At 72.8% G+C, this 56,081-nt stretch carries 54 protein-coding genes and 13 pseudogenes (1 of these 67 running past the window's edge); 44 read left to right on the forward strand and 23 right to left on the reverse strand.

Going from position 1 to position 56,081, the window contains the following annotated elements; translation table 11 throughout:
* Positions 1-231: transposase (locus UK82_RS21450; protein ID WP_161849153.1), on the reverse strand; the 231-nt coding region annotated here is incomplete at its 3' end.
* A 535-nt stretch (positions 232-766) separates the two neighbouring features.
* Here UK82_RS21450 and UK82_RS34130 point away from each other — a divergent pair.
* Positions 767-949: a hypothetical protein gene (locus UK82_RS34130; RefSeq protein WP_082122336.1), complete on the forward strand. Its 183-nt coding sequence runs from the start codon at positions 767-769 to the stop codon at positions 947-949.
* 82 nt (positions 950-1,031) lie between these two features.
* On the opposite strand, the pseudogene UK82_RS39250 reads toward UK82_RS34130, so the two are convergent.
* Positions 1,032-1,645: pseudogene (locus UK82_RS39250) on the reverse strand (epoxide hydrolase); the annotation flags it as partial.
* A 1-nt stretch (position 1,646) separates the two neighbouring features.
* A pseudogene (locus UK82_RS39255) lies at positions 1,647-2,189 on the reverse strand (epoxide hydrolase family protein); the annotation flags it as partial.
* A gap of 31 nt (positions 2,190-2,220) precedes the next feature.
* Between UK82_RS39255 and UK82_RS43040 the strand changes: the two are divergent.
* From UK82_RS43040 to UK82_RS39260, 4 genes and pseudogenes are all read left to right on the forward strand, one after another.
* Positions 2,221-2,485, forward strand: a 265-nt coding sequence (locus UK82_RS43040) for a TetR/AcrR family transcriptional regulator (protein WP_396230610.1), incomplete at its 3' end; no start/stop codon positions are given.
* Positions 2,486-2,520: 35 nt separating this feature from the next.
* Positions 2,521-2,682 (forward strand): hypothetical protein (locus tag UK82_RS43045; RefSeq protein ID WP_396230611.1); only part of this gene is annotated, 162 nt, incomplete at its 3' end.
* Position 2,683: 1 nt separating this feature from the next.
* Positions 2,684-2,874, forward strand: a pseudogene (locus UK82_RS43050) (hypothetical protein); the annotation flags it as partial.
* 61 nt (positions 2,875-2,935) lie between these two features.
* A partial coding sequence (locus UK82_RS39260; protein ID WP_236706254.1) for a hypothetical protein occupies positions 2,936-3,277 on the forward strand: 342 nt, incomplete at its 3' end.
* A gap of 548 nt (positions 3,278-3,825) precedes the next feature.
* Here UK82_RS39260 and UK82_RS21470 read toward each other — a convergent pair.
* Positions 3,826-5,352 carry a bifunctional adenosylcobinamide kinase/adenosylcobinamide-phosphate guanylyltransferase gene (locus UK82_RS21470; protein WP_044888470.1) on the reverse strand — a complete coding sequence of 509 codons (1,527 nt, stop codon included), beginning with the start codon at positions 5,350-5,352 and terminating at the stop codon, positions 3,826-3,828.
* A gap of 16 nt (positions 5,353-5,368) precedes the next feature.
* Positions 5,369-5,539, reverse strand: coding sequence for a hypothetical protein (locus tag UK82_RS34135; protein ID WP_009742877.1), 171 nt, complete (start codon positions 5,537-5,539; stop codon positions 5,369-5,371).
* A gap of 332 nt (positions 5,540-5,871) precedes the next feature.
* Between UK82_RS34135 and UK82_RS21475 the strand changes: the two genes are divergently transcribed.
* The 4 genes from UK82_RS21475 to UK82_RS21490 all read left to right on the forward strand — a co-directional run bounded on the left by UK82_RS21475 (position 5,872) and on the right by UK82_RS21490 (position 8,264).
* The gene (locus tag UK82_RS21475; protein WP_044888471.1) at positions 5,872-6,084 is read left to right on the forward strand and encodes a hypothetical protein; all 213 of its coding nucleotides are present in this window, start codon (positions 5,872-5,874) and stop codon (positions 6,082-6,084) included.
* Positions 6,085-6,154: 70 nt separating this feature from the next.
* Positions 6,155-6,958, forward strand: a complete 804-nt coding sequence (locus UK82_RS21480; RefSeq protein ID WP_044888482.1) for a patatin-like phospholipase family protein — start codon at positions 6,155-6,157, stop codon at positions 6,956-6,958.
* A 155-nt stretch (positions 6,959-7,113) separates the two neighbouring features.
* On the forward strand, positions 7,114-7,599 hold the full coding sequence (locus UK82_RS21485; protein ID WP_044888472.1) for a nitroreductase family deazaflavin-dependent oxidoreductase: 486 nt from the start codon (positions 7,114-7,116) through the stop codon (positions 7,597-7,599).
* 68 nt (positions 7,600-7,667) lie between these two features.
* A complete protein-coding gene (locus tag UK82_RS21490; protein ID WP_044888473.1) occupies positions 7,668-8,264 on the forward strand; it encodes a TetR/AcrR family transcriptional regulator in 597 nt (198 codons plus the stop codon).
* Positions 8,265-8,307: 43 nt separating this feature from the next.
* Here UK82_RS21490 and UK82_RS21495 read toward each other — a convergent pair whose 3' ends face one another.
* From UK82_RS21495 to nadA, 4 genes are all read right to left on the reverse strand, one after another.
* Positions 8,308-9,165 carry an enoyl-CoA hydratase/isomerase family protein gene (locus UK82_RS21495; RefSeq protein ID WP_055408960.1) on the reverse strand — a complete coding sequence of 286 codons (858 nt, stop codon included), beginning with the start codon at positions 9,163-9,165 and terminating at the stop codon, positions 8,308-8,310.
* Between the two features lie 30 nt (positions 9,166-9,195).
* Entirely contained in the window at positions 9,196-10,161 is a 966-nt protein-coding gene (locus tag UK82_RS21500) for an aldo/keto reductase family protein (RefSeq protein ID WP_044888474.1), read from the reverse strand.
* A gap of 80 nt (positions 10,162-10,241) precedes the next feature.
* Positions 10,242-10,850 (reverse strand): DUF3043 domain-containing protein, encoded by a 609-nt coding sequence (locus tag UK82_RS21505; protein ID WP_044888475.1) that lies wholly within the window; start codon positions 10,848-10,850, stop codon positions 10,242-10,244.
* Positions 10,850-12,055 (reverse strand): quinolinate synthase NadA, encoded by a 1,206-nt coding sequence (nadA, locus tag UK82_RS21510; protein ID WP_055408962.1) that lies wholly within the window; start codon positions 12,053-12,055, stop codon positions 10,850-10,852. Before nadA ends, UK82_RS21505 begins: the two co-directional genes overlap by 1 nt.
* Positions 12,056-12,590: 535 nt before the next feature.
* On the opposite strand from nadA, the gene erpA reads away from it, so the two are divergent.
* Complete coding sequence (erpA, locus tag UK82_RS21515) at positions 12,591-12,953, forward strand: iron-sulfur cluster insertion protein ErpA (protein ID WP_009742888.1); 363 nt, start codon at positions 12,591-12,593, stop codon at positions 12,951-12,953.
* A gap of 305 nt (positions 12,954-13,258) precedes the next feature.
* On the forward strand, positions 13,259-14,239 hold the full coding sequence (locus tag UK82_RS21520; RefSeq protein WP_044888484.1) for a carbohydrate kinase family protein: 981 nt from the start codon (positions 13,259-13,261) through the stop codon (positions 14,237-14,239).
* Positions 14,240-14,291: 52 nt separating this feature from the next.
* Here UK82_RS21520 and UK82_RS21525 read toward each other — a convergent pair whose 3' ends face one another.
* Together UK82_RS21525 and UK82_RS21530 are read right to left on the reverse strand one after the other, a co-directional pair.
* Positions 14,292-14,576: a sulfurtransferase TusA family protein gene (locus UK82_RS21525; protein WP_236706255.1), complete on the reverse strand. Its 285-nt coding sequence runs from the start codon at positions 14,574-14,576 to the stop codon at positions 14,292-14,294.
* A gap of 219 nt (positions 14,577-14,795) precedes the next feature.
* Complete coding sequence (locus UK82_RS21530; RefSeq protein WP_044888477.1) at positions 14,796-15,944, reverse strand: cysteine desulfurase family protein; 1,149 nt, start codon at positions 15,942-15,944, stop codon at positions 14,796-14,798.
* A gap of 245 nt (positions 15,945-16,189) precedes the next feature.
* Between UK82_RS21530 and coxB the strand changes: the two genes are divergently transcribed.
* The 4 genes and pseudogenes from coxB (at position 16,190) to UK82_RS21545 (ending at position 19,265) form a co-directional block, all read left to right on the forward strand.
* Positions 16,190-17,170 (forward strand): cytochrome c oxidase subunit II, encoded by a 981-nt coding sequence (gene coxB, locus UK82_RS21535; protein WP_044888478.1) that lies wholly within the window; start codon positions 16,190-16,192, stop codon positions 17,168-17,170.
* Positions 17,167-18,597: cbb3-type cytochrome c oxidase subunit I (locus UK82_RS21540; RefSeq protein WP_396230607.1), on the forward strand; the 1,431-nt coding region annotated here is incomplete at its 3' end. The genes coxB and UK82_RS21540, both read left to right, overlap by 4 nt.
* 1 nt (position 18,598) lies before the next feature.
* Positions 18,599-18,849 (forward strand): annotated as a pseudogene (locus tag UK82_RS39265) (cytochrome ubiquinol oxidase subunit I); the annotation flags it as partial.
* Positions 18,850-18,863: 14 nt separating this feature from the next.
* A complete protein-coding gene (locus UK82_RS21545; protein ID WP_041939640.1) occupies positions 18,864-19,265 on the forward strand; it encodes a cytochrome c oxidase subunit 4 in 402 nt (133 codons plus the stop codon).
* 138 nt (positions 19,266-19,403) lie between these two features.
* On the opposite strand, the gene trpD is transcribed toward UK82_RS21545, so the two are convergent.
* Both trpD and UK82_RS21555 read right to left on the reverse strand, forming a co-directional pair.
* Positions 19,404-20,546 (reverse strand): anthranilate phosphoribosyltransferase, encoded by a 1,143-nt coding sequence (gene trpD / locus UK82_RS21550; protein WP_055408966.1) that lies wholly within the window; start codon positions 20,544-20,546, stop codon positions 19,404-19,406.
* Between the two features lie 47 nt (positions 20,547-20,593).
* The gene (locus UK82_RS21555) at positions 20,594-21,022 is read right to left on the reverse strand and encodes a response regulator (protein ID WP_044887275.1); all 429 of its coding nucleotides are present in this window, start codon (positions 21,020-21,022) and stop codon (positions 20,594-20,596) included.
* 376 nt (positions 21,023-21,398) lie between these two features.
* Here UK82_RS21555 and UK82_RS21560 point away from each other — a divergent pair, with 376 nt between their 5' ends.
* The 4 genes and pseudogenes from UK82_RS21560 to UK82_RS43055 form a co-directional block, all read left to right on the forward strand.
* A complete protein-coding gene (locus UK82_RS21560; protein WP_044887265.1) occupies positions 21,399-21,878 on the forward strand; it encodes a Fur family transcriptional regulator in 480 nt (159 codons plus the stop codon).
* Positions 21,865-22,302: a rubrerythrin family protein gene (locus tag UK82_RS21565; protein WP_044887264.1), complete on the forward strand. Its 438-nt coding sequence runs from the start codon at positions 21,865-21,867 to the stop codon at positions 22,300-22,302. Before UK82_RS21560 ends, UK82_RS21565 begins: the two co-directional genes overlap by 14 nt.
* Positions 22,303-22,444: 142 nt before the next feature.
* The coding region (locus UK82_RS21570) for a DUF3501 family protein (RefSeq protein WP_236706256.1) at positions 22,445-22,981 on the forward strand (537 nt) is incomplete at its 3' end.
* 1 nt (position 22,982) lies between these two features.
* Positions 22,983-23,041: pseudogene (locus tag UK82_RS43055) on the forward strand (hypothetical protein); the annotation flags it as partial.
* A gap of 77 nt (positions 23,042-23,118) precedes the next feature.
* Here UK82_RS43055 and UK82_RS34415 read toward each other — a convergent pair.
* Positions 23,119-23,664: a toll/interleukin-1 receptor domain-containing protein gene (locus UK82_RS34415; RefSeq protein ID WP_052681356.1), complete on the reverse strand. Its 546-nt coding sequence runs from the start codon at positions 23,662-23,664 to the stop codon at positions 23,119-23,121.
* 287 nt (positions 23,665-23,951) lie between these two features.
* Between UK82_RS34415 and UK82_RS21580 the strand changes: the two genes are divergently transcribed.
* Complete coding sequence (locus UK82_RS21580) at positions 23,952-24,515, forward strand: SseB family protein (RefSeq protein ID WP_055408971.1); 564 nt, start codon at positions 23,952-23,954, stop codon at positions 24,513-24,515.
* 145 nt (positions 24,516-24,660) lie between these two features.
* On the opposite strand, the gene UK82_RS33730 is transcribed toward UK82_RS21580, so the two are convergent.
* The gene (locus UK82_RS33730) at positions 24,661-25,251 is read right to left on the reverse strand and encodes a hypothetical protein (RefSeq protein WP_055408973.1); all 591 of its coding nucleotides are present in this window, start codon (positions 25,249-25,251) and stop codon (positions 24,661-24,663) included.
* Between the two features lie 657 nt (positions 25,252-25,908).
* Between UK82_RS33730 and UK82_RS21590 the strand changes: the two genes are divergently transcribed.
* The 8 genes and pseudogenes from UK82_RS21590 to UK82_RS39295 all read left to right on the forward strand — a co-directional run.
* Entirely contained in the window at positions 25,909-26,547 is a 639-nt protein-coding gene (locus UK82_RS21590; protein WP_044887261.1) for a heme-copper oxidase subunit III, read from the forward strand.
* A gap of 5 nt (positions 26,548-26,552) precedes the next feature.
* Positions 26,553-27,058, forward strand: a 506-nt coding sequence (locus UK82_RS39270) for a cytochrome c (RefSeq protein WP_236706257.1), incomplete at its 3' end; no start/stop codon positions are given.
* A 1-nt stretch (position 27,059) separates the two neighbouring features.
* Positions 27,060-27,326, forward strand: a pseudogene (locus UK82_RS39275) (c-type cytochrome); the annotation flags it as partial.
* A 1-nt stretch (position 27,327) separates the two neighbouring features.
* Positions 27,328-27,467 (forward strand): annotated as a pseudogene (locus UK82_RS39280) (cytochrome C); the annotation flags it as partial.
* Positions 27,464-28,798, forward strand: coding sequence for a ubiquinol-cytochrome c reductase iron-sulfur subunit (locus tag UK82_RS21600; protein ID WP_044887260.1), 1,335 nt, complete (start codon positions 27,464-27,466; stop codon positions 28,796-28,798). The pseudogene UK82_RS39280 and the gene UK82_RS21600, both read left to right, overlap by 4 nt.
* Positions 28,795-29,153 (forward strand): annotated as a pseudogene (locus tag UK82_RS39285) (cytochrome b); the annotation flags it as partial. The gene UK82_RS21600 and the pseudogene UK82_RS39285, both read left to right, overlap by 4 nt.
* 1 nt (position 29,154) lies before the next feature.
* Positions 29,155-29,548, forward strand: a pseudogene (locus UK82_RS39290) (cytochrome b N-terminal domain-containing protein); the annotation flags it as partial.
* A gap of 1 nt (position 29,549) precedes the next feature.
* Positions 29,550-30,402, forward strand: a pseudogene (locus UK82_RS39295) (cytochrome b); the annotation flags it as partial.
* Positions 30,403-30,513: 111 nt separating this feature from the next.
* Here the strand turns inward: UK82_RS39295 and UK82_RS21610 are convergent.
* Positions 30,514-32,274, reverse strand: coding sequence for a DEDD exonuclease domain-containing protein (locus tag UK82_RS21610; RefSeq protein WP_044887271.1), 1,761 nt, complete (start codon positions 32,272-32,274; stop codon positions 30,514-30,516).
* A gap of 337 nt (positions 32,275-32,611) precedes the next feature.
* On the opposite strand from UK82_RS21610, the gene UK82_RS21615 reads away from it, so the two are divergent.
* Positions 32,612-33,025 carry a VOC family protein gene (locus UK82_RS21615; RefSeq protein WP_044887258.1) on the forward strand — a complete coding sequence of 138 codons (414 nt, stop codon included), beginning with the start codon at positions 32,612-32,614 and terminating at the stop codon, positions 33,023-33,025.
* A 61-nt stretch (positions 33,026-33,086) separates the two neighbouring features.
* Positions 33,087-33,482: an HIT family protein gene (locus UK82_RS21620; RefSeq protein WP_044887257.1), complete on the forward strand. Its 396-nt coding sequence runs from the start codon at positions 33,087-33,089 to the stop codon at positions 33,480-33,482.
* Between the two features lie 80 nt (positions 33,483-33,562).
* Here the strand turns inward: UK82_RS21620 and UK82_RS21625 are convergent, their stop codons facing one another.
* Entirely contained in the window at positions 33,563-34,960 is a 1,398-nt protein-coding gene (locus tag UK82_RS21625) for a DUF4352 domain-containing protein (RefSeq protein WP_044887256.1), read from the reverse strand.
* A gap of 492 nt (positions 34,961-35,452) precedes the next feature.
* Between UK82_RS21625 and UK82_RS21630 the strand changes: the two genes are divergently transcribed.
* The 3 genes from UK82_RS21630 to UK82_RS21640 all read left to right on the forward strand — a co-directional run bounded on the left by UK82_RS21630 (position 35,453) and on the right by UK82_RS21640 (position 38,686).
* On the forward strand, positions 35,453-36,763 hold the full coding sequence (locus tag UK82_RS21630) for an NYN domain-containing protein (protein WP_044887255.1): 1,311 nt from the start codon (positions 35,453-35,455) through the stop codon (positions 36,761-36,763).
* Positions 36,764-37,139: 376 nt separating this feature from the next.
* On the forward strand, positions 37,140-37,385 hold the full coding sequence (locus UK82_RS21635) for a hypothetical protein (RefSeq protein ID WP_044887254.1): 246 nt from the start codon (positions 37,140-37,142) through the stop codon (positions 37,383-37,385).
* A 164-nt stretch (positions 37,386-37,549) separates the two neighbouring features.
* A complete protein-coding gene (locus UK82_RS21640) occupies positions 37,550-38,686 on the forward strand; it encodes a glycosyltransferase family 4 protein (RefSeq protein WP_044887253.1) in 1,137 nt (378 codons plus the stop codon).
* A gap of 43 nt (positions 38,687-38,729) precedes the next feature.
* On the opposite strand, the gene UK82_RS21645 is transcribed toward UK82_RS21640, so the two are convergent.
* Entirely contained in the window at positions 38,730-40,535 is a 1,806-nt protein-coding gene (locus UK82_RS21645) for a long-chain fatty acid--CoA ligase (RefSeq protein WP_055408977.1), read from the reverse strand.
* Between the two features lie 300 nt (positions 40,536-40,835).
* Between UK82_RS21645 and UK82_RS21650 the strand changes: the two genes are divergently transcribed.
* The 6 genes and pseudogenes from UK82_RS21650 to UK82_RS39305 form a co-directional block, all read left to right on the forward strand.
* On the forward strand, positions 40,836-41,603 hold the full coding sequence (locus UK82_RS21650; RefSeq protein ID WP_044887251.1) for a metallophosphoesterase: 768 nt from the start codon (positions 40,836-40,838) through the stop codon (positions 41,601-41,603).
* A gap of 153 nt (positions 41,604-41,756) precedes the next feature.
* On the forward strand, positions 41,757-42,191 hold the full coding sequence (locus UK82_RS21655; RefSeq protein WP_009742916.1) for an SRPBCC family protein: 435 nt from the start codon (positions 41,757-41,759) through the stop codon (positions 42,189-42,191).
* Between the two features lie 6 nt (positions 42,192-42,197).
* Positions 42,198-43,412 carry an ArsA family ATPase gene (locus UK82_RS21660; protein WP_055408979.1) on the forward strand — a complete coding sequence of 405 codons (1,215 nt, stop codon included), beginning with the start codon at positions 42,198-42,200 and terminating at the stop codon, positions 43,410-43,412.
* Positions 43,409-44,188, forward strand: coding sequence for a hypothetical protein (locus tag UK82_RS33735; RefSeq protein WP_161849150.1), 780 nt, complete (start codon positions 43,409-43,411; stop codon positions 44,186-44,188). The genes UK82_RS21660 and UK82_RS33735 overlap by 4 nt, the downstream gene beginning before the upstream one ends.
* Positions 44,189-44,361: 173 nt before the next feature.
* A partial coding sequence (locus UK82_RS39300; RefSeq protein WP_396230612.1) for an ROK family protein occupies positions 44,362-44,880 on the forward strand: 519 nt, incomplete at its 3' end.
* 1 nt (position 44,881) lies between these two features.
* Positions 44,882-45,285, forward strand: a pseudogene (locus UK82_RS39305) (ROK family protein); the annotation flags it as partial.
* A gap of 42 nt (positions 45,286-45,327) precedes the next feature.
* Here the strand turns inward: UK82_RS39305 and UK82_RS21675 are convergent.
* The 4 genes and pseudogenes from UK82_RS21675 to UK82_RS39315 form a co-directional block, all read right to left on the reverse strand.
* Positions 45,328-46,593 carry a hypothetical protein gene (locus UK82_RS21675; protein ID WP_044887248.1) on the reverse strand — a complete coding sequence of 422 codons (1,266 nt, stop codon included), beginning with the start codon at positions 46,591-46,593 and terminating at the stop codon, positions 45,328-45,330.
* Positions 46,594-46,844: 251 nt separating this feature from the next.
* Positions 46,845-47,726: a hypothetical protein gene (locus UK82_RS21680; RefSeq protein WP_161849151.1), complete on the reverse strand. Its 882-nt coding sequence runs from the start codon at positions 47,724-47,726 to the stop codon at positions 46,845-46,847.
* Between the two features lie 193 nt (positions 47,727-47,919).
* A partial coding sequence (locus tag UK82_RS39310) for an alpha/beta hydrolase (protein ID WP_396230608.1) occupies positions 47,920-48,409 on the reverse strand: 490 nt, incomplete at its 5' end.
* Position 48,410: 1 nt separating this feature from the next.
* Positions 48,411-48,717: pseudogene (locus UK82_RS39315) on the reverse strand (alpha/beta hydrolase); the annotation flags it as partial.
* 540 nt (positions 48,718-49,257) lie between these two features.
* Here UK82_RS39315 and UK82_RS21690 point away from each other — a divergent pair.
* The 5 genes and pseudogenes from UK82_RS21690 to UK82_RS21710 form a co-directional block, all read left to right on the forward strand.
* Positions 49,258-50,202, forward strand: coding sequence for a 1-acyl-sn-glycerol-3-phosphate acyltransferase (locus UK82_RS21690; protein WP_055408987.1), 945 nt, complete (start codon positions 49,258-49,260; stop codon positions 50,200-50,202).
* Positions 50,203-50,234: 32 nt separating this feature from the next.
* Positions 50,235-51,920: a hypothetical protein gene (locus tag UK82_RS21695; RefSeq protein WP_236706259.1), complete on the forward strand. Its 1,686-nt coding sequence runs from the start codon at positions 50,235-50,237 to the stop codon at positions 51,918-51,920.
* 4 nt (positions 51,921-51,924) lie between these two features.
* Positions 51,925-52,455: a polyadenylate-specific 3'-exoribonuclease AS gene (locus UK82_RS21700; RefSeq protein WP_044887244.1), complete on the forward strand. Its 531-nt coding sequence runs from the start codon at positions 51,925-51,927 to the stop codon at positions 52,453-52,455.
* 145 nt (positions 52,456-52,600) lie between these two features.
* Positions 52,601-53,626 (forward strand): 6-phosphofructokinase, encoded by a 1,026-nt coding sequence (locus UK82_RS21705; RefSeq protein ID WP_044887243.1) that lies wholly within the window; start codon positions 52,601-52,603, stop codon positions 53,624-53,626.
* 176 nt (positions 53,627-53,802) lie between these two features.
* Positions 53,803-55,093 (forward strand): annotated as a pseudogene (locus tag UK82_RS21710) (class II 3-deoxy-7-phosphoheptulonate synthase); the annotation flags it as partial.
* Between the two features lie 118 nt (positions 55,094-55,211).
* Here the strand turns inward: UK82_RS21710 and UK82_RS21715 are convergent.
* Positions 55,212-56,081, reverse strand: the 3' portion of a protein-coding gene (locus tag UK82_RS21715) for a DUF5667 domain-containing protein (RefSeq protein ID WP_152989972.1). The gene runs 1,179 nt beyond the window's last position; 870 of the gene's 2,049 nt are visible here — the last part of the coding sequence; its start codon lies off the right edge, out of view — the gene reads right to left on this strand; its stop codon occupies positions 55,212-55,214.

Raw genomic sequence — 56,081 nt, forward strand, 5'->3', positions numbered from 1 at the left:
GGCCGCAACCACGTCGCGTACCCCGTCGGCGTCCCACGCGTACTCGTTCAACAACCGCTGCATCTTCTGCGGCCCGGACTCACGGCTGAACTCCGCCAGCGTCCACCCGTTCTTCCGCTCGGTCCGAGACAACAACCCCGCCACATACGCCCGCGCCTGCGCCCGGGGCTGATCAGACCGGAAACAGCCTTCCACCCGGCCGAACAGCTCCTCCAGCCCCGCCTCCCACATCGCTACATCCACCTCGGATACACTCTGAGCCGCGGCCACCNCGGTCTCTCNCTTTGTTCTCANAAAACATGGAGAAACACACGGTGGCCGCTCTTCCGTCCACACCACGCCGCACTCGAAGCAAGAGATCACACACCGACCACTGTCGCTGTAGTACTAGGACCGAGAGGCTGTCGACGTGGGCGAGTTGTCCCGTTCGGCAGGATCGCGGCCGGGGCGCGCCGAGCCGCCTGCGGGCACCGGCTCTCCACCCCAGGCGGCGTGTCGCAGATCACATCCGGAGAATGGGGTCCACAGAACAACCCTGATCGGCTTCGATGGACGTCGACAGCAGCGATCAAGATCGTTTCAAGGTGCGGGGTAAGTACGGGATGATCTAGCCTTGGCCACGCCCTGAGGACCCTGGAAGTGGCTGTCTACCTGCGGGTTTGGTGGACCATGTGTACCAGCATACGAACCGGTTGATCTTGATTCCCGGTCCCGAAATCACCGTCCGGCCGGTCGCCACACGGACCCTGACCTCGGACGATGTTCCGTGACCGCGCCGACCACTACATCATCTACCGCATCGAACAAGCGTTCCGAATTCCTGGCGGTGCCGGACGCTTCCGCCCGTCTTGTGACCGTGATCGTCAGCGTGGTGGTCGCGTTGACGTTCTGCTTCGGGTTCGGCAATGTCCTCCCGCTCGGACTGCGTCTCAGAGTTTCTGCACCTTGACCCGAACGAGTCACTATCTAACCCTGAGGGAGGCCCGCTGATCACATTGGTATCCTCGGGCCCATTCAGCCACCGGTGCGTCTCAGCGCAAGGGTGCGAAGGTGGCTCGGACATCGGCCACGAATCCGTGGGGCTGTTCGAGTGCGGTGAAGTGGCCACCGGCCGGAAGTTCGTTGAAGTAGACGACGTCGCTGTAGCGGCGTTCCAGCCAACGACGGGATTTCCGCACATGCTCCTTCGGTGACATCGTGAATCCGACCGGCAGCTTCGTGGGGGATTCGATGGTCGCGGGGGTCGACCAGCTGGCCTGCTCGAGTTCCCAGTAGAGGCGGGCGGCGGATGCGCCGGAGTTGGGTAGCCAGTACATCATGATCTCGTCCAGCAGCTCATCGAGGGTGAACGTGGCTTCCGCGTCACCCGGGGTGCCGCAGGTATCCTGGATCATGGCATAAACCCAGGCGGCCTGGCCCACGGGTGAGTCGGCGAGCGAGTAGCCGATCGTCTGCGGGCGGGTCTGCTGCTCTTTGGCGTAGCCGGACAGGTTGTCCCAGAAGTACCGGGCGCTGCGCAGCATGGCTTGTTCTTCCGGTGTCGCGTCCGCGATCTCATCCGCGGTCGGCCCGAACATTGCGAAGTTCAGGTGCATTCCCAGCAGGGCTGCCGGTTGCCGACGGGCGATCTCATCCGTGACTCCACNACCGAGATCGCCGCCTTGGGCGGCCCACCGGTCGTAGCCGAGCCTTTCCATGAGAACGATCCACGCTCTTGCGATGCGCTGGAGGTTCCAGCCGGTCTCGGCGGGCTTGGCGGAGAACCCGAAGCCGGGCAGCGTGGGGATGATGAGATGAAACGCGTCCCGGGGGTTTCCCCCGTGGGCGGCCGGATCGCTCAGCGGGCCGACCACCTTCCGGAATTCCAGGATCGACCCGGGCCAGCCATGAGTCATGATCATTGGTAGGGCCTCCGGTTCGGGGGACCGGATGTGCAGGAAGTCGATCGGCAGGCCGTCGATGGTCGTCCGGTACTGACCAGCCTCGTTCAGCCACCGTTCCGTCGGCCGCCAGTCGTAACTGTCCCGCCAATGCTCGACCAGGTCCCGCAGCCGTTCCAGGGTCGGGCCCTGACTCGAGTCGCTCACGGTCCGACCGGCCGGCCACCGGGTGAGGACGAGACGGCGGCGAAGGTCGTCGAGCTGCTCGTCAGGGATGGCGAGGGTGACGGGCTCGATGGTGTCGTTCATCGGTGATCCCCCTTCGGGGCGGTCGCGTATGATGTGTACGATACCGTACCGTACACATTGGAGTCGATCTGTGCCTGCTCCCGCCGCCCGTCGGACCACGGCTGACCTCGGTCGGCCCTCTCGCCGTGGCGAGGCGCGCCGGGGAGCGATCCTGGACGCGGTCGCGGAGCTGGTGACGGAGGTCGGCTACGAACGCGTGACCGTCGACGCGATCGCGGCACGAGCCCGGGCCTCGAAGACCACCATGTACCGACACTGGCCGGGGAAAGCCGAGCTGGTCGCGGACGCTCTGCGCCNCCGCGCGGAGAGCAACGACCCGGAGGTCACCGACATGGGCACACTGCGTGACGACCTCACCGCCGCGGTCGCCGGCATTGTGCGCACCCTCACGGGAGCGCCATCGCTCCTCGGACTACTGGAGGGGATCCGCGACGATGCGACCTTGCGGAGCCTGGTCCGATCCCAGATCGATGAGAACGCCGCGGACGTCGGCNGGGCCATCTGCACCCGTGCGACCGCACGCGGGGAAAGCGTCAACCTCGCCTCGGCCGACCGGGTCATGTCCCTCGCCGTTGCCGCGCTCTTCATGGACATTCTGCTCACTGGCGCCGCGCCCGACCCGGCCGCGCAATCCGCCCTCATCGACGATGCACTCATGCCCATCCTGCGGGCCGTGGAGCAATGACCAGCGGGCACACCCTCAGCCGCGTGACGACTGCCTCCGCCCCATGCGGCCGGGTGGGCGCGTGGGCGGAGAGATTGCCGAGACGCAGCCGCCGCTCGAAACGCTGGCGAAGCTCAGCAAGGCCACCGGTTTGACCTTTGACCTTCACGTCGCCAATGGAGCCGTCGAGATCGTTCAGGTCGCCAAGGCCGCCGCTCGCGGCTTCACGTTCGTGTTCGACTCGACCGTGCTCACCGCCCTCTCCTACGCTCGGCCGTTGGTCGAACAGCTACTAGCGCGCCACACAGTGGGTGATCGACCGGCCGACATCATCGTCGAGGCCGAGCAGGATCTTGCACTACTACAGCTCACGTCCCATCGCTTGCCGGGTGCACGGATCTACACGATGGCGCAGGCCCACGGANCGCACGACAGGATCGACGAGCTTCTCCGCATCCCNCCCGCAGNCACGACCGTGGAACCGGTTGAGGTCGGGGCAAGCGAAGAAACAGTGACTGCTCGCCGGGCGCGGGGCGGACGCATCCACCCGGCGCCCGGCAGGGAAGGGTCGCACGGGCAGGCAGAACAGCGCCGTGCTCGGCGGGGCGAGGTGCGCGCGGGGCCTTGTCTAAAGTGGATCTGTGGAAGGACCTACTTCCTATCGGGGCCCCGCGTTCTACGTCTCAGCACCCCAGAGCCGTGACGCCCCGCGACCACTACCGAGCGTGGCGACCCGTTATGGGGAAAGCGAGGTGCCGTGGCCGAGGCGAGGGTCGGTATCGGACGTCACCGCCAGAGCCCGGGCCGCCTGGAAGCCCCGGCAATGTACGAACCGGGCCTTTGCGCCCGCTGACCTGCACCCACAGAATCCTGACCATCAAACCGATTGATAGGTCAAACCTATTTGCCCAGGTCGGACGCTAACTACGCAGCGTGGTGGGGCGGGTGGGGCTCGAACCCACCATGGACGGCTTAGGAGTCCGTGGCTCGGGGGCGTAGCCGGATCGCCGTGCCCGCCACAACCTGCCAGACCTCGTCGGAGGCGGCGGCGAGCTCGGCGTTGAGGCGACCGAGCGCGTCGCGGAAGCGGCGGCCGGCGGCCGTCGGCGGCACCACTCCGGAGCCGACCTCGTCGGTGACCGCGACCACGCGGCGTGGGGTGTGCCGCCACGCCTCGATCAGCTCGCTCGTGCGGGCCGCCAGCTCCGGGTCGTCGAGTGTTGCCGCGACCCACAGCCCGATCCCGTCGATGAGCAGCGGCGGTCCCGGCGAGCGCAGCAGCGGCACCAGATCGAGGGTCTCCACGGTCGTCCACGCCGCCGGTCGGCGCTCGCGGTGCGCAGCGATCCGCACCGACCACTCGGCGTCCGGGGGAGCCGTGGGGTCTGGGGGCACCGACGTGGCGACGTACACCACCGACGGCTCGGCGAGCAGCCGGCGCTCCGCCTCGGCGGACTTCCCCGACCGGGCCCCACCGGTGATCAGTACCCGGTGCGGCGGGGGCGTCGCGGAGCTCGGAGATGCGGCGGGGCGTGTGAGGTGCGGGGCGGGAGCCGGGGACTGGACGGCTGGGAGCGGGGCGCGGGGCACCAGGTCGAGGACGGCACCGTCTTCGGGCGCCTGCGCGCCGAGCAGGGCGAGGCGGCGGCCCAGCTCGTCGCCGGGGGGATTGCGGTGGCTCAGGTGGACGGCGAGCACCTGGGTGCCCTCGACCACGGCGCCGCGGCGGCGCAGCTCCGCGACGACCTCGGCGAAGGTGTCGAGGCCGAGGTGCTCGCCGAAGCCCGGCCGGTCCCCGTTGTTCTCCTCCAGCAGCACCACGTCGTAGGCCCGGCCGGCGACGGCGGCGAGGGTGGCCGCCGGCAGCGGTGCCGCGGTGTCGCAGCCGTAGAGCAGCCGGCCGCCGTCCGGCGCAGTGACGTCGTAGAGCACCCCCGGGCCGATGCTCGCGTCGCCGTGCCGGGCGGCCAGCGGCCGGACGAGGTAGCCGGCGCCGTCCGCACCGAGCCGCAGCGGTGCCCCTGCCGGCCCGGTCTGCGCCGTCGGCTCCTCCGTCGGCCCGGTCTCGGCCGTGGGCCCGGCATCCTCCGCCGATGCCAGAGCGGTAACGAACCGCAGGGCGGAGCCCTCCCGGGTCGGGTCGGTCCCCTCCCACCGGGTCAGGAACTCGCGACACACCGCCAGCGCCGCGGGCGGCCCGACGACGTCGAGCGGCCGACCGGCGGCGGAGGACCACGACCGCCACATCAGGCTCTCCGGACCGAGGTGGTCGGGATGCGCGTGGCTGATCAGCAGGTGGCGCAGGCCGGAGAGCCGGACACCGAGCCGGGCGGCGGTCCGCGGCACGTCGGGCCCGCAGTCGATGAGCAGCGCGTCGTCGACGAGGACGGCGGTCTGCCCGCGGACGGCGTGCTCCCGCGCCCAGGCGCAGGACGCGCAGTCGCACCACGGGTTCGGCCAGCCGTCCGCCGAACCCGTGCCGAGCAGCGTTACCCGCACCGCCGCCGCGTCCGGCTCAGACGTGCGGGTGGCGCTTGCGCTCCCACCGGGTCATCAGCGCAAGCACCGCCGCCAGCAGGAAGATGGCCACGAAGGTGACGATCACGGCAGCCCACCAGGTCAGGGGCGGATCATGCTCCGCGGACTCGGCGGCGAAGGCTGCAGCGTTGTAGACGGTCGTTCCCACGCGGGTTCTTCCTCCTCGACCGGATGTACCGGATGTGCGCTCGACGTCGCACGTCGTTCCATGTCCTGCCGGGGCAGACGTTACCGGCGTCGTGGACATCCTGACGCGGGTGCCCGCGTGCGCGCCAGTGGCGTGCGGCACCGAACCGCCGGTCCGCTCGGCCGATCTGCCGCGGAGTATCGGCCCTGGCGAGGCCGACGACGGGCGGCGCGCTGATCCGGGGCGCCGCGCCGCTGCGGGGCACACGGTTGGATGGGTCCACCGGTCGAACGATCGGGCGATCGCGCAAGGCGGCCGGCCGACTCGGGCCGCCCGGGAGAAGGGACCCACGCATGACCTGGACCTGGCGTTACGAGGGCGACGACGGAACGATCACCACGGTCGGCGGTGCGTCGAGCTCCGAATCCTTCACCAGCCAGGGCGACGCCGAGACCTGGCTCGGGGAGACGTGGCGCGATCTGCTCGCGGCGGGCGTCGTCCAGGTCACCCTGCTCGACGCCGGACGGCGGATCTACGGCCCGATGAGCCTGCGCCCGGTCACCTGATCCCGACCGGGGCCTTGACGGCCTTGAGGGCCTTGACCTCACCTGGCCTTGAGGTATGACGCTGGCGGGCATGACCTTCTCCGGTGCGACGGCGGTTGTGCTGGGTCCTGGCGGCCTCGTCGGTACCGCGTGGCTGCTCGGGTTGGCGGCCGGGCTCCGCGCCGACGGCGTCGACCTCGCCGAGGCCGGCTTGGTCGTGGGCACCTCGGCGGGCGCGATCGCCGGGGCGGTCCTGGCCACCGGCGGCGACCTCGACCGCCTCGCCACCCTGCCCGGCCCGCAGCGGCGCCCGGATTCCCGGCTGATGGCGGAGGTGTTCACCACCCTCGGCGACTCTGGGCTCGACCCGGCCGAGGCCCGCCGCCGCGTGGGCAGGATCGCGCTCACCGCCCCGACCGTCCCCGAGCAGGTGCACGTAGCAGACGTGCGGTCCCTGACCGGAACAGGGGACTGGCCGGGCCGGCCGATGCTGATCACCGCTGTGGATGTCGAGACCGGCCGGCCCGTCGTCTGGGACCGCACGAGCGGGGTGGCGTTGCCCGTGGCCGTCGCGGCGAGTTGCGCCATGCCCGGCGCCTACCCGCCGGTCACGGTCGACGGCCGCCGCTACATGGACGGTGCGCTGGGTGGAGGGTCCCACACCCACCTGGCCGCCGGCGTCGCCACCGTCGTGGTGATCGAACCGCTGGCACACAGGTTCGGGGCCGCCGCTGCGCCGGCCGGTGCCACCACCGTCGTACGGATCGCGCCCGACGAGGCTGCGCAGAACGCCTTCGGCCCCGACCCGGGTGACCCGACTCGCTGGCAGCCCGCCTACCAGGCCGGCGTGAGCCAGGCCGGCGAAGCGGCCGGACGCCTCCACCTGACCACGTAGACCATCACCGGCGCCGGCGGTGACGCCCGCGCCGGCGGTGACACGGGCCGTGATGCGGTCGCCTTCGTGTCCGTTGACAACGGCCAGGCTAACGGTGTTAGCTGATGCTGCGGCTAACGGTGTTAGCCGATCTGTCGTCCCGGAGGTGCAGTCCCATGACCGAGCAGCGTGACCAGGCGTCGTCCCGTTCCGGCGGCGCGCACTACCTCGCGCCCGGCTGGTTCACCCGCAACGTGGCCAACCGCCTCGTGGCGCTCGTGACCCGGGCCGGCGTGAGCGTGCTGGGCAGCCGGGTGCTGGAGGTACGCGGCCGGACCAGCGGCCAGCCGCGGCGGACCCCGGTGAACCTGCTGACCCACGAGGGGCGGCAGTACCTGGTGTCCGCCCGTGGCCACGGGCAGTGGGTCCGCAACGTCCGTGCCGCGGGCGGCGAGCTGACCTTGCTGCGGGGGCGTTCGCGTACGCTCTACCACGCCGACGAGCTGGCCCCGGCGGACAGCGTCGCCGTGTTGCGGGCCTACCTGAAGCGCTGGAAGGCCGAGGTCGGCGCCTTCTTCGACGGGGTCGGGCCCGACTCCACCGACGAGGAGATCCGCCGGATCGCCCATCGCCATCCGGTCTTCACACTGACCGCGCGCTGACCGGTCGATGCGTCGCCCCGGCGCCGCGGGAGGCAGGGGACCGGGCGCGCGAGAGAGGGACGGGACGGATGGGGACGCCGCAGGGTCCGGGCCGGCTGCCGCTGGCGCCCGTCGCGCCCCGGCCCGCACTGGCGTCGCCCTCGCCGCGGGTCGGCGAGATCATCGCGGTCGCGCGGGAGGTGCTGGAGAAGGAGGGCGCGGCGGCGCTGACGATGCGCCGGCTCGGCGAGCTGCTGGGCATCCGCGCCCCCTCGCTGTACAAGCACCTCGCCGGCAAGAACCAGCTCGAGGCCAGGCTGGTCGACGCCGCCCTGGTCGAGATGGGCGACCTGCTGCATGGCGTCGTCGACCGCGCCGACGCCGCGAGCGTGCTCGGCGACCTGCTGGCCGCCTACCGCGCCCACGCCCGCGCGCACCCGAACCTCTACCGGCTGGTCACCTCCGGCCCGCTGCGCCGCGACCAGCTCACCGCGGGGGTGGAGGACTGGGCGGGGGAGCCTTTCTACCGGGCCACGGGGGAGCCCTACCTCGCGCAGGCGCTGTGGGCGGCGGCGCACGGCACGGTCATCCTCGAACTCGACGGTCGGTACCTGCCGGGCTCCGACCTGGATCGGACCTGGGCCGCGCTGACCGCAGCGTTCAGCCGACCCGTCGCCGGCGCCTGATTCCGTTCCCGCCGCGTCACGCCCGCCCCGCGGCCGAGGGACGTCACGGGCCGCCCAGCCGGCTGCTCAGGGCGGCCCCCTCGGCGAGCTCGCGGCGCAGCACCGCGCGGGCAACCTCGACTTCCGGCCGCGCGCTTCCGGCTCGCTCGACCTGCGTGTGCTCGACGGCCGGGCGTCCGGCTCCCGGCCGGGGTGCCACCGCCGGCCCGGCGGATCCGGCCCGCAGCAAACGTTTGGTGGCCGCCACCGCGGGCGCCGGGAAGGCGCCGATGCGCGCGGCGAGCTCGCCGGTGACGGCGTCGAGGTCGGCGTCGGGGCAGCGGCGGATCGCCAGGCCGTACTCGACGGCCTCGGCGCTGCTCACCCAGCGCGAGGTCAACAGCAGCTCCGCGGCCCGCTGGGCGCCGACCGCCCGCGGCAGCAGCACCGAGCTCATGGCCTCGGGCACCGTCCCCAGCTCGGTGAACGGCGCCCGCAGCCGCGCCGACTCCGCGACCACCACCAGATCGCAGTGCAGCAGCATCGTCATCCCCAGGCCGACGGCCGCCCCGTGCACCCCCGCGACAAGCGGCTTGGACAGGCCGGCCAGGGCGAGGACGAGCGCCTCGAAGTCGGCGACGAGCCGGCCGCGGTCGGTGCCGGGGAGCTCGGTGAGATCCGCGCCGGCGCAGAACGCCCGCCCGGCGCCGGTGAGCACGACCACCGCCACCGCCTCGTCGCCGTCCGCCGCCACCAGCGCCGCCCGCAGCGCCCGGTAGGAGTCCGCGGTCAGGGCGTTGAGCCGATGAGGACGGTTCAGCGTGAGCCACCGGACCGGTCCGGCGTCGCGGGCCAGGACGAGCTCACCCGCCGCCGGCGGGGGTAACTCGCCTTCGGCGGAGGTCGGGTCGGCTGTGCTCACCGGTCACCTCGATCGGGCTCGGCGGCGGCCTCAGCCACGTTGGATGACGTCGGCGAGCACGTCGTCGATCCGCTTGAGCAACGCCGGGTCGAGGGTCACCCCGGCCGCCTTGACGTTCTCCCGCACCTGCTCCGGCCGGGAGGCGCCGATGATCGCCGAGGCGACGTTGTCGTTCTGGAGCACCCAGGCGACGGCGAGCTGGGCCATGCTCAGGTCGGCGTCCGCGGCGATCGGGCGCAGGTCCTGCACCGCGGTCAGGACGTCGTCGTTGAGCAGCCGCGAGATGAACCGCTCGCCGGTTCCGCCGGTGGCGCGGCTGCCGCTCGGCGGCGGCTGACCGGGCAGGTACTTGCCGGTCAGCACGCCCTGCGCGATCGGCGACCAGACGATCTGGGAGATGCCGGCCTGCTCGCTGGCGGGCACGACGTCGGCCTCGATGGTGCGCCACAGCATCGAGTACTGCGGCTGGTTGGAGATGATCCGGTCCAGACCCAGCTCGCCGGCGATCCGCACGGCGTCGGTGATCTGCTCGGCGGACCACTCCGAGACCCCGATGTAGAGCACCTTGCCGGCGCGGACCAGGTCGTCGAAGGCCCGCAGCGTCTCCTCCAGCGGCACCGTCGGGTCGTAGCGGTGCGCCTGGTAGACGTCGAGGTGGTCGGTGCGCAGCCGGCGCAGCGAGGCGTGGGCGGACTCGATGATGTGCTTGCGGCCGAGGCCCTTGTCGTTCTCGCCGGGGCCGGTCGGCCAGTAGACCTTGGTGAACAGCTCGTAGGACTCCCGGCGGACGCCCTGGAGGGCGTCGCCCAGGACGGTCTCGGCGCGGGTGCCCGCGTACACGTCCGCGGTGTCGAAGGTCGTGATGCCCTCGTCGAGGGCGGCGCGCACGCAGGCCGTCGCCGCGTCCGCCTCGATCTGATCACCGTGGGTGATCCAGTTTCCGTAGGAGATCTCGCTGACGGACAGGCCGCTGCGCCCCAGGCGCCGATGCTTCACGTCACAAACCTACGACGGCGTCCACCCACCCCGGCGAGGGTCCGCGTAACCCACGCCGGGGCTCGCAGCCCAGCTGGGGGCTAGGGTCGCGCGTCGCCGCGGGACACCCGCGGGCGGGGCAGCCGCCAGCGACGCGGCAGCAGGGCCCGCTGGGCGGCGTAGGCGCGCACCCGCACCCGCGAGTCCGGGTAACGCTCGGCGACCTTGCGGCTCACCTGCCAGGAGAGCACGATCGAGTCGACGACGACCGCGATGATGCCGAGCAGCATCAGCAGGGTCGCGGCGAGCCGGACGACGCCGTTCGGGATCAGCCCACCGACGAAGTAGACGACCGCGGCCACCAGGAAGAACGGGCCGACGGTGAGCCGGGTGTCGACGAGGTCGCGCGCCAGCACCCGCTCCGGGGCGCGCTCGCGTGGCGGCAGCCGGCTGACGTCCCCGGACATCATCGCCGCCCGGTACTCCTGGCTCTGCCGGCGGCGGGCGGACTTGGCGTCCTGACGACTCGCGCCCTTGCCCGTCGGCGCGGCGGTCTTGCCACGGGCGGCCCGGGCCTCCGAGCGTTTCGGCGTGGGTCGCCCCTTCGCCGCGGTGCGCCGCGGGTCGGCAGACGGGTCCTGCTCGTCGAGTTCGACCTGCTCGGCGAGTGGTTCGGACTCGGCGGAGCCACGCCGCTTCAGCAGGGCCATCAGGGCAGAGCCAACATCTGATCGAGTGCCTTCCGGGCAAAGGTGGCCACGTCCCGGTCGACGGCGATCTGGTTGACCGTCTCGCCGCGGACGAGTGACTCCAGCGCCCAGACGAGGTGCGGCATGTCGATCCGGTTCATGGTGGAGCAGAAACACACCGTACGGTCCAGGAAGACGATGGTCTTGTCGGGGTGCCGCTTCGCCAGGCGCTGCACGAGGTTCAACTCGGTACCGATGGCGAACGCCGAGCCGGCGGGGGCGGCGTCGACGACGGAGATGATGTACTCGGTGGAGCCGACCAGGTCCGCCGCCGTGACGACCTCCCGGCGGCACTCCGGATGCGCCAGGACGGTGATCCCGGGAATGCGGGCGCGCACCTCGTCGACGCTGTCGCGGGTGAAGCGCCCGTGGACCGAGCAGTGCCCGCGCCAGAGGATCATCTTCGCCTCGCGCAACTGGCGGTGGGTCAGCCCGCCGCCGGGGCGGTGCGGGTCGTAGACGACGCAGTCCGCCTCGGTCATCCCCAGCTCGCCGACGGCGGTGTTGCGCCCGAGGTGCTGGTCGGGCAGGAACAGCACGCGGGCCCCGCCGCGCTCGCCGAACGCCCACTCCAGCGCCCGCCGGGCGTTCGAGGAGGTGCAGATCGTGCCGTCGTGCCGGCCGGTGAACGCCTTGATGGCGGCCGAGGAGTTCATGTAGCTGACGGGGACGGTGTCCGCGGCGACGCCGGCGTCGAGTAGGTCGTCCCAGGCCTGCTCGACCTGCTCGGCGGTGGCCATGTCGGCCATCGAGCAGCCGGCGGCGAGGTCGGGCAGGATGACCCGCTGGTGTGCGCCGGTGAGGATGTCAGCGCTTTCGGCCATGAAGTGCACGCCGCAGAAGACGATCGCCTCGGCCTGCGGGCGCGCGGCGGCCTGCTGGGCGAGCTTGAACGAGTCGCCGGTCACGTCGGCGAACGCGATGACCTCGTCGCGCTGGTAGTGGTGCCCCAGGATGAAGACCCGGTCACCGAGCGCGGTTTTTGCGGCGGCGGCGCGGGCCGCGAGGGTGGGATCGGCGGCCGGCGGCAGCTCGCCGGGGCAGTCGACGCCACGTTCGCTCGCCGGGTCCGACCCGCGGCCGAGCAGCAGCAGGGCCAGCGGGGACGGGGTGACGCCCACCTGCGCGAGGGCCGGATCCCGCCCGAGGGTCGGATTGATCGTCATGGCGCTCCTCTGGTCGACCGGCCCGCAGCCTGGCCGCCTGGTCGTCCGCGCCGACCGACCGGCGATCCCGCCGGGGCCGTCCGCGAATGGTCGATGAGACTCTAACTCCCCGCGACCATCGTATGTGGAGCTCCGCCGGTCGGGCGCCGGCTTGTCCGGGTTGTTCGGGTTGTTCGGGCCGTTCGGGCCGTTCAACCTGGTTCCGGTCGCGGACGTGAACGGGGTCACGAAGGTGGCCGGAGGCGATCGGAGGTGATCGGAGGTGATCGGAGGTGATCGGCGTCTCGTGGCCCGCAGGTCGGCGCCATGGCCCGGCTCCGTTGGCATCGCTACGATGGGAAGCGGATCCCGTCCCATGGTGTTGGGCATGAACGTCGGCGCAGACGCTGTGCCGTGCCCGGGGCATCGGCCGAGGCGACTCGGCTCGCCGCGGGCAGTACCCGACCGGATGCAACCGACCGGAAGCGCAGTACCCGACCGGAACCAGTGATGCCTGGCACCTCAGGCACGTCCAGCAAGGGCAGGAGTAGTCCTTATGACCGTTCAGGACACGACGGAGACCGCGACGCAGTCCTCGACCGTCATCCTCACCGACACGGCCGCCGGCAAGGTCAAGACCCTGCTGGAGCAGGAGGGCCGGGATGACCTCAAGCTGCGCATCGCAGTGCAGCCCGGGGGCTGCTCGGGCATGCGCTACCAGCTCTTCTTCGACGAGCGGTCCCTCGACGGTGACACCGTCCTGGACTTCTCCGGTGTCAAGGTCGTCCTCGACCGGATGAGCTCTCCGTACCTCGGCGGCGCGACGATCGACTTCGTCGACACCATCGAGAAGCAGGGCTTCACCATCGACAACCCCAACGCGCAGGGCTCCTGCGCCTGCGGCGACTCGTTCCACTGATCGACCAGGCGGCCACCCTGGGCCGCCGTCGGCGGCCGCCCCCCAGCCCTGGTGCATTCCTCTCACCAGTGGCACGGAGGTCGTAGCCGGCTCCCGCAGGCGCCGCCGAATAGTTCAGCACCGAAGAGCCCGGTTCGACCCACCGCGGTCGGGCCGGGCTTCTTCGTCTTCCCCGGCGGCCGCGTCCTCCGTGGCGCTGTCCGTGGTTCGGTCACGGCCCGTGGTTCGGTCACGGCCCGCGGTTCGGTCACGGCGGCGGCGGGGGCTGTTCCGAGCCGCCACAGGTGCCGGTAGGCTCCACGATCGTGCGTATCGCCGTGACGGGTTCCATTGCCACCGACCACCTCATGCGCTTCCCGGGGCGGTTTGCCGAGCAGTTGCTCGCTGATCAGCTCCACAGCGTGTCGCTGTCCTTCCTCGTCGACGAACTCGTGATTCGTCGCGGTGGGACCGCGGCGAACATCGCGTTCGGTCTTGGCCGGCTCGGCCTGCGCCCGGTCCTCGTCGGTGCCGTCGGCGAGGACTTCGCCGACTACCGCTCGTGGCTCGACCGGAACGGAGTGGACACCACCACCATCCGGGTTAGTGAGATCGCGCACACGGCTCGCTTTGTCTGCACCACCGACGAGGACCTCAACCAGATCGCCTCCTTCTACCCGGGGGCGATGAGCGAGGCCGCCGAGATCGAGCTCCGGCCGATCTCGGACCGCTTCGGCGGGCTGGACATGGTGATCATCAGCCCGAACGCGCCGGACGCGATGGTGCGCCACAGCCGGGAGTGCCGCGAGCGCGGCTACGCCTTCGCCGCCGACCCGTCCCAGCAGTTGGCGCTGCTGGAGGGCCCGCAGATCCGTGAGCTCGTCGACGGCGCGGCCTACCTGTTCTGCAACGAGTACGAGAAGGCGCTGCTGGCCAGCAAGTCCGGCTGGAGCGACGCGGAGATCCTGGCGAAGGTCGGCGTGCGGGTCACCACCCACGGCAAGGACGGCGTGGTGATCGAGGCGCCGGAGAGCGACCCGATCCGCGTCCCCGTGGTGCCTGCCCGGGCCACCCCGGACCCGACGGGCGTCGGCGACGCTTTCCGCGCCGGCTTCTTCGCCGGGCTGTCCTGGGAGCTGCCGCTCGAACGTTCCGCCCAGGTCGGCTGCCTGCTCGCCACCCTGGTCCTGGAGACCGTCGGCACGCAGGAGTACACGGCCGAGCCGTCCGACATGCTCAAGCGGATCACCGAGGCCTACGGCGCCGACGCGGCCGCCCAGATCGCCGAGCACCTGCCCACGGTCTGAACCGACAGAACCGGCTGAACCGACAGAACCGGCTGGGCCGTGGGCCGCTCGTTCAGGCGAGGCGGCGGATGACGAACTCCTCGCCGCCGGCCGGCAGCGCGCGCGCCGCCACCAGTTCCTGACCGCGTAGCCGGCACCAGGCCGCCACGTCCGGGCCGGCTGCCGGGTCGTCCGCCCAGAGGGTGATGGTGCCGCCGGGCACCACCGAGCCGAACGCACGGGCGAGGTCGATGATCGGCAGGGGGCAGCGCCGGCCACGCGAGTCCACCGTCGCCGCCGGCGCGGGGCTGTCCTGATCGGGGTCGGTCCCGGCGTCCGCCGGCCCGTCCGTGGTCATCGCCTGCTCACCTCCCGAGGCCCTGAGCGGGCACGTCACAGGCCGGTCCGGGCCGGGCCGGGCGTCGGCGGATCCGGGTGACGTTGGTCGCCCGCCGCCCCGGGCCTGCCGTCCCGGCCCGGCCGGCCGCCTGTCGTGTCGTCCTGGGCCGTTCGGATCCTGGGGGCCGTCCGGTCACAGTCCGTCCGGTCACAGTCCGTCCGGTCACAGTCCGTCCGGTCACAGTCCGTCCGCTCCCAGGCGCGCCCGCACGGCCCGCACGGCGCCCGGCAGAACGTCGAGGAGGGCGTCGAGATCGGCCCGGGTGGAGTCGCGGCCGAACGACACCCGCAGGTTCCCCTGGGTCAGCGCGCCCATGGCGACCAGCACGTGGCTCGGGGTGAGGGTGTCGGAGGTGCAGCTCGACCCGGAGCTGACCGCGATGCCGGCCCGGTCCAGCTCGGTCAGCAGCGCCTCGCCCTCGACGTACAGGCAGGAGAAGGCGGTGATGTGCGGCACGGTCGGGGCCCGGTCCGGATCGCCGAGCAGCTCCACCCCGTCGACGAGCTCGGGCAGCCGGCGCCGCAGGTCGCGGACGTAGCCGGCCAGCCGCGGGCCCTCCGCCGCGAGTTCCGCGGTGCGGGCGGCCAGCGCGGCGGCGGCGGCCACGATCGACGGGACGTCCGGATAGCCGGCCACCCGCCCGCCCTCGCGCTCGTCGGCCGGCCCGGGGCTGCGCCAGCGGGTTCCCGTGCGCACCGCGAGGATGCCGACCCCGGCCGGGCCGCCGAACTTGTGGGCGCTCGCGGTCAGCAGGTCCGCGCCGAGCGCGCCCAGGTCGACGGGCACCCGGCCGACGGTCACGGCGGCGTCGGTGTGCAGCGGGACGCCCGCGGCACGCAGCCGCTCGGCGACCTCGGCGACCGGCTGGACAGTGCCGACCTCGTGGTTGGCGTGCTGGAGGCTGGCCACGGCGGTGCCGGGAACCGGCGCGAACGCCGCCGGATCGACGCGTCCGAAGCGGTCGACCCCCACCTCGACGAGCCGCCCGCCGGCCTGTTCGTGGTGCTGCGCCGCATGCAGCACGCTGGAGTGCTCGACCGCGCTCACCATGATCAGATCGCCGGCGCGGCGGCGGGCGGACGCCGTGCCGAGCAGGGCGAGCGTGGCCGCCGCGGTCCCGCTCGCCGCGAAGCTGATCTCGTCGGGCCGGGCGCCGAGAACGCCCGCGACGGTCTCGCGGGCCGCGTCCAGCAGCATCCGGGCGCGCCGGCCCTCCCGGTAGAGCCGCGCCGGATCCGCCCAGCCGTCCTGGAGCGCCACCCCAAGCGCCTCCCGGGCCGCGGGGTGCAGGGGGGTGGTCGACGCGTGGTCGAGATAGGCCGACACGGGTGCGACGCTACGCCGTGACGGGCCCTGGGGGGCGTGCGTCACAGGCCCTTGATGGGGCCTGTGGCGAGAAGCTGCCGGGCCGCTGAGATACGCTGCTGCCGCACCATCTACAGCGTGTCGAAGACAGCATGTCGTCCGGAGGGATCGACCGGGGTGACATGGCGTTTCTGGGGTCTCGCGGATGGCGGCGGACAGCCTCCGCCCCGTCGACGCGGGCCGCTAGTCGTGGGAGGCAGGACCTGGTGAGGAGATCCTTCGGTCGGACCCGGCCGTCGGTCGCGGATGTCGAGGACACGCCGACGACGCCGGCTGACTCCGGCGGTGCGGGCGGGGTCGCGAACGACGCGGTCGAGGCGGTTGGCACGGTCGGCGCCCATGGGAGGCGACGGGCGCGGCCGGTGCGCCGACCCCTGCGCCTGGTCGGCGCGCTCGCCGTCGTGGGGATCGCGGCGACCGCCTGCGACAAACCCAACTTCGGCTACCCGGATGGTGTGACCAACCACACCCCGCGGCTGCTCAATATCTGGCAGGGCTCGGCGATCGCTGCGCTGATCGTCGGCGCGGTCGTCTGGGGCATGATCCTTTACGCGGTCGTCGCCTTCCGCAAGCGCAGCGACGTGCTCCCGCGCCAGATCCGCTACAACCTGCCCGTCGAAATTCTGTACACCGTCGTTCCCGTCGTGATCGTCGGCGCGATATTCTATTTCACCGCGCGCGACGAGTCGAAGGTCACGAAGCTTTCGGCCCACCCGGACGTCACGGTGGACGTCATCGGCTTCCGGTGGAACTGGCAGTTCAAGTACATCGACCCCGGCGCCGGTCACACGGGGCCGAACCAGATCGAGGTCACCGGCCGGCCCGGTGAGCCCGCGGTGCTGGTCCTGCCGCAGAACCGGTCCATCCGGTTCGTGGAGACCTCGCCGGACGTCATCCACTCCTTCTGGGTGCCCGAGTTCCTGTTCAAGCGGGACGTCGTGCCCGGTCGGGTCAACCAGTTCGAGCTCACCGTGACCAAGACCGGTACCTTCATCGGTCGCTGCGCCGAGCTCTGCGGGACCGACCACGACCGGATGAACTTCTACGTGAAGGTCGTGCCGCAGGACGAGTACGACAGGTTCATCACGGAGCGGCAGAATGCGGCTGTTCCGTCGACGTCGGCCGGGACGACGACCGCCGCCGCCGCCAGCACCGCAACCACTGCCACCACCGGGAGCGGACAGTGACCCTCGTGCAAGAGTCGGGCGTCGGCCACGCCGAGCCCGAGCAACCCCACCTACCCAAGCGGACGAACCTGCTCGGCTACCTGCGCACGACGTCCCACAAGGACATCGCGGTCATGTACTTCGTGACCTCGTTCGCGTTCTTCCTCTTCGCCGGCATCCTGGCCATCATGATGCGGGCGGAGCTCGCGCGGCCGGGACTGCAGTACTTCTCCAACGAGCAGTACAACCAGTTGTTCACGATGCACGGCACGCTGATGCTGCTGATGTTCGCGACGCCGATCGCGTTCGCCTACGCGAACTTCCTGGTGCCGCTGCAGATCGGCTCGCCGGACGTCGCCTTCCCGCGGCTGAACGCGCTGTCCTACTGGTTCTTCCTGTTCGGCAGCCTGACCGTCATCGCCGGCTTCCTCACGCCGAACGGCGCGGCGTCGTTCGGCTGGTTCGCCTACTCGCCGCTGAACAACGAGATCTACTCGCCCGGGGCGGGCTCCGACCTGTGGATCGTCGGCCTGACCATCTCCGGTCTGGGCACCATCCTCGGCGCCGTCAACATGATCACCACGATCCTGACGCTGCGTGCGCCCGGTATGACGATGTTCCGGCTGCCGATCTTCTGCTGGAACTTCCTGGTCACCTCGATCCTTGTGCTGGTCGCGTTCCCGGTGCTCGCCGCGGCGCTGCTGGCGCTGGAGGCTGACCGCCGGTTCGGTGCGCACGTGTTCGATGCCGCGAACGGCGGAGCGCTGCTCTGGCAGCACCTGTTCTGGTTCTTCGGCCATCCCGAGGTCTACATCCTCGCGCTGCCGTTCTTCGGGATCATCAGCGAGATCCTGCCGGTGTTCTCCCGCAAGCCGCTGTTCGGCTACAAGGGCCTCGTCTTCGCCACCATCGGCATCGGCGCCCTGTCGATCGCGGTGTGGGCGCACCACATGTACGTCACCGGCGCGGTGCTGCTGCCGTTCTTCGCCTTCCTGTCGTTCCTGATCGCGGTGCCGACCGGCATCAAGTTCTTCAACTGGATCGGCACGATGTGGCGCGGGCAGCTCACCTTCGAGACGCCGATGCTGTTCAGCCTCGGCTTCCTGGTGACCTTCCTGTTCGGCGGGTTGACCGGGGTGCTGCTGGCCAGCCCGCCGATCGACTTCCACGTCAGCGACAGCTACTTCGTCGTCGCCCACTTCCACTACGTGATCTTCGGAACCGTCGTGTTCGCCGCCTACGCCGGCACCTACTTCTGGTTCCCGAAGGTCACCGGCCGGATGATGAACGACCGGCTGGGCAAGATCCACTTCTGGACGGTGTTCTTCGGCTTCCACGCCACGTTCCTGGTGCAGCACTGGCTGGGTCTGCGCGGCATGCCGCGGCGCTACGCCGACTACTCGCCGACCGACGGCTTCACCACCCTGAACACGGTCTCCTCGGCGGGGNCGTTCCTGCTGGCCCTGTCGACGCTGCCGTTCATCTACAACCTGTGGCACTCGTACCGCAAGGGCCAGCTCGCCGTCGTCGACGATCCCTGGGGCTACGGCAACTCGTTGGAGTGGGCGACGTCCTGCCCGCCGCCGCGGCACAACTTCCGGACGCTGCCGCGGATCCGCTCCGAGCGGCCCGCGTTCGACCTGCACTTCCCGGCCACGGTGGGCCGGGTCGACTACCACGCGACACCTGAGATCGGTTAGGGGACGGTGATCGTATGAAGGTGGAAGGCATCATCTTCAGCTTCTTCGGCGTCTTCGCCGGGGCTGCGGCGCTGGTCTACTGGTTCTGGGCGAAGGACCCGACCGGCACCGCGGCGCTCACCCTCACCACCGGGTTGGGTCTGCTGGTCGGCGGCTACCTCATCTTCACCGGCCGCCGGATCGGTATGCGCCCGCAGGACCTCCCGGACGCCGAGGTTGCGGACGGTGCCGGCGAGCTCGGGCACTTCACGCCGGGCAGCTACTACCCGTTCCTGATCGGCGCGAGCTCGGTGACGGCCGCCATGGGCCTCGTCTTCGGGATCTGGCTGCTCGTCCTCGGCCTGGCAATGGTCGTGGTGTTCGCGACCTGCCTCGTGTTCGAGAACTTCTGGCACCCCCCGGTGCCCGAGGACTGAGACGTACCCCGCGGCCCGGGCGGAGCCCGGCCGCGACCTCTGCGCCAGCGGGGCCGGCAGATGCTTCGGCATCAGCCGGCCCCTTTGCGTGGCGGAGCGGTGCCGGTGGGTCGGAAGTGGTGAGCGGAGCGGCTGCGACTAGACAGGGTTTGCAGCCTGGCTGGCGTCCGCCCAGCGCGCCAGGACCGCTGCGGCGGCGCCGGAGTCGATGGCCTGGGCGGCGCGGGGCAGCGCCTCGGCGATCTGCTCGGTGACAGGGGCCTCGGTCGGGCCGGAGGCCGCCACCAGCGAGGCCGCGGCGGCGAGCAGCACGGCGTCGCGGACCGGACCCGGCTCGCCGGCCAGCAGAGCCCGGGTGACAGCGGCGTTGTGGGGGGCGTCGGCGCCGCGCAGGGCGGCGATGTCCGGCACGTGGATGCCGACGTCGCGCGGGTCGAACCGCTCGCGGCGCGGCGACGTGGCCGAGTCCCCGGCCGTCCCGTCCCCGGCCGTCCCGTCCCCGGCAGGGTGGCCGGGGATCACCCAGATGGTGGAGGTGGTCGTCGGGGTCAGCTCGTCGAGGCCGTCGTCGCCGCGGAAGACCAGCGCCCGGGTGCCGCGGTCGGCGAGGACCTGTGCGACGACCGGCGCGAGGCGGGCGTCGGCAACCCCGATGGCCTGCGCGCCCGGCTCGGCCGGGTTGGTCAGCGGGCCGAGGATGTTGAAGGCCGTCGGCACGCCGATCTCGGCGCGGGGGGCGCCGACGTGCCGCATCGCCGGGTGGAAGATCCGGGCGAAGCAGAAGGCGATGCCGGCCGCCTGCAGGCACGCCTCGACCGCGGCCGGCGGCAGGTCGATGGCGACCCCGAGCTCGGCGAGCAGGTCGGCCGAGCCGCAGGCGGACGACGCGGCCCGGTTGCCGTGTTTGATCACGGGTACGCCCGCGCCGGCCACGACGAGGGCCGCCATCGTGGACAGATTGACCGTGTTCGACCGATCGCCGCCCGTCCCGCAGGTGTCCACCGCGCGTGCCCGGACCTCGTCGGGGATGCGCAGTGGGGCGGCGTGGGCGAGCATCGCCGCGATCAGGCCGCCGATCTCGGCCGGCGTCTCGCCCTTGGCCCGCAGCGCCACCGCGAACCCGGCGATCTGGGCTGGGGAGGCGGCGCCGGCCATGATCTGATTCATGGCCCAGGCCGTCCGCGCGGAGTCCAGGGACTCGCGGGCGAGCAGGGCGCCGATCAGCTCCGGCCAGCTCGTCACCGCGGCGGCCGGCACGGTGGGCGGCCCGGTCGGTGGCATAGCGGGTGGCCCAGTGGGTGGCACGGTGGCCTCGATGGTCATCGGCGTCAGCCGGCGAGCTGGGCGCCCGTCAGCGGCCGCCGGGCCGCCGCGCCGCCGGCCCGTGCGCGCAGCAACGTCACGACGGCCTCGGTGAGCCGGCCGGGGTCGACCGGGTGCGGGACGACGGCGTCCGCCTGCGACCAGGTGGCCAGCCACCGGTCGTCGGCGCGCGCGACGAGCAGGATCGTCGGCGGGCAGTCGGCCACCTCGTTCTTCAACTGGCGGCACAGGCCCATGCCGCCGGTGGGGGTGGCCTCCCCGTCGAAGATGCACAGATCGGCTTCGTGATGGTCGACGACGTCGATCGCGGCGGCGGCGTCGGCGGCCTCGACGAACTCCAGCGGGCCGAGGTCGGCGGCGGGCAGTCGACCGATCGCGGTGATGACGCGCGCGCGCACGTCGGCGCGGTCGGCGTAGACGAGGACGGTGCTCATGGCGTCCACGGCCTTTCGCATCAGGTGGCCACCGCCGACCGGCGGCCCGGGGCGGACCGCCGCCCCGGGCCCGACCGGAGACCGCGCGGGCGGGCGACCGGAGGCGATCGGGAGCGACCGGGCGACCGGCGCGATCCGCTCCGAAGATTACCCGGTTGTGGGGTCACGTCATCCCTTCTCCCTCGGGTCCGCCGCGCGGGCGGCGTGGCGCCGGCCCGCCGCGTGCATCGCCGGGCCGGCGCGGTTGCCAGAAGGCGGGAACAACAGTGATACTGAGAGTCGTTCTCAACCAGTGGAGCCCTCCGTCGGCGCGGTCGCCGGGCGTGTGCCCGGCGTGACGGCCGGCGGGTTCCGCTGCGACCGACGGGCGTGATCCATGACCGACCTGGCTGATCTTCGACTGACTCCGCAACGGATGGCCGTGCTGGAGGTCCTGCGGGCCGCCGACGACCATCCCACCGCGGCCGAGGTGTACGAGCGGGTACGCCGTTCCTCGCCGCGGATAGGCAGCGCTACGGTGTACCGCACCCTGGCGCTGTTGGTGTCGACCGGTCGGGCGCTGGAACTCAACCTGGGCGACGGCGCGGCGGCTCGGTACGACGCCAACACCCGCCGCCACGACCACGCGGTCTGCGACGGCTGCGGCCGTGCGGTCGACATCGATCACCCCGTACCGGACGGAATGATGGCGGAAATCGCTCGTCGCTCGGGCTTCGCCATCACCGGCTACGACCTGCAGTTCCGGGGCCTGTGTCCGGACTGTCAGGCGAATGGCTCCGATCCGGCCCGCGCCGCGGGCGGGACCGGCCCGACAGTGAACACCCACGCCAAAGGAGCGCTTCATGCCGAAGCTTGACGGCACCAAGACCCACGAGAACCTCAAGGAGGCGTTCGCCGGCGAGAGCCAGGCCAACCGGCGCTACCTGTACTTCGCCCGCCGCGCCGACATCGAGGGCCTGACCGACGCCTCGTCGCTGTTCCGCGACACCGCGGAGGGCGAGACCGGGCACGCCTTCGGGCACCTGGACTTCCTCGCCGAGGTTGGCGACCCGGCCACCGGCGAGCCGCTCGGCACCACCGCGAAGAACCTGGCCAGCGCCGTGGCCGGCGAAACCTACGAGTTCACTGCCATGTACCCCGGCTTCGCGAAGACCGCCCGCGAGGAGGGCTTCGAGGAGATCGCGGACTGGTTCTCGACCCTCGCCCGCGCCGAGAAGACCCACGCCGGCCGGTTCAAGAAGGCCCTCGACGCCCTCAACGCCGAGACCGCCGACGCCTGATCGGCCCGTTCTCGCACCACCGTCGGTGACCGGCCCCGGGTGTCCTTCCGCCGGGGCCGGTCACCGGTTCCCTCTCCCGCCCTCCCCTGTGACCCCGCCCCCCTGTGACCCCGCACCCCGCTTCCGGACAGGAGGCCGCGCCATGGCGCTGACCGTCGCCGACATCACCACCGACCACCAGGCCTACGCGGAGAGCCGCCCGCAGTTGCGCCGCCAGATGATCCCGGTGCGCGCCGAGCGCCGCGTCCGGGTCGGCGACATCGTCCTCGCCGAGTTCGAGAACGAGCAGACCCTGCGCTACCAGGTGCAGGAGATGGTCTACACCGAGCGGCTGACGGCCTCCGCCGACGTCGCCCACGAGATCGAAGCGTACTCCCGCCTGCTGCCCGGCAGCCACGTCCTGACCGCCACCGTGTTCATCGAGCTCAACGTGCTCGAGACGGTGCGCGAGGAGCTCGGCCGCCTCGCCGGCCTGCAGCACAGCCTGTCCCTGGAGATCGGCGGCACCCGCGTCGCGGGGGAGGAGATCCCCGGCCTCGACGAGGACCCGGACGTCCCGTCCGAGACGGTCTCGGTGCACATGGTGCGCTTCGCGTTGACGGACGAGCTCCGCGACGCCTTCCGCGACCCGGACGTCCCCGCCGAACTCGTCGTCGACCATCCCGAGTACAACGACTCCNCCCCGCTGACCGGCGCCACCCGCCGAGCCCTCATCGCCGACCTCGCCCTGCGTTCCTGACCCCGCCGTCCGGATGGACCGGGCGACAGCCTGCCCCTCTTCGGATCAGATCTGCCGGATCAGGGCTGCCGGCCAAGCTACACCCGCCCACAGCGAGCGCGTGGCCGCCTTGATCCCTGCTGCTCGAGCCAACGCAGTGCGTCCTCTGTTGCCCGTGTCCTGGGGTGGTTGTCGCCGAGGGTGCGGCGTTGGTCGTCGAGCTGTCTCCACAGGTCGGAGGCCGTCTGCGGGGCGCCGCGGGTCGGGTGATCGTCGGCGGTGTCGGGCGATTCCCGGGGTACGGCTGGCGTGGTGCCCGGGAGGACGGGGGCAGGGCCGGCCGACTGGCGGGCGTCGGACGACGGGGGGATGAGCACGCCGGGGAACTGGGGTTCCGTGGCCGGTTTCGCGCGTCCGGCGAGGGCGATGTGGATGTTGTCGAGCCGGGTGCGGCGGGCCTGGTCGGCGGGCAGGTCGAACAGGTCGAACGAGACGACGCCGGTCAGCAGGTCGGGGCGGGGGCAGTCCTGGACCCGGATCGGGATGATCTTGCGGATGGCGCCGTCGGGGTCCTGGTGGAAGGCGGTCTCCAGTTGCCAGGCGATCCACTCCGCCCAGGCCCGATCCGCGGAGGTGTAAGACACGAAGAAGTCCCACCCCCTCCGGCCCGCCGGCGCAGGCGTATCAGGATGCTGGTCCCCCATGAGATCAGACTGCCACGGCCCGTGCAGGTCCCGAAACGGGCCGCCGTCCCTCATGGGAGCCACCGATACGGGGTACGTGAAGTCGGGGAAGCGTGAGGTCGGTGGGCCAGTCCGGGCGGCCGGCGAGATTTGTCGTGGGTCATCCGTTCGGGGCGCCCGCGACCGGGTAGGCGAAAGGCTTACGGCACGTCACGTCAGCACGTTCATCTACGTCAAGGGAGTCACCCGTGACCGATGACCAGCTACGTCCCGACCTCGCGTCCGCCGGCTCAGGAGCTCCCGACCTGCCCCGTGGCGCTTCGGACCCGTCCCGCGGGGTCGCTGGCCGCGACCCGGACCGCGTCGGCGCGACCGGCGGCGACCTCGGGGGTGCCGGGCGGGTGCCGACGGCCGGTGGCCGGGCGTCCGAGCAGGGCGCGGCGGCGCTCAACGCGTTGCACCGCCTGGCCGAGGGGGAGGACGAGCGCTCCGCGCTCGGTGACCTCGCCCTCGCGGACGTCCTGTTGCCCGACCTCGGCAATGAGATCGCCGACCTGTCCGAGGAGAGCGAGGTTCTGCAACTGCCCGTTGCGGAGCGTCAGGACGGCACCCAGTTCGTCCCGACGTTCACCTCCGAACAGCGCCTGACGGAGGCCCTGCCCGACGTCGCCCGCTACCGCACGGTGCAGATCGCGACCCTCGGCCGGATCTGGCCGTCGGACGATCTGCTGCTGGCGGTCGACCCGGGGTCCGAAACCGGGATCGCCCTGCCGGCGGAGGGCCTGCGAGCTCTCGCCGCCATGTCCGCCTGATCGGTATGTCCGCCTGATCGGCATGTCTGCCTGACCGGCATGTCCGCCTGACCGGACTGGGCGGTCCGCTCGATCATCCGACCGACGTCCTCGACCGGGCCGACCCGCCCGGTCGAGGATCGTGGTCCGCGGGCCGTTCGCGGCTCTATGGCCGGCCACACGCCTTCCGCCCGGGTGTGCGGCCGGCCTGGTGCGGCTGGCTGGCGGGCGGGGAGGCCAGCGCCTGCCAGCCGAGGTAGGTGACGGGGAGGCGCATCTCCAGGCCCGTCATCCGGGCCCGCTCCTGAGCCACGGCCAGGACCGTCGGCACCGTCTGGCGGGTCACTGCGAGCCGGTCGCCCAGCCAGCGGACCTCGTAGCCGTCTCGCTCGACCACGGTCCGTAACGCGGCCTCCCTCGCCCTTCCAGAGGGACGAATCGGACGCCGAGCCCCCCAGGCGGGCAAGGAAGTGCTCGCAGCGCCATCGAAGCTCGATGCACCGGCGGCTTCGGGCGCGTCGGGTGGCTCGGGCGCGTCGGGCGCGTCGGGGGACTCGGGCGTGTCGGGCGGCTCGGGGAGGGCGAACAGGTGGCGGAGGAGCACGGGAGCGCCGGGTGGATGGCCGGTGGCGGCCAGGGTGGCCAGGGCCGGCCCCTCGCCAGCGGCCGGATCGAACGACGAGGCGAGGATGGCGAGTGAGCCGTCGTCGACCAGAATCGGCGGGGCGGTGCGCCCGGACCGCCGGGGCCATCGCATCGAGAACCTCGAATTCCTGCCGACCGGTCCGGCGGGCACGCGACCGGCTTGCCGTCCGTTCTTCATCTGCCGTCCCTTTCCCGCGGCGGGCACCCGGTCGAACTCCGCCGCGCCCCAGGATCGTCCTGCCGCGTCCCAGGATCGTCCCGTCCCGCCCCACGATCGTCCCGTCCCGCCCCACGATCGTCCCGTCCCGCCCCACGATCGTCCCGCCCATTGCTCGTCCTGCCGTGCCCCTTGATCGTCCCGACCTGCCCCTCGATCGGCCCTGACTTGCCCGCCGTTGGCGGCCGGCCGGCTGCTCACGGCGCCCGGAAGGCACTCTGACCTGCCGTTTCGATCGGTTGTGGTGGTCGCGCGACGCGTGGACGGCCACGTGGGCCGTGCCGTCCGGCCCGGCTCCACCGGGCCGGGAGACCCGGCTCCTGAGGTGGACGTCCGACGGGTGAGGCACGCAACATCCGCCGGAAGGATGCCGGTCGTCATGGTTTTTTCGACCCCTCCCGCGACGGCCCGAGGACCTGCGGTTTCCGCTGCGGCGCAGCGAATTGTGCGGTGGGTGGGGTGGTCCGCACGGCGGCTCGGGCCGGTCATCGACGAGTCGTAGTCCTACCGAACGTCGAACCTACGGTGGCGCCTGGAGCGTCGCGTGCCAGAATGACCGTCGTGGCCTCAGCCCCCGTCCTCGAGAAGGCTCCTCCACCACACCCGACGGCCAACCGTCCCTCGATGGTCTCGGTCGGCACGGTCGTGTGGCTGTCGTCGGAGCTGATGTTCTTCGCGTCCCTGTTCGCGATGTACTTCACGATCCGTTCGGTGAACAGCGGCAACTGGCCGCCGGTGACGGGTGATCCCGCCGGTTCCGAACACGGGCCCGTGGAGCTGCACGTCGGGTACGCGCTGTTCTTCACCGTGATCCTGGTGCTGTCCAGCGTCACCTGCCAGCTCGGGGTGTTCGCCGCCGAGCGCGGTGACGTCCACGGACTGCGGCGCTGGTACCTGGCCTCGTTGCTCATGGGCCTCGTCTTCGTCGGCGGCCAGGCGAACGAGTACTTCGGCGAAAACAAGTTCACCATGGCGTCGCACGCCTACGGCTCGGTGTACTACCTGACCACCGGGTTCCACGGGCTCCACGTCATCGGCGGTCTCGTCGCCTTCGTCATGGTGCTGGGCCGATCGACGTTTGGGCGCTTCACGCCGGAGAAGGCGACATCGGCGATCGTCGTGTCGTACTACTGGCACTTCGTCGACGTCGTCTGGATCGCCCTGTTCGCGACCATCTACCTCCTCCAGTGAGCGACATGACTGAAACCTCGGGCACACCGTCGGACACGCCGTCGGAAACCTCGTCGGACTCCACGCCGAGCGAGGTCGCGACGCCGGTCGCCGCCACGAAGCGGTCCGCGCGCAAGCGCGATACGTCCGCGCGCAAGCGCGGTCCGTCCGCGCGCCGGCGCCGGAGATCCTCCGCCCTCGTCCTCGTGTTCGGCCTGCTGGCCACCGGGGTGCTGTGGACGATGCTGGCTCCCACCGGCAACGCCGCGCAGACGGCGGACGCCAACGAGGCCGTCCGGCAGGGTCGCGCCCTGTACCTGCAGGGCTGCTCGACCTGCCACGGCCTCGGCGCCCAGGGCTCGAACACCGGCCCCAGCCTCGTCGGCGTCGGCGCCGCCGCGGTGGACTTCCAGGTCTCGACCGGGCGCATGCCGCTGGCCGCCCCGGCCGCGCAGGCCGACCGCAAGCCGCCGATCTACTCGGCGACGCAGATCGACCAGCTCTCCGCGTACGTCGCGAGCCTCGGTGGCGGNCCAGAGGTGCCCAAGGTCACTGACAAGGAGCTCAGCGACGCCGACCTGGCCCATGGCGGCGAGCTCTACCGCGCCAACTGCGCGCAGTGCCACCAGGCCGTCGCCCAGGGCGCTCCGCTGACCTACGGTAAGTTCGCGCCCTCGCTGAGCGAGTCCACCCCGACGCAGATCGTCGAGGCCATGCGCACGGGGCCGGAGTCCATGCCGGTCTTCGGAGACCGTCAGCTCAACGACGAGGACGCCGCCGCCGTGGCGGCCTACATCAAGNACCTGACCGACACCAAGAGCCCCGGTGGTTTCAGCCTCGGTAAGTACGGTCCGGTGCCCGAAGGGTTGCTGGCCATGCTGGTAGGCATTGGTGGCCTGCTCGTCGTGTGCCTGTGGATCGGAGCGAGGCAGAAGGTATGAGTGACCAGACGGGCCCGGGGACGCCGGGACCGGCGGGCTCGGGCGGAGGGGACCAGCCGGGCGACTCCGCCCAGGAACGCGTGCACTACGCGGGCTACCAGGGTGAGCCGGCAGACAAGTCGGACCAGGATTCGATGAGCAGCATCTTCAAGCGGGCCAAGCACCCCGTCGACACGTCGGGCGCCGCCGTCGGGGGGTCGGGGATCTCGGCCGGTGGACCGGACGTCCCGGCCGGCACCTCCGACGGCCCGGAGGTCCTGGGCACCCCGCCGCACCAGACGGACTCCACCCGCGATCCCGAGACCACGGTGATGCGGACCGGCGACGCCGGGGTGGCGCAGCCGACCTACGGCACGCACGCCGGCGGCGGTGGCGGGGTCACCGTCCGCCCGCCGCGCGCCGAGGACGTCGACCGCCGCGCCGAGCGGCGAGCGGAGCGGCTGATCGCCTGCTGGTTCCTGATCTCGGTGGTCGGCACCGTCGGCTTCGTCATCACGAACTTCGTCGGGGACAAGCACCAGGCGTACTACACGCCGTGCCTCGGCTCGGCGCTCGGCCTGGCCGTCGGTGGCCTCGGCATCGGCATGATCCTGTGGGCCAAGCGGCTGATGCCGCACGAGCAGGCCGTGCAGGAGCGCCACGAGTTCACCTCCGCCAAGGAGGAGATCGCGGTCACCGAGGCGGAGATCACCGCCGGCTTCGCCGACACCGGCCTCGCCCGCTTCCCGCTGCTGCGCCGCACCCTGCTGGGCGCCGGCACCGTGCTCGGCGGACTGATCGTGGTGCCGCTGCTCAACCTGACCAACTCCAAGCCGGGCAAGAAGCTCGACCACACCTCCTGGGTGAAGGGCGCGCGCCTGGTCACCGAGGACGGCCGCCTGGTCAAGCTCGGCGACATCTCCATCGGCGGCATCGAGACCGTCTTCCCGGCCATCCCGGTGACCGAGTCGGACGGCACGACGACCTACAAGCCGAAGACCGACGTGCACACCAAGGCGGACAGCACCACGATCCTCATCCGGTTGCCACCGGGTGTGGACCGGCCGCGCAAGGGGCGGGAGAACTGGTCCGTCGACGGTCACGTCGCCTACTCCAAGATCTGCTCGCACGCCGGCTGCCCGGTGAGCCTCTACGAGCAGCAGACCCACCACCTGCTCTGCCCCTGCCACCAGTCGGTCTTCGACGTGCTGGACGGCTGCCGGGCGATCTTCGGTCCGGCCAGCCGGTCGCTGCCGCAGTTGGCCATCGCCGTGGACGACGACGGATTCCTGTACGCCCGCAACGGTGACTACGACGAGCCGGTCGGTGCCGCCTTCTGGGAGCGCTCATGACAACCGCATCCCCACCGGAGTTCGTCAAGCGGCCGACCCCGGTCCGCAAGGCCAACCGCGCCATCGACGAGCGGTTCGGCACCCAGGCCGGGCTGCGGCGCAACCTGAACAAGGTCTTCCCCGACCACTGGTCGTTCATGATCGGGGAGATCGCGCTCTACAGCTTCATCGTCCTGCTGCTCACGGGCATCTACCTCACGCTGTTCTTCGACCCGTCGAACACCGAGGTCATCTACAACGGCTCCTACGTCCCGCTCAAGGGTGTGGAGATGAGCCGGGCCTACGCCTCGACGCTGGACATCAGCTTCGACACCCGGGCCGGGCTGGTGTTCCGCCAGATCCACCACTGGGCCGCNCTGGTCTTCGTCGCGTCGATCGTCGTCCACCTGTTCCGGGTGTTCTTCACCGGTGCCTACCGCAAGCCGCGCGAGGTCAACTGGCTGATCGGGGTCGGCTTGCTGATCCTCGCCATCCTCGAGGGCTTCGCCGGCTACTCGCTGCCGGACGACCTGCTCTCCGGCACCGGTCTGCGGATCGCCGCCTCGATCGCCCAGTCCATCCCGATCATCGGGACGTGGGCGTCGTTCCTGGTGTTCAACGGTGAGTTTCCGGGCGACAACTTCCTGCCCCGGCTCTACGTGATCCATATTCTGCTGGTGCCCGGTGTGCTGCTCGCCCTCATCGGCGCGCACATGGGCATCCTGTGGCACCAGAAGCACACGGACTTCCCCGGTCCGGGCAAGACCGAGCNCAACGTCGTCGGCCACCGGGTGTTCCCGGTGTTCGCGGTGAAGTCCGGCGGGTTCTTCATGATGGTCTTCGCGATGCTCGCCCTGCTCGGCGGCCTCGCGCAGATCAACCCGATCTGGATGTTCGGTCCGTACGATCCGTCGAAGGTCTCCTCGGCGTCCCAGCCCGACTGGTACATCGGCTTCCTCGACGGCTCGACCCGACTGATGCCACCGTGGGAGTTCCGCGGCCTCGGCCATACCGTCCCGGCCGTGTTCTGGCCGACGGCGGTCCTGCCCGGCATCCTGTTCACGCTGCTGGCGCTCTACCCGTTCCTGGAAGCCAGGTTCACCGGCGACACCAAGTCGTACAACCTGCTCCAGCGGCCCCGGGAGGCGCCGACCAGGACCGCGCTCGGCGCGATGTCGATCAGCTTCTACCTGGTCCTGTGGATCTCGGGTGGTAACGACGTCATCGCGAAGACGTTCAGCATCTCGCTGAACGCGATGACGTGGGCCGGCCGCATCGGTCTGATCATCGTCCCGCCGATCGCGTACGCGGTCACCAAGAAGATCTGCCTCGCCCTGCAGGCGAAGGACGCCGAGGTCGAGCACCACGGGATCGAGACCGGCATCATCCGCCAGCTCCCCAGCGGGGAGTTCGTGGAGGATCACCGGCCGAAGCCGACCCCGGTACCCGACCACCCGCTGGTCACGAACGACCGGTTCGCACTGCCGTCGGCGAACGGCCATGGGGACGGGGACGGCAAGGGCCTCGCCCGCCGCGCCGGCAAGGCCGTGAGCGGCTTCTTCGTCGAGGAGAAGGAGACCGGTCCGGGCGGTCCGAGCGCACCGGTCGGCGGCGGCAAGCACTGACGCCGGCACCGATCCTTCAGCGCTGAGCTGACACCGGCCGCGGGGCCGGTCCGCCGTACCGGCGGGCCGGCCCCGCGGCCTTTGCCGTGCCTCCCGGCCCGCCGGGGGTGCTCAGCGGCGGGGGCGCTGGCCCTCGGCGCGCCGGCCGGCCGCCTGCTCCGGGCTGTCGGGGGAGCGGTGCACGTCGGCGTAGCGCAGAGCGTCGCGGATGGCGCCCGCCGCGGGCCAGCTCCACTCGCCGTCGAGGCGCACGAGCCGCACCCCGGAACCGGCCAGCCAGCGGGCGATTCGCTCGGTCTCCTCGACGGAGGCGCACGGCGCGGGGCCCGGCTGCGGTTGCACCGTCTCGGCGCTCGCGACCGCGGCGTCGACCCAGGGCCGCGGATCGATTCCGGGGGCCACGCTCACCGCGGACACCAACCGGCCGTGCCGGACCACGGCCAGGTCCCAGCCGGCCTGCGCGGTCGGCGCCGCCGCGACGAGCTGCGGGACGCCGGTCAGCGCGGCCAGCCGCTGACCGCGGGCCGCGGCGCGGACGAACGACACCATCCGGTCGCGGTGGACGGCCGCCTCCTCGTAGCGCCGATCGTCGGCCAGGCGGTCGATGTGGCGGGTCGACGCCGCGATGACCGGCCCCGGATCGCCCGTGATGGCCGCCCGGGCGGCGGCGACGTGGCGGGCGTAGGCGGCGACGTCCTCCCGGCCGTCGCAGGGCGCCCCGCACCTGCCCAGGTCCGCCAGGGCGCAGGCGGGGCGGCGGGCGCGGGGGGAGAGCCGCCCGGTGCACTGGCGCAGCGGCACCGCGGCGAGCAGCGCGTCGGCGGCGTCGTCGGCGCTGCGGGTGCTGGCGAACGGACCGAGATAGGTCGCTTCGTCCCGGGCGGCGCGCACCCGGGACAGCCGGGGGAACGGCTCGTCGGTGAGCTTGAGGTAGACGGTGCGCTCCGGGAAGCGGGAGCGGCGGTTGTACGGCGGCTTGTGCTCCGCGATCAGCCGCAGCTCCCGCACCTCGGCCTCCAGGGCGTGCGCGCAGCCGATGGCGTCCACCCGTTCGGCCAGCGCCACCATCTCGGCCATCCGGGTGCGGGGCTCGCTCGCGGTGAAGTAGGTGCGCACCCGGGACCGGACCGAACGCGAGGTGCCGACGTAGAGGGCCCGCCCGTCGGCGTCCCGGAAGATGTAGACGCCCGGGCCGGTGGGCAGCCCGTCGGCGAGGTGCCGCTTGCGCCGCTGGGCCGGGGAGACCCGGGCGCTGTACTCGTGCAGCTCCTCCAGCGTGCGCACGCCGGCGTTGCCGAGCCGCTCGAACAGCCCGTGCAGCACGTCCACCGTGGCCCGGGCGTCGGCCAGCGCGCGGTGGCAGGGCTCGGTCGAGCTGCGGAACAGTCGGGCCAGCGAGGCGAGCCGGCAGTCGGGGGCCTCGTCGCGGCTGACCAGCCGCCGCGCGATGCGCAGGGTGTCGAGGTGCTCCCAGGTGGGCGGCGGGTAGCCGCAGCGCTGCGCCGCCGCCCGCAGGAAGCCGAGGTCGAACGGGGCGTTGTGGGCGACCAGCACGGCGCCGCGGGCGAACTCCAGGAACGTCGGCACCACCTCGGACTCCGCGGGGGCCGTCGCCACCATGGCGTCGGTGATCCCGGTGATCACCGAGACCATCGGCGGGATGCCCACGCTCGGGCGGACCAGGGTGGACATCTCCGCGAGCACCTCGCCGCCGCGCACCCGCACCGCGCCGATCTCGGTGATCTCACCGGTCGCCACCGAGGTCCCCGTCGTCTCCAGGTCGACCACGACGAACGTCAGATCGGACAGCGGCCGGCCGAGTTCGTCGAGGCTGGCCTGCCGGTGCGCGCAGACGCCACCGGCCACGCCCACGACGGCGGGGTCGGCGCGGGGCCGGGCGGACTCGCCAGCCGGGCTGGTCACCCGCGCCAGGTCGGCGAGGGGACCGGCGTCGGCGGCGGAACGGTCGGTGGGGGAGCGGTCGGTGGGGGTGGGGTCCGGGCGCACGGCGTCACGGTAAGCCCCGCCGCCGACAGTTCTGCCACGGGTCGGGTTCCGGCTCGGGGCACGGGAGGCAGGGGAGGCGTCGGCAGGGACATGGTGGGTCCCGCTGCGGGCGTCATTGTGGTCCCGTCGGGGCTGTCCCGCGGCCCTTGTGGCGCCACGCCGGAGACACGCGACGGCCACTCGGCAGGCCAACCCGCCTGGAATGCGAAATCATGCGCAGGTGGCGTGGTTTGAAACGAACGGCATTCGGGTGGGGCGGGTCGCAGTGGACTGCGCGAACGTGGACGTGATGGTGCGCTTCTGGTCCGCTGCGCTGGGTTATGAGGTGGACCGGCGCGACGACGACGCGGCACTGCTGCGTCATCCCGCCGGGGCGGGGCCGAAGCTGTTGCTGCGGCCGGGAGCCCGCGGTGGCGGTGGTCCCAGCCGGCTGCATCTCGACCTCTACGCGGTCGACGCCGAGCGGGTCATCGGCTGGTTGTCGACCCTCGGCGCCCGCCGGGTCGCCCGGTACGACGACGACGGGGAGCGCGGGTACATCCTGTCCGATCCGGAGGGCAACGAGTTCCGGGTGATGACGGCCGGACCGACCGGCTTCGCCCGGCCCTTCGTCTGATGGCCGGTCGTGGCGATGACCCGTCGGCGGGCTGATGACCGGGTCGATAGGGTCGTGAGCCATGCCGAGCGTCTTCACCCGGATCATCAACGGCGAGCTTCCCGGGCGCATCGTGTACTCCGATGAGTACACAGTGGCGTTCCTGACGATCGCGCCGATCCGGCCGGGCCACACGCTGGTGGTCCCGCGCGCCGAGATCGACCACTGGATCGACCTGCCCGACGACGTCCAGACGGCGCTGTGGACCGCCGCCGCGACGGTCGGCCGGGCCATCGACGCCGCGTTCCGGCCCCGGCGGGTGGCGGCGCTCGTCGCCGGGCTGGAGGTGCCCCACGTGCATGTGCACCTGCTGCCCATCGAGAACGAGACGCAGATCGACTTCACGCTCGCCGACCACGACCCGGACTCGGCCGAGCTCGACGCCGTAGCGGAGCGGATCCGCGCCGCCGTCGGCTGACGCGCGGCTGGGTGGGGTGGATCCGGCGAAGGTCCACCCCACCCGGTGTGCCCGCGGCGGACGGTGTGCCCGCGACGGGCTCAGAGCTGGAACGTGGCCGGGCTGACCGCGAACAGCGGCTCCCAGTGCAGCAGGCCGTGCCCGGGCGGCGCGTCGATGACGACGTTGCCCCGCACCTTCTGGCCGGCCTTCACCGTCGACGCGGACAGCCGCGGCTCCACGTTGTCGTAGCTGCCGTCGTAGCGCGTCCCGTCCGGGGTCTGGATGTAGAAGTCCGACGGGGAGGCAGACGTGTCCCCGCGGCTCACCTCGACCGTCACGTTGAGCACGTAGTAGGCACCCTGGGTCGGCGGGTCGCCGTACTCGGTCACCTTGCCGGTGGTCGAGCAGACGCTGTTGAGGGTCACCCGGGCCTCGAAGTCGCTGACGGAGGAGTTCGCCTCGCCGACGACGGTCCCCGAGCCGCCGATGGCCGCCGCGCCGGCCCCCGGCGCCCCCTGCGGGGTGACCGCGACGCAGTTCGAGACGCCGATCGGGCCGGTCGCGGTGGCGCTCGGCACGGGCGGCGTCGGCGCCGACAGCCCGGGTGCGCTCAACGACGGTGCCGGTACCGGCGCGGCGATGTCGTTCGAGTCGTCGCCCCCCACCGCGAGCGCGATCACCACCCCGACGACGATCGCGGCGACGACGGCGAGCGGCACGATCACGAACAGCGGGTTGCGGCGCCGCTGCGGCGCAGGGGGCGGGGCACCCTGCTGCCAGCCGCCGCCCTGCTGCCAGGTACCGCCCTGCTGCCAGCCACCGGGCGGGTTCTGCTGGTAGGGGCCCTGCGCGCCCGGGTAGCCTCCCGGCCCCTGGTAGGCCGGGCCGCCCTGGTAGGCGCCGGTGCCACCGGGCGGGTAGCCGCCCTGCGGCCAGCCGCCCGGCTGTCCCCAGCCCTGCTGGTCCGCGCCCGGCTGCCCCCCACCGGGTTGCCCCCAGCCCTGGTGGTGGTCGGGTGCCTGCTGGCCGCTCCCGGGCTGCCCCCAGCCTGGTTGCTCGACGCCGGCCTGCCCCGCGCCGGAATGCCCCCAGCCTGCGGAGCCGCCGCCGGGCTGCTGCGGCGGTGGCCAGGACTGCTCCCCGCCGGGGCGCTGTCCCGTCGCCCACGGCTGCCCGGCGGTGGCGGGCCCGGGGGCCTGCGGCCCGCTCGGGGAGGTCCCGCGCGGCATGGCGGGGGTGTCGGCGGACCAGGCGAGCCGGGTCTGCTCGTCGGACTGGTCCGGGGCGGTGCCCCAGGACGGGGCCGGCGGGGGAGTCGAGCCGGATGGGCTGGACGGGCCGGATGGGCTGGACGGGCCGGACGAGCCGGACGGGCTGGACGCCGCGCCGCCGCTCGGCGTCTCTGCGGGCTGGTGCCAGGGATTGCTCGGCTGCTTCCACGTCTCCTGGCTCCCGTCACCGCCGGGGGGCTGGTGAGGGGGGTTCTGGTCGGTCACGATGGTCCTCTCCGGCGCAGCCAGGGCCGCGTTTGGAAAAAATCGCACGCTGGGGAACGCACCACGCGAGGCTACATAAGCCGGCTTTCCCGTGAGACAATGCCCGCCCCGGCGCGGCCCACCGGTCCTAGATCCCACACCGGTGGTCCGTGTGAGCCCTCTGAGCTCTCTCGATAGGCTGTACCTTCATCGTTCTTCCCGTCGGCTCCGGAGTCCCTACGTGCCTTGCTGTCTGGCCGGTCGGAGAAGCCGTCGGAGAGGCGGCCCGCCCGCTTTCCCGCGTCATCCGGACGCTGACGGACAATTCCGCGCGCGGCCAGGACCCGCGTTGCCCGCGTTCGGACCTCGGGCCGCCCTGGTCGGTGCTCCGACCGCGCCGGATGACTTCTCTCACCGGCCTGCCGCCGGGATGGTCGGTGCTACGTCGGTCGTGTCCTCGACGCCATCCGTCCGGACCGTGTCCGTGGTGGCCGCCCCTGCTGGGAGCAGGCGGTGACGGGCCCGCTGCCCGCGCCCGTGCGGGAGTACGTCATCGAGCTCGCCGCGCAGACACTCGCCGATCTGCCCGAGTCCGACGTGCCGCCGTCGCTCGTCGCGGTGCGCCGGTTCAAGGCGTCCCGGCGGGCGAAGGCGGGCGCGATCCCGCTGGCCGCCGCCGTCGACAACGAGGTGTTCCGTGGCCGCGTCGCCGAATGGATCCGCCGGCACCAGCCGGAGCTGGCCGAGGCCGCCGATTCCGCCGGTGGGCTCCCGCCGGCCGCCCCGCCGGAGAAGGTCGCCGCGGTGGCCTACCTGCTGCGCGTCCCGCACTGGCCCGAGCTGGTCGAGCTGGCCTCGGCCTCGGCCGCGGAGGCGGAGGTCCGCGGTCGGGCCGACGAGGCCGAACGGACGATCCGCCGGCTCACCGAGCAGCTCGCCGCGAACCAGCGCAGCGCCGCCGGTGAGCTGGGGCAGTTGCGCGAGCGCCTCGCGGCGGCCCGCGCCGAGGCGGAGGAGACCCGGCGGCGGCTGCGGGCGTCCTCGGAGCAGATCCGCCGGGCCGAGCAGGCCGCGCGGGAGTCGGTGGTCGCGGCCGAGACGGCGCGCGACGCGGCACTCGCCGCCGGTCGTGACGCCGAGGTCGAGGTGCGCCGGCTGCGTGGCCGGGTCGCCGAACTGGAGAGCGCCCTGGCCGCCGCGCGCCGGGACTCTCGCGACTCCCGCAGCGTGGACGACGCCCGCATGCGCGTCCTGCTCGACACGCTCATCGCCTCGGCCCACGGCGTGCGCCGCGAGCTCGACCTGCCGACGATGGTCGCCCGGCCGGCGGACCTGCTCGCCCGCGGCGGCGACGGGCCGAGCAGCGCGCCGCAGGCGTTCGTCGGGGCCCGGGGGCGGCCCGACGACGATCCGACCCTCATCGACGAGGTGCTCGCCGTGCCCGGCGTGCATCTGATCATCGACGGGTACAACGTGACCAAGCGCGGCTACGGCCGGCTCACCCTGCAGGCGCAGCGGGAACGGTTGCTGTCCGGGCTCGGCGCGCTCGCCGGGCGCAACCCGGACAGCGAGGTCACGGTTGTCTTCGACGCGACCGCGGTCGTCGCCCGCCCGGTCGGCGTCACGATGCCCCGGGGGGTTCGGGTGCTGTTCAGCCGTCCCGGCCAGCTCGCCGACGAGGAGATCGTCCGGCTGGTCCGGATGGAGCCCCAGGGCCGGCCGGTCTTCGTCGTCACCTCCGACCGGGAGGTGGCGGAGAACAGCGCCGCGGCCGGCGCCCGGGCGGTGCCGTCGGCGGCCCTGCTGGCGCGGCTCGACCGTTAGACGGGTAGGTCGACGGATCTCGGCCGCTCGCCACTCGAGTTTCCGGCATCGCCGAGCGTCGCATCCTCCTGTGGGCAGGTGGGCAGGTGGGCAGGTGGGCAGGCGGGCAGGCGGGCAGGCGGGTGGCGGAGGCGCCGGAGGTTGATGCCGGTGTGTGGGCGCGCAACCGCCACCAGGCTCCTGCCTTTTCGAAGGATGAGGCGTCCGGGCACCCGGGCGTGAACCGGACCGCCGTCCAGCCGTCCGTGGCATAGGCGCCGCACGCTGACCAGCCGGCCGCCGAAAATTGTCGGACCCGGGTCCTACCGTCGGTCACGTCGGGACATCGGTGCGCGGGTTGTGCCGCCACCGGCCGGACCTCGGGAAGGTGAGTGCCATGCTGATCGACTGCGATTCCTGCACCGGCCGCGGCCCCCGGTGCGCGGACTGTGTGATCACCGCCATGTTCGGGGAGGCGGACGGGGGCATGGCGTGGGATGTGCAGGAGCGCCGCGCGCTTGCTGTGCTGGCGGCCGCGGGACTGCTGCCGCCGCTGGAGGAGCTGGCCGGTTCGGTGCTCGACCGGGTGCCCCGCGGTGCCGCCGCGCACGGTGCGGCCCGTCCGCCGCGCCGTGCCGGCTGAGCAGCCCGCCGTGTCGAGTCGCGGCCTGGCGGGGCCCCGCGCCGCGCGGCGGCTCGGCCTGGCGCTGCTCCTCGCCCTGCTGCTCCTCGCCCCGCTGCTGCGCGGGCGGGTGCGGGGCGCCAGCCGGGCGGTGACCGCCGGTCGGCGTGGGAGAGCATGGGCGGATGCGCGTTCTGGCCGTCACCAACGACTTTCCGCCGCGTCCGGGCGGCATCCAGGCCTACGTGCACAACTTCGCGGCCCGGCTGCCGGCCGGCGAGATCGTCGTCTACGCCCCGTCGTGGGAGGGCGCCGCGGCGTTCGACGCCGCGCAGGGTTTCCCGGTCGTGCGCCACCGGACCTCGCTCATGCTGCCGACTCCGGACGTCCTGCGGCGGGCTCGCCAGATCGCCCGGGCGGAGGGCTGCGACACGGTGTGGTTCGGCGCGGCCGCCCCGCTCGCGTTGTTGGGCTCACGGCTGCGCCGGGACACGGCGGTGCGCCGCGTCGTGGCGAGCACCCACGGGCACGAGGTCGGCTGGGCGGCGCTGCCGGCCGCGCGCCAGTTGCTGCGCCGCATCGGCGCGACCGCGGACGTCGTCACCTACCTCACCGACTACACCCGGACGAGGATCGGGCCCGCGCTCGGCGCCCACCCGGCGCTCGCCCGCCTGCCCAGCGGTGTCGACGCGACGCTGTTCGGCCCGGGCGCCGGGCGGGAGGAGACCCGCCGCCGATACGGGCTGTCCGGACGGCGGGTGGTGGTGTGCGTGAGCCGGCTTGTCGCCCGCAAGGGGCAGGACATGCTCGTGCGTGCCCTGCCGGCGCTGCGGCGCCGGGTGCCGGAGGCGGCGCTGCTCGTCGTCGGTGGCGGTCCGCACCGCGCGGACCTCGAACGGCTTGCCCGGGACAGCGGCGTGGCCGAGCACGTCACGTTCACCGGTTCGGTGCCGTGGGAGGAGCTGCCCGCGCACTACGCGGCCGGCGACGTGTTCGCGATGCCGTGCCGGTCCCGGCTCGGGGGGCTGGAGGTGGAGGGGCTCGGGATCGTCTACCTGGAGGCATCGGCCACCGGTCTGCCGGTGGTAGCCGGGAACAGCGGTGGCGCCCCTGACGCGGTGCTCGACCAGCGCACCGGTTTCGTCGTCGACGGGACCGACCTCGGCGCGGTGGAGCGAGCCGTCGGGGACCTGCTCGCCGACCCGGACCGGGCCGCGTCGATGGGCGCCGCCGGGCGGGCGTGGGTCGAGCAGCGCTGGCGCTGGGACGTGCTCGCCGCCGAGCTGCGCTCGCTGCTCGGCGGCCAACCCGGCCCGGCCTGACAACCCGGGGCCGGCCCGGTGGCCTCAGTAGCCGCCCGGTGCCTCAGGGGCGGCGCGCGCCGGCGTAGAGGTCCTCGACGGAGCTGCCGAAGCGGTCCATCACCAGCGAGCGGCGGACCTTCAGGCTCGGGGTCAGCTCTCCGGTCTCGACGGTGAAGTCCCGCGGCAGGATCACGAACTTCTTGATGCCCTCGGCCTGCGACACCGTCGCGTTCGCCGCGTCGATCGCCTGCTGCACCTCGGCGCGCAGGTCGACGTCGTCGACGAGGTCCGCGACGCTCGCCTCGGCCGGCTTTCCGGCGCCGTCGCGCCAGTGCTCGAACCCCTCCGGGTCGATGGTGACCAGCGCGGCGATGAACGGGCGCTGGTCGCCGATGAGCATCGCCTGGCTGATCAGTGGGTGGGACTGGATCACGTGCTCCAGCGGGGCCGGCGCGACGTTCTTACCGCCGGCGGTCACCAGCAGTTCCTTCTTCCGGCCGGTGATCCGCAGGTAGCCCTCGTCGTCGAGTGAGCCGAGGTCGCCCGTGTGCAGGAAGCCCTCGGCGTCGAGAGCCTCCTTCGTCGCGGTCTCGTTGTGGTGGTAAGCGCGGAACAACAGGTCGCCCCGGATGAGGATCTCCCCGTCGTCGGCGATCCGGATCGTCACCCCCGGAAGGGGCTGCCCGACGGTGCCCATCCGCACCGAGTGCGGGCGGTTCGCCGCCGCCGGCGCCGAGGTCTCCGTCAGGCCGTAGCCCTCCACCACGGTGAAGCCGATGCCGCGGAAGAAATGGCCGAGCCGTGGGCCCAGCGGTGCCCCGCCGCTGATCGCGTACCGGGCCCGCCCCCCCAGCGCCGCCTGCAGCTTGCCGTACACCAGCGCGGCGAACAGCCGGTGCCGCAGCCGCAGCAGCAGCCCGGGGCCACCGCGGTCGAGGGCCTCGCTGTAGGCCACGGCGGTGTTCTCGGCCGCGTCGAAGATGCGGCCCTTGCCCTCGTTGTGCGCCTTGAGCCGCGCGCCGGCGTGCACCTTCTCGAAGACCCGGGGAACGGCGAGCAGGAAGCTGGGCCGCACCTTGGCCAGGTCCGGCAGCAGGGTGCGCGAGTCCGGGGTGTAGGCGAGCTCGAAGGCCCCCTGCACCAGGCCCACCTGCAGCATCCGGGCGAACACGTGGGCCAGCGGCAGGAACAGCAGCGTGGAGCAGCCCGGCGCGAACACCTCCGGCAGCATGGCGATGGACGACTCGGCGGTGAACAGCAACGCCCGGTGGGTGATCTCGCAGCCCTTCGGCTGCGCCGTGGTGCCGGAGGTGTAGATGATCGTCGCGAGACTGTCGGCACCGAGGGGCGCGCGCGCCGCGGCCAGCCGGTCCTCGTCGACGCCGGCGCCGTCGGCGGCGAGGGTGGCCAGCGCGCCGTCGGAGAGGACGAGCACGTCGCGCAGGGCCGGCGCCTCGCCGCGGACCTGCTCGACCCGCGCGGCGAGCTCGGCGTTCTCGACGACGAGCAGTTCGATCCCCGCATCCCGGAGGATCCATTCGATCTGGCTCGGGCTGGACGTCTCGTAGATGGGCACGCAGACGGCGCCGGCCGCCCAGGCGGCGTAGTCGACCACGGTCCACTCGAAGCGGGTGTGGCTGAGGATCCCCACCCGGCCGCCGGTTTCCACCCCGCGCGCGATGAGTCCCCGGGCGGTGGCCACCACGTGGTCGTGGAACTCGCGGGTCGTCATCCCGACAAACTCTTCGGCGACCTTGTGGCGAATGAGAATTTTGTCCGGATGGGCGGCGGCGTGCCGGAACACGGCGTCCGTCAGCGTCGCATTGTCCTCGATGGTGACCAGGGGCGCAGAGGTGTACTCCCGCACTGCTACTCCTACCAGGTGCTCTCGTGCGTCCTACCGGATGCCCTCGGGCGCCCGCCGGATGACGAGGCCGCCGAACGGCGGATGACCGTTCAGGGCACCAGACGTTAGCGGGCGGGCCGGATGCTGGCGACTGTGCGGACGACGATGGGCGGGGCGCGACCCGTCCGCATACGGATGGTGGCTGCTCGCGACGGGGCGCCGCCCGCCCACGGCCCGGGTGTCGCACGGCACCACGGTGCCGGTCGACCGACCTGTCCGGACCGGGCCGGATGTCCCTCGCCGCCGCCTAAGCTTCCTGGTATGCGGGTCCACGTGGTGAGCGACGTGCACGGACGGGCGGACGCGCTGCCCGCCGCCGCCGAGGGGGCCGACGTCTTCATCTGCCTCGGTGACCTCATCCTGTTCATCGACTATCGCGATCACAGCCGGGGGATCATGGGTGATCTGTTCGGCGCCGAGGCCGTCGGCCGCATGGTGGAGCTGCGCACCGCGCAGCGCTTCGACGAGGCACGGGAGTGGTCGCGCTCGCTGTGGGCACGTCTCGACGGCGACCGAGCCGAGATCGTCGAGGCCGCGATCCGCCGGCAGTACGAGCGGCTGTTCGCCGCCTTCCCCACCCCGACCTACCTGACGTTCGGCAACGTCGACCTGCCCCACCTCTACCCCGACTACCTGCGCGACGGCATCACCCTGTTGGACGGGCAGACCACAACGATCGGCGGCTGGCGGTTCGGCTTCGTCGGCGGCGGGCTGCGGACGCCGATGCACACGCCGTACGAGATCGACGACGACGTCTACGCCGCGAAGGTGGCCGCCGTCGGCGAGGTGGACGTTCTGTGCTGCCACATTCCTCCGCATCTGCCGGAGCTGGTCTATGACGTCCAGGCTCGGCGCTTCGAGCGGGGCAGCGTCGCGATCCTCGAGGCGATTCACGCCACCCGGCCGCGCTACGTGCTCTTCGGGCACGTTCATCAGCCCCTCACCGCCAGCCTGGAGATCGACGGAACGCGTTGCGTGAACGTCGGTCATTTCAACGCCCGAGGTACCCCGTTCGTCCTCGAGTGGTAGCCAGCCGCTCTGCGAGATGTGGCCCAGGTTCCGGTAGCCTCAGGCGATCGGTCGGGGAATGATCCGGGATCCCGGAGAGATCCGGGTTGCCGGTGGGCCGGCGACGCCGTGCTCCTTCAGACGTGCTTGACAAATGTGGAGGTGCTGCTCTCCATGGCGGACCACGCCCGATCGACCATCGTCATCAATGCCAGGCCCGCCGCGGTGATGGGGGCGATCGCCGACATCCCCGCGTACCCGACCTGGGTCGGCCAGATCGAGGAGGCCGAGGTGCTCGACGTCGGCCCGGACGGCCGGCCCCGGCGCGCCCGCTTCCGGATCAACGCCGTCGTCGTCAAGGACGAGTTCGTCAACGAGTACGTCTGGTCCGACGACGTCCAGGTCACCTGGTCCATGGTCGAGGGGCAGGCGATGTCGTCGCAGGACGGCAGCTACACCCTGCGCGACCTCGGTGACGGTACCACCGAGGTCACCTACGACCTCACCGCCGAAACCAAGATCAAAATTCCGGGACTGCTCCGGCGGAAAGTACAGAGCGGCATCGTGGATGCCGCTCTCAAGGACCTCAAGAAGCACGTCGAGAGCTGAGCGCACGTGCGGTGTGTGCTCTTCACCGGGAAGGGCGGCGCCGGCACCACGACGGTGGCGGCGGCGACCGCGATCCTTGCCGCGCAACGGGGTCATCGCACCCTGGTCCTGTCCGTCGACCCGGCGGCCGGGCTCGCCGGCGCGCTTGACCACCCCGTCGGCGCCGACCCGACCGACCTCGAACCCGGGCTGACCGGCCAGCAGGTCGACCTGCGCCGCGCCGTCGGCACGCGCTGGCCGGCCGTGCGCGAGGTGCTGGCCGGCACCTGGCCGTCCTTCGACGTCGATCCGGTCGAGCTCGAGGAGCTGGCCTTCCTGCCGGGTGCCATCGAGACGCTGACCCTGCTCGAGCTGCGTGACGGGCTGGCCAGCGCCGACCACGACGTCGTCATCGTCGACGGTGGCCCGGTCGCCGGTCTGCTGCGGCTGCTCGCCTTCCCGGAGACGCTGTCGTGGTACTGCCGGCGGCTGCTGCCGCCCGACGGCGCGTTCGCCCGCTGGCTGCGGCCCGGCTTCGGGTGGGCGGGCGCGTTCGGCGGCCGGTGGGGAAACCTCGCCGCACCCGCCTACGACACCGTCTCCCGCGTGCACCGCGCCGCCGTGGACCTGCGGGCGATCCTCACCGATCACGCGGCCACCAGCATCCGGCTGGTGCTCACCCCGGAGAGCGGGGCGCTGGCCGCGGCGCGCAGCAGTCTCACCGCGCTGTCGCTGCACGGCTTCACCCTCGACGGCGTGGTCGTCAACCGGATCTTCTCGCCGGCCGGGGCGGACGCCTGGCGGGCCGGCTGGGCCGCCGCCCACCGCGAGGCGCTCGCCGAGATCACCGGGGCGTTCGCGCCGACCCCGATCCTCCCGGTGGCCTACCGGGCCGGCGAGCCGGTCGGCCTGGAGGAGCTCGCGGCCTTCGGCGCGGCGACCTACGGCGAGCTCGACCCGGCGGGCGTCCTCGGTGCCTCGCCGACCGGGGCCGGCGAGCAGCCGCGGGTCGAGCGCACCGACGACGGGTACGCGCTGTCGTTCGGGCTTCCGTTCGTCGACGGCTCCCAGATCGACCTGGCCCGGCTGGGTGACGATCTGATCATCACCGTCGGGGCGTTCCGCCGGGCGGTCCCGCTGCCCGCGGCGCTGCGCCGCTGCGACGTCAGCGCCGCCCGGCTGCGCGGCGATCGGCTGGTGGTCTCGTTCGTGCCCGATCCTGACCAGTGGGTGCGGGCATGACGTCCGTCCCGGCCGACCCGCCCCCCGACGGTCCCACCCCCAGCAGCGGTTCCACCCCCAGCAGCGGTTCCACCCCGCGTGGCGCCGCCGGCCTGAGCGGCGGTCCTGGTCAGAGCGGCGATGCCGGTACGCGCTCGGCGGAGCGGCCACCGCCGCCCGGCCCGCTCGCGGTCGAGGCGGCCCTGCTCGTCGATGCCCTGCGGGGCCTGGCCGGCACCGAGTCGGGTGGCCGCCTATGGGAAGCCGTTGCCGACGTCGCCGGTGGTGTCGGGGCCGCGGCCGGCGGGCTCGGCGTCGGTGGTGCCGGGGCGGGTGGTGGCAGGGCCGGCGGTGGCAGGGCCGGTGGTGGCGGGGCCGACGCGGGCGCGCCGGCCGACGCCGGTGTTCCGGCCGGTCCGGCCGGTGCGGCCGGCGGTGCGGTCTGCGCGGGCCACGGGCGGCCCTGCACGTCGTGCCCGCTGTGCCGACTGCTGGCGATGTTCGCCGGGGATCGGCCCGAGGTGGTCCGCCACCTGCTGACCGCCGCGGAATCACTGGCGGCGGCCTTCCGCGTGGCCCTCGAGGCCTACTCCGGCAGCGCCTACTCCGGCGGCGCTCGCCCCGGCACAGCTCACGCCCGTACAGCTCGCGCCGGTGACGCCCGCGACGAGACCGCCGCCCCCGCGTCCCCGGGCGCGGGGCGCACAACCCACCAGAACCCGCGGCCGGGGGCCGCCGCGGGCACCCGTTCCGCCCCAGCGCCCAGACCACGCGTCCAGAGGATCGATGTCACGTGAGCACCATTGTTTCCGGCAGCTCGGATCGTCCCGGTAACTCGGATCGTCCCGGCACCCCGGACACCTCCTCAGCCCGTCCCACGGGCTCGGACGCCCCGCTCAGCCCCCTCCCGCCCGCCGTCGCGGACACGTCGGTCGACGACGATCGGCGCACCGCGGGCCTGACGATCGGCGTGGACGTCGGTGGGACGAAGGTCGCCGCCGGCGTCGTCGACGGCGCCGGCACCGTCCTCGCGTCAGTTCGGCGGCCGACTCCCGGTCATTCGGCGTCCGAGGTCGCGGACACCATCGCCGCCGTGGTCGCGGAGCTCAGCGCCGACTACGAGGTGAAGGCGGTCGGCATCGGCGCGGCCGGCTGGATCGACGCGAACCGCTCGCGGGTCCTGTTCGCCCCGAACCTCGCCTGGCGGGACGAGCCGCTGCGCGACGAGGTAAGCGGCCGCGTCGGGCTGCCCGTCGTCGTCGAGAACGACGCCAACGCGATGGCCTGGGCCGAGTACCGGTTCGGAGCCGGCCGTGGCCGCCGTGATCTGGTCTGCCTCACCGTGGGCACGGGCATCGGCAGCGGCATCGTCCTCGGTGGCGAGCTTTACCGCGGCGCGTTCGGCATCGGCGCGGAGACCGGCCACATGCGGATGGTGCCCGACGGCCACCTGTGCGGGTGCGGCAACCACGGTTGCTGGGAGCAGTACNCCAGCGGCCGGGCGCTGGTTCGCGCTGCCCGTCAGATCGCGGCGCTGGATCCGTCCGCCGCCGCCGCGATGCTGGAGGCGTGCGGCGGTGACGCCGAGCGGCTGACCGGCCCGGACGTCACCGAGGCGGCCCGCAAGGGCGACCCGGCGGCGATCCGCTGCCTGACCGAGATCGGCCAATGGCTCGGCGAGGGCATGGCGAGCCTGACCGCCGTGCTTGACCCGGACCGATTCGTCATCGGCGGCGGGGTCTCCGACTCCGGCGAGCTGCTGCTCGGCCCAGCCCGGGAGCGGTTCGCCCAGACGGTGCCCGGCCGCGCGCATCGGCCCCGGGCCGAGGTGGTCATCGCCGAGCTCGGCTCCCAGGCCGGTCTGGTCGGCGCCGCCGACCTCGCCCGGATCTGAGCAGCCCGGATCTGCGCAGAGCCCGGATCTGCGCAGCCCGGTTCAGATGCCAGAGCCGCCCGGCCCCGGTCGGGCCGGGCGGAAGTCCGGCACCAGCTCGACGGCGAGCTCCTCCAGGAACAGGCCCGTGTCGGCGACGACCCCGACGGCGTGCGCGCTGGTGCGTTCCGTGAGGGCGTGCACCGTCGTCGGGTTCACGTCGACGCAGGCGACCGGGATCGACGCCGGCAGGATGTTGCCGGTGGCCACGGAGTGCTGGGCGCTGGCAACCATCAGCGCGTAGCCGACCCCGCGTAGCGCCGCGCGCATCGCCCGCTGCCCCTCGATCACGTCGGTGTGGACGTCGGGCAGCGGGCCGTCGTCGCGCACGGAGCCGACGAGCACGAAGGTCTTGTTCGCCTTCACCATCGCGTGCATGATGCCCTGGGAGAGGACGCCGGACTCCACCGCGGCCCGGATCGAGCCCTCGCGGCGGATCGCGTTGATCGCACGGATGTGCTGTTCGCTGCCGCGCTGCACCCGGCCGCTGCGCAGCGGTCCGAGGCCGAGCGGGGAGCCGTAGAGCGCCGCCTCCACATCCAACGTCGCCAGCGCGTTCCCGGTGAACAGGACGTCGACGTAGCCGGCCTCGACCAGGGCGACGAGCGCGGGTGCGGCGCCGGTGCTGACGACCGTCTGCCCGGCCACCCACAGGACCTGGGCGCCCTCGGCCTTGACCTCGCGGACCTGGCGGGCGATCGCCTTCACCAGGACCGCCTGCGGCTGGGTGGAGCTCGGCAGCGGTGCGCCGAGCGCCTCGTACTCGGCGTAGATCCGGCTGGAGTGGTCGGTGACCGGCAGGACGACCTTCACCCCGTCCACCCCGCAGACAATCATGTCGCCGGCGCGGACGTCCGTCACCGGTACGGTGCGCACCCGCCCGCCGGAGACGACCAGGCCGCAGTCCATCTCGGGGTGTTCCACCGGGACCCACTGGCCGTCGAGATGGACGACGGTCTCCAGGTTCGTGGTCGAGTAGAAGTCCGGCGGGAAGGCGCCGTCGCGGTCCGCGGCCTCGCAGCGCGCCGTGCCCGCCTCGACCTTGTTCACGCCGTGGACCTGGATCCGCATGAGGATGCGCATGAGCCGCCGCGGCGAATCGGCGCCGACGGTGACGACCGCGTGGGACTCGTCATCGTGGCTGCGCCCCAGGTCGATGTGATCCACCCGGTAGTCGCCGCCGTAGTCCAGTACGTCGTCGAGCACCCGGGCCAGTACACCGGTGTCCATGAGGTGCCCGTGCACCTCGACTTTCTCGTGGTAACGCACGCCCAACGCCTTCCCTTCGGTGCCAGTACGACGGCTGCCACGCCGACGTCGTCCTCAGGCCCGATGCCACGCACCGACCCTGCCTTCCCTCCGGTGTGCCCCGGGGTGTGACCGTTCCCGGGATCCGGCCGGGGCACGAGAACGTCCGGAGGGCGCGCGCCCCGACCGCGCGGCCACGCACCGACGCAGGCCGCACCGCCGGTACGCCGCCGCAGGTTCATCGCGGCGGCTCACGCCCCGGACCGTCGCGGTCAGATCACCGCGCCGTCGTCGGGGCCGTCGAAATCGGTGGGCGGTCGGTCACCCATGCGGGCGACGAGGGTGCCGACCCCACCGAGGATCAGCAGCACGCCGGTGACATCCTGCGCGCGGGACTGGTTGAAGCCGATCAGGGTCGGCACGACGAGGAACACCACCCCGAGGGCGATCGAGCCCAGCGCCCAGCGGGTCACCGGCCGGATCCGGGGCAGGGGCGGCGCCGGCGGCGGCACGTAGTGATCGTCCTGCGGGTCCGCCGGGGCGTCCGCCGATCCGCCGAGGTCGATCACGACGAAGTCGGCCGGGTCGGCGCCGCGCCCGCCGCCGATGCCGGGCGGATTCAGCCCCGGGGGCGGCGCATCGTCCAGGCCGGGATCGGTGCGATCGTCCGGCGCGGGTGGAACACCGGGCTCGAACGGCGGACGCAGGATGATCACGGTGGGGCGACGGGTGTCGCCGAGGTCCTCCGCCGCCGGCCACCGCCGGGTCTCCGGCTCGTCGTCGAAGCGCGCGATGAGATCGAGGAAGGCCGCGTCGTCGGCCTCCTGGGAACGGGGCGTCGACCGCGCGGCGGGCTCTTCGGGCCGGGGCCCGGGCGGTTCCCCGTCGGCCGAACCGGCCGGGCCGCGCTCGGCGGCGACACCCCCGTCCGCCTCCGGCTTCCCCAGGGCGCCGGCCGCGGCGTCCGGTCGCCCGGTCGAGGACGGCAGACCTGGCGGGTGAGGCGACGCCGGCGGGTGGATCGAGGCCGGCGGGTGGATCGAGGCTGGCGGGGCGGCCGAGGACGGCGGCCCGGTCGGGCTGGGGTCCTCGGGGGTCGCCGCAGCGGCGCCGGCGGGTCCGGAATGCCCCTCGCCCGCGGCATTCCCGGCCACGCCGGATGCCTCGCCGCCCGCGGGCGTGCCTGCATTCCCGGCCACGCCGGATTCGGCCGGCAGGGCGGCGCCGCACCCGGTGGGTGACACACCAGCTCCCGCCGCCGCCCCGCGGTCCGCCACCGGACGGTCGGGCTCCGCCGCGCCCGCCGCGGACGGCCGGGGCTCGCCCTGGCCCGGCGCCGGCGGAGGCTCAGCCATCGTCGCGGGGGGTGTCGGGCACGAGCGCGCGCGCCGCGTGCCGCTGGACGAAGTCCAGACTGCCTTTGAAGATCGTTTCCTTGTCGTTGTCGAGGGTTGCCACGTGCCAACTGTCCGGCAGCAGCCGTTCCTCGATCGGCGCGCGCACCCCGGCCAGCAGGATCGCCCCCGAGCTCGGCTCCACCACGTGGTCGACGACGCTTCGGTACGCGAGCACCGGACAGTCGATCCGCCCGAGGTCGCCGCGGGTGACCCCCCACAGCTTGCGCAGCGAGGCGAACGCGAGCAGCGGCACCCGGTCGTAACCGACCTCGGGCACGCCGGTGGCCTTCACGTCGCCGGCAACGCCGCGCACGGCTGGGATGAACCGCCCGAGCAGTGGGGCGAGCGCGGCGTGCCACCGCTCGGTCGACAGGCTCGCGTTCACCGTGACCACGCCGGCGATGTCGGAGCCGTGCTCCTCGGCCAGCCGCAGCGTCAGCNTCCCGCCCATCGACAGGCCCATGACGAACACCTGCTCACAGTCCGCCCGCAGGCGCAGGAACGCGCCCTGCACGGTGGCGTACCAGTCCGGCCAGGTGGTCGGGACCATGTCCTGCCAGCGGGTGCCGTGACCCGGCAGCAGCGGGCAGGAGACGGTCAGCCCGGCGGCGGCGAGGGACTCGCCCCAGGGCCGCATGCTGCCCGGAGAACCGGTGAACCCGTGGACCAGCAGGACGCCCACCGGGCCACCCGTGAACTCGAACGGTTCGGCACCAGGTAGGACGGCTGTGCCGGTGGAGCCCGCCATCNTGATCCGCCCTTCGTGCCCTGGGCCCGCCCGCTTGCCACGTCGCGGGCGGCGTGAAAGGAAAGCGCCGGTAAACGTATGCTCGCACGGTCCGCGGGTTGAGGCCACGGTCGTACGTATCTCACGGTCGTGCGGACGCCGTCGGAACGCCAGGAGCCCGCAGGGACCGAGAACGCCCCGGCTGGGATGATATAGGTGCGGGCCTGTCCGCGCGCGTCTCGCGAGTCCGGTGCCATCGGCGCCGAGCCGGGAGGGGTGGGCACCACCTGGGCCGCGCGAGCGTTAGATGGACGTGATGATGGCCGATCCCCAGGCTTGCGGGCGGCTCCCCTACGTCGGCGACCATGGCCGGGCCGCGTCCGCCGCCCGGCTCGCGTACCGTCGCAGTCCGCGAGCTGCGGAGCGCCGCCGTGCCCCACCTGGCGCGCGGTGGGATGCTCGGGTCTGGTGTGATCGGCGTCGGCGGATGGAGACGGGCGGCCCGGCCACGGCCGCCCCCGGCGGGCGTCGTCTGACGGCGGTGACCAGGTGGGAGCTGTCTTGTTCTACTGGGTGCTCAAGGCGGTCCTGACGCCGATCCTTCGGGTGTTCTGGCGTCCGTGGGTGGAGGGAGCCGAGAACATTCCTGTGCAGGGTCCCGCGATCCTCGCCGGAAACCACCTCTCCTTTCTGGATCACTTCTTCCTGCCGGTGGTGATCCCGCGTCGGGTGACCTTCCTGGCCAAGAGCGACTACTTCACCGAGGCCGGCGTCAAGGGCTGGTTCAAGCGCGTGTTCTTCAGCGGCGCCGGCCAGATCCCGATCGACCGCAGCGGCGGTAAGGCGAGCGAGGGCGCCCTGCGCTCCGGCGTGCGCGTCCTGCGCCAGGGCCGGCTGATCGGCATCTACCCGGAGGGGACCCGCTCACCCGACGGCCGCCTCTACCGCGGCAAGATCGGCGTCGCCCGGATGGCCCTGGAGGCCGGCGTGCCGGTGATCCCGGTCGCGATGATCGGCACGTTCGAGGTGCAGCCGCCCGGTCAGCTCGTGCCGAAGATCCGCCGGATCGGGATGCGGGTCGGTCGGCCCCTCGACTTCTCCCGCTACGCCGACATGGCGGATGACCGGTTCGTGCTGCGGTCGATCACCGACCAGATCATGTACGAACTGATGGCCCTGTCGGGCCAGGAGTACGTGGACATGTACGCCAAGCGGGCCAAGGAGGAGATTGCCGCCGCCCGCGCCGCTGGCACCTCGGTGCCGGGTGGACGGTCGGCACCGGCACCGGCGGCGGGGTCGGCACCGGCGGTGGGGACGGCACCGGCGGTGGGGACGGCACCGGCGGCGATGCAGATACCGGCGGCGGCTGGACACGTGCCGGCGGCGGGGACGGTGCCGGGAGTCCCCTCGGGGCCGGCCGCGGTGGCGGGCGAACGCCCGGCCAGGCCCGTGGCCGCGTCGGCTCCTCCGCGAGGCTCCGACGACCACGTCGACCGGGCGGTCTGACCCGGCTGCAAGCAACACGGCAGGATGGTCGCGTGCGTGGCGATTTCGGTCCTTTGTCGGCGGCGGTTGCTCGGTCGGCCGGCATGCGTCGGCGGCGGTGCGTTCCGGGTCCGCGGCCGGGTCGTGGTCGTCGCACCGGCGCGGCCGACGCGCGCCATGGCTCCCGCCGGGCCGCCACGCTGCTGCTCGCGCTCGGTGCGCTCGCCGGCTGCCTCGTCGCGGTCGGCCCGGCCGCGCTCGCCGCGCCCACACCGTCGGCCGCGGTCACCGCGTTCCCGACGGCACCGGGTCCCGCGGGTCTCGCCGCCGCCCCCGCCGATGGCCCCGCCCCCGCCGATGGCCCCGCCCCCGCCGGCACCATCGGCCGCTCCGGGTCCTACCTGACCGACAGCGAGCACCGGGCGGTCGTCATCCGCGGGATGACGGTGCCGGCCGGAGTCACCCCGACCGCCGCCGACCTCGACACCTGGATCGGCTATGGCTTCAGCGGCGTGCGCCTCGCGGTGCCGGTGGCCGCGGGCGGCCGCTTCCCGGTCACCGCCGGCTGGCCGGTGCCCGATGCCGTCGCGCGCGCCGCGTCCGATCCCGGGCTCGGTCAGGTCGCGGGCCTGGCCCGCACGTTCACCGGCCGCGGGATGCGAGTCGTGCTGCGGCTCGTCCCGGCTGTCCGGGGCCAGGTGCTGTCGAACGCGACGCTCGCCACCGGCCTCGGCCGGCTGGCGACCCGGTTCCGCGGCGAGCCGGGCCTGATCGGCTACGAGGTCCCCGCCGCCGCGGGCGCCGGGCCGGCGCTGACCGACGCCGTCACGGCGCAGGACCCCCGCCACCTGCTGTGGCGGGACCGCCCGGCGCCGTTCGACGCCGCCGCCAGCGTCGCCGTCAACGACCCGACCGGCTACCTGATCGGGTGGAAGGACGGCTCGCCCGCGGCGGTGCGCGGCCTGGTGTCGGCCGCGGACGCGTTCGGGCTGAGCTGGTTCTACGACGCGCCCAGCGGCACGGGCGGGACGGTCGGCACCGACCCGCCGCAAGCCCTGGGTGGCGGCCCGCTCCCGGCCGCCCCGGCGGAGATCGTCCGTCCGTACCCGGTGGCCGTCGCGGGAACGCCCGAGTCGCTGCGGTTCGACGACGCGCGGGTCCTCACGGTCACCTACCGGACCGCCGCGCCCGCCGGGAGCTCCCTCGCGCCCGGCACGGCGACGGCCATCAGCGTGCCGGCGTGGTCCTACCCGCAGGGCTATCAGGTCCAGGTCGTCGGCGCGCGGGTGACCTCGGCACCGGGCGCGGGCCTGCTGTGCGTCGTGGCCGAGCCCGGGGCGGCCCGGGTCGACGTCCGGGTCTCCCCAGCCACCGCCGGCCCGCAGGTGAGCGCGCCCGCGGCCGCGGGCGCGAGCGGCTGTGTCCCCTCGTCGAGACCCGCGGCGGGGTCGGCGGGGTCGGGCGCCCCCACGGCCGCCGACCGCCGCGACGACGACTACTCCGGACCGCTGCTGTGGGTGCTGCCACTCGTCGGGGCAGCCGGCGCGGCGGCGCCGCTCGCGTTCGTGCTGCGGCCGTGGCGCCGGCGCTCGGGTCGCTCGGGCCGCTCCGGCTGGTCGGCGCCGGACTCGGCGTCGCCGGACCCCCGTCCCGCGCCGGCCGACCCGGCGGACTGGCAGCCGGCGGTGGCCCCGGGGCAGGCGTCGGTTCCCGCCGATCCGGCCGGCAGAGGAGACTGAGCCGGTGGGCACCCGATTCTTCTACGACACCGAGTTCATCGAGCGCCGCGAGGCCGATCATCTCTGGCTGGATCTGGTCAGCATCGGCATCGTCAGCGAGGACGGCGCGCAGCGCTACTACGCCGTGTCCACCGAGTTCGACCCGGCCTTCGCGGTGCCGTGGGTCCGCCGCAACGTCCTCGACCAGCTACCGCCGCCCGCCGATCCGGCGTGGCGATCCCGGGCGCGGATCCGCGAGGAGATCGCCGCGCTGCTGACCGCCGACGGCACGCCGGAGTTGTGGGCCTGGTACGGCGCCTACGACCACGTGGTGCTCTGCCAGCTTTTCGGGACGATGACCGACCTGCCCGCGCAGTTGCCGCGGTTCACCCGGGACCTGCGCCAGCTCTGGGAGGACGTCGGCCGCCCGCCGCTGCCGCCGCCGCCGGCCAACGCTCACGACGCCCTCGCCGACGCCGTGCACAACCAGGCTCGCTGGGAGGTCCTCGCCCCGCTGCGGGCCCGCGTCGTCGCCGCTCCGCCCGCTCGGCGCTGACGCCCCACCGCGGGCTCGTCGCGAAGACATCGTCTCTTCTGCGCGATCGAGTCGCCACGCCCAGTGACCGAACTTGCTGCCTGTGTGCGGACCTGCCGCTACGCTGCCCCCGGCGGGGCCTGCGCACTCGACAGGAGGATTCGCGATGAGGATCGGCGTACTGACCGGTGGCGGCGACTGCCCCGGGCTCAACGCGGTGATCAGGGCCGTCGTCCGCAAGGGCGAGGGCGTCTACGGGCACAGTTTCGTGGGGTACCGGGACGGCTGGCGCGGGCCACTGACCGGTGACACCGTGCCGCTCGACACCGCCGCCGTGCGTGGCATCCTGCCGCGCGGCGGGACCATCCTCGGGTCGAGCCGCACGAACCCCTACGCCGCCGTGGACGGGCCGTCGCTGGTCCGCGAGAACCTGGCCGCCGCCGAGATCGACGCGCTCATCGCGATCGGCGGGGAGGACACCCTTGGCGTGGCCGCCCAGCTCCACGCCGAGGGTCTGCCTGTGGTCGGGGTTCCCAAGACCATTGACAACGACCTGTCCGCCACCGACTACACCTTCGGCTTCGACACCGCCGTCAACATCGCCACCGAGGCGATCGACCGCCTCCACACCACCGCGGAAAGCCACCACCGCGTGCTCATCCTCGAGGTGATGGGGCGCCACGCCGGCTGGATCGCCCTGCACAGCGGCATGGCCGGCGGCGCGAACGTCATCCTCATCCCGGAACGGCCGTTCGACTTCGACAAGGTCTGCGCCTTCGTCGAGGCCCGCTTCGCCACCCACTACTCCCCGATCATCGTCGCCGCGGAGGGCGCCACCCCGATCGCCGGCACCCTGGTCACGAGGGAGGGTGAGCTCGACGCCTTCGGTCACGTCCGCCTGCAGGGCATCGCGCAGGTGCTCGAGACCGAGATCCGCGGCCGGACCGGCCGCGACGCCCGCGCCACCGTGCTGGGCCATCTCCAGCGCGGCGGCACGCCGACCGCGTTCGACCGCTGGCTCGCGACGCGCTTCGGCCTGCACGCCGTCGACGCTGTGCACGAGGGCGACTTCGGGGTGATGGTCGCCCTGCACGGGACCCGCATCGACCGCGTGCCGCTGGCGGAGGCGACCCGTGAGCTCAAGACGGTGCCCGAGGAGCTCTACAACGAGGCGGAGATCTTCTTCGGCTGAGCGGTACGTCCGGACCGTCGACGGGTACGGAACGTCGTCGGGACATCGACCGAGCATGTCGACCGTTGGCCGGCGCACACGGCGGTACCCTGGTGCCTCGTGAGCGCATTGGATGTCTGGCGGACCCTCCCGGCCAAGCAGCAGCCGTCGTGGCNCGACCTCGAGGAACTGCAGGNCGCCTACAACCAGCTTGCGGCCCTTCCCCCGTTGGTCACGGCCCCGGAGGTGCGTTCGCTCACCGAGCGCCTCGCGATGGTTGCCCGGGGCGAGGCCTTCCTGCTCCAGGGCGGTGACTGCGCCGAGACCTTCGCGGCGAACACCGCCAACAAGATCCGCGACAAGGTCAAGACGCTGCTGCAGATGGCGGTCGTGCTCACCTACGGCGCAAGCACGCCGGTGGTGAAGGTCGCGCGCATCGCCGGCCAGTACGCCAAGCCGCGCTCGGCCGACATCGAGTCGAGCACCGGCCTGCCGTCCTACCGCGGCGACGCCGTCAACGACATCGCGGCCACGGCCGCGGCCCGCCGGCCGGATCCGATGCGCATGGTCGCCTCCTACCACCAGAGCGCAATAACGCTGAACCTCGTCCGGGCGTTCGCCACCGGCGGGTTCGCGGACCTGTCGAAGGTCCACGAGTGGAACAAGGCGTTCGTGCGCGACTCGGCGGCCGGCCGGCGCTACGAGGTGATGGCGACGAACATCGAGCGCGCCCTCGCCTTCATGGCGGCCTGTGGCATCGACCTCGGCAGCGCGGCGCTGACCGGGGTGGAGCTGTTCACCAGCCACGAGGGCCTCCTGCTGGAGTACGAACGAGCCCTCACCCGGGTGGAGGACGCCACCGGCAACCCGTACGACCTGTCCGCCCACATGATCTGGATCGGGGAGCGGACCCGGGACCTCGACGGCGCCCACGTCGACCTGCTGTCCCGGGTCGGCAACCCGATCGCCTGCAAGGTCGGGCCAAAGGCCAGCCCGGACGAGGTTCTCGAGCTCGCCGAGCGGCTCAACCCGCAGCACGTTCCCGGCCGGCTGACTCTGATCACCCGGATGGGCGCGGGCAAGATCCGGGACGCCCTCCCGCCGATCATCGAGAAGGTCAACGCCGCCGGCCCTCCGGTCGTCTGGTCCTGCGACCCCATGCACGGCAACACCCGCGACGTCGGCGGCGTCAAGACCCGCCACTTCGACGACGTGCTCGACGAGGTCTTCGGCTTCTTCGAGGTGCACAAGGCCCTGGGCACCCACCCGGGCGGTCTGCACATCGAGCTGACCGGCGAGAACGTCACCGAGTGCCTCGGCGGCGCAGAGCTGATCGGCGAGGAGGATCTCGGCGGCCGTTACGAGACCGCCTGCGACCCGCGCCTGAACACCGGGCAGGCACTCGAGCTGGCCTTCCTCGTCGCCGAGATGCTCCAGCACGCGCGGGGCGAGCGGGCCGCCGCGATGCAGGAGCTCCCCATCGCCTAGCCGGACCGGACCTCACACAGTCCTGCTCCTCGCACGCGCGACCGGCACCCGGATCTCACCGGCAGACGGTTGCCAGCCTGCCCCCGGACGCGTCCGCACGCAACCGCGGGCGCACCGTTCAGCCGGCGGGGGCGAGCCCGTAGTCCGTGGCAGCGCCCGTCGGGGTGCCGGTTGTCGGGGTGCCGGCCGCCGGGGCGGTTCCGTTCGCGGCGCCCGTCGTGCCGCCGCCGTCGCCGGCAGGCTCACCCCCCGCGCCGCTGGACGTCACGCCGCTGGGCAGGGCCCCCACCCGCGCCCCGTCCGCCCCAAGAACGGGAGTCGGGGCTCCCGCGCCGCCCGTCGCGGTCGCCGTGCCGGCCGTTCCGGCCCGGTCGCCCGTGCCCGGCTGGCTGTTGCTGCCTGCCCGGTTCGTGCTGCCTGCCCGGTTCGTGCTGCGCGGCTGGCTCGTGCTGCCTGCCTGGCTGGGGATCGCGGCCGGGCGGCCGGCGGTGCCCGCCGGCGCGAGGGCATCCGGTGTGCGTGGAGCCCCGGCCGCGGAGGTCGTGGAGGATGCGTCCGGCGGCACGGCCGGGGCCACGGCGTTTGGCTGCCCTGGCGCGGCGGGCGTCGGACCCGGCGCGACCGGCTCGGCAGCCCGGTCCACCCCGGTCGAACCGTGCGTCGCCTCCTGCGCCGGGCCGCTGATCGGGCTGCTGGCTGACGTCGGCGCAGTGATCGGATCGGTGTCGCTCGGGGAGACCGGCGTGCTCGGCATGGCGGTCGGCGGGAGCCCCTGCGAGGCAGTGGTCGGCGCCGCCGTGGGCGCGGCGCTCGCGGGATGCGCCGCGGTGGCGGCCGTTGGCCGCGGGAGACGGGGGCCGAGGGCCCTGCGAAACCCGTCGATGAGGTCGAGCGCCGCCCGGGTGGCATCGGTCGTGCCGGGGGGAAGGGCGGCGAGGACGGGTGTCAGTCGGTCGGACTGCTCGGTCGTGAAGGCGTTCATCGTCGC

The sequence above is a fragment of the Frankia sp. ACN1ag genome, from assembly GCF_001414035.1.
GTDB lineage: Bacteria > Actinomycetota > Actinomycetes > Frankiales > Frankiaceae > Frankia > Frankia torreyi.

Coding starts and splice junctions, on each gene's coding strand:
- UK82_RS21475 (WP_044888471.1), top strand. CDS start 5,872: ATGACCTGGACCTGGCGTTACGAGGGCGACGACGGAACGATCACCACG.
- UK82_RS21480 (WP_044888482.1), top strand. CDS start 6,155: ATGACCTTCTCCGGTGCGACGGCGGTTGTGCTGGGTCCTGGCGGCCTC.
- UK82_RS21485 (WP_044888472.1), top strand. CDS start 7,114: ATGACCGAGCAGCGTGACCAGGCGTCGTCCCGTTCCGGCGGCGCGCAC.
- UK82_RS21490 (WP_044888473.1), top strand. CDS start 7,668: ATGGGGACGCCGCAGGGTCCGGGCCGGCTGCCGCTGGCGCCCGTCGCG.
- UK82_RS21505 (WP_044888475.1), bottom strand. CDS start 10,850: ATGGCCCTGCTGAAGCGGCGTGGCTCCGCCGAGTCCGAACCACTCGCC.
- nadA (WP_055408962.1), bottom strand. CDS start 12,055: ATGACGATCAATCCGACCCTCGGGCGGGATCCGGCCCTCGCGCAGGTG.
- erpA (WP_009742888.1), top strand. CDS start 12,591: ATGACCGTTCAGGACACGACGGAGACCGCGACGCAGTCCTCGACCGTC.
- UK82_RS21525 (WP_236706255.1), bottom strand. CDS start 14,576: ATGACCACGGACGGGCCGGCGGACGCCGGGACCGACCCCGATCAGGAC.
- UK82_RS21545 (WP_041939640.1), top strand. CDS start 18,864: ATGAAGGTGGAAGGCATCATCTTCAGCTTCTTCGGCGTCTTCGCCGGG.
- trpD (WP_055408966.1), bottom strand. CDS start 20,546: ATGCCACCGACCGGGCCGCCCACCGTGCCGGCCGCCGCGGTGACGAGC.
- UK82_RS21555 (WP_044887275.1), bottom strand. CDS start 21,022: ATGAGCACCGTCCTCGTCTACGCCGACCGCGCCGACGTGCGCGCGCGC.
- UK82_RS21560 (WP_044887265.1), top strand. CDS start 21,399: ATGACCGACCTGGCTGATCTTCGACTGACTCCGCAACGGATGGCCGTG.
- UK82_RS21565 (WP_044887264.1), top strand. CDS start 21,865: ATGCCGAAGCTTGACGGCACCAAGACCCACGAGAACCTCAAGGAGGCG.
- UK82_RS33730 (WP_055408973.1), bottom strand. CDS start 25,251: ATGCGATGGCCCCGGCGGTCCGGGCGCACCGCCCCGCCGATTCTGGTC.
- UK82_RS21590 (WP_044887261.1), top strand. CDS start 25,909: ATGACCGTCGTGGCCTCAGCCCCCGTCCTCGAGAAGGCTCCTCCACCA.
- UK82_RS21600 (WP_044887260.1), top strand. CDS start 27,464: ATGAGTGACCAGACGGGCCCGGGGACGCCGGGACCGGCGGGCTCGGGC.
- UK82_RS21615 (WP_044887258.1), top strand. CDS start 32,612: ATGCGAAATCATGCGCAGGTGGCGTGGTTTGAAACGAACGGCATTCGG.
- UK82_RS21620 (WP_044887257.1), top strand. CDS start 33,087: ATGCCGAGCGTCTTCACCCGGATCATCAACGGCGAGCTTCCCGGGCGC.
- UK82_RS21635 (WP_044887254.1), top strand. CDS start 37,140: ATGCTGATCGACTGCGATTCCTGCACCGGCCGCGGCCCCCGGTGCGCG.
- UK82_RS21640 (WP_044887253.1), top strand. CDS start 37,550: ATGCGCGTTCTGGCCGTCACCAACGACTTTCCGCCGCGTCCGGGCGGC.
- UK82_RS21650 (WP_044887251.1), top strand. CDS start 40,836: ATGCGGGTCCACGTGGTGAGCGACGTGCACGGACGGGCGGACGCGCTG.
- UK82_RS21655 (WP_009742916.1), top strand. CDS start 41,757: ATGGCGGACCACGCCCGATCGACCATCGTCATCAATGCCAGGCCCGCC.
- UK82_RS33735 (WP_161849150.1), top strand. CDS start 43,409: ATGACGTCCGTCCCGGCCGACCCGCCCCCCGACGGTCCCACCCCCAGC.
- UK82_RS21705 (WP_044887243.1), top strand. CDS start 52,601: ATGAGGATCGGCGTACTGACCGGTGGCGGCGACTGCCCCGGGCTCAAC.